Raw genomic sequence first — 49,862 nt, forward strand, 5'->3', positions numbered from 1 at the left:
AAGTAAAAAAGTTTCAAAAAAACTGAATATTTTCAAAACGATGCAGCCAAGCCTCTGCAAACACGGGGGCTCACAACACAACAAACGACAGGCACAAAAAAACCCGACACCTAATGGTGCCGGGCTTTTCAGTCTATCTCGCTATAGAAAACGATCAGCTACGCTGGGCGTATGCATCAATCAGTGTTTCCTGAGCACTGATCTCTTCCGCCTCTTCCTGCCGGTTTGCCGCCGCAGACAGATAAGACCCATCAGTTTGCAGCAACCAACTTTGGCAATTATCCAGCAGATAAGTCTCAAGATCGTTGATCACTCGTTGCGCCAGCTTTTTAGCTGTGATCGGGAAACAGGTTTCCACACGCTTATAGAGATTACGCTCCATAAGATCTGCACTGGCACAATAGACCTCTTCTTCCCCGCCGTTTTCGAAATAGTAAACGCGGGTATGCTCGAGGAAGCGACCAACGATAGAGCGTACGGTGATATTGTCCGAGACGCCTTCAATACCAGGACGCAAACAGCACATCCCACGGATAATCAGATCACACTTCACACCAGCCTGAGATGCCTTGTATAACGCCTTTATCATTTTAGGGTCAGTCAGGGAGTTGCACTTAAAGATCAGGCGTCCGCCTTTACCCTTCTCGGCCAACTCAGCTTCCCGTTCAATTTTCTCAACCAACGTTTTCTGAAGTGTAAAGGGTGCATGCAGCAACTTCTTCATATTCAGGGTTTTGCCCATACCGGACAGCTGCAGGAAAACCTTGTGCACATCTTCACACAACGCTGGATCGCTGGTGAGCATGCTGTAGTCGGTATAAAGTTTGGCGGTCTTAGCGTGATAGTTACCGGTACCCAGATGAGCGTAGTGACGAATCTTATTACCCTCACGGCGAACAATATGCATCATTTTCGCATGGGTCTTATAGGCAACCACGCCATAAATCACGACTGCACCTGCTTCCTGAAGACGACTCGCCAACTGCAGGTTGTCCGCCTCATCAAAGCGCGCCCGCAGCTCAATCACCACTGTCACTTCTTTGTTGTTCCGAGCCGCATCCACCAGAGCATCCACAATCTGCGAATCCGCACCAGTACGATACAGCGTCTGTTTGATAGCCAGCACATCCGGATCACGGGCGGCCTCACGCAGCAGATCGATAATCGGCGTGAAGGATTCAAAAGGATGCTGTAACAGAATATCGTTTTGCTGCATCGCTTCGATAATGCTGTTACCCCGACGCAGAGGCTTGGCAGTACCCGGCGTAAAGAGCGGATACATCAACCCCGGACGATCCAGCTCACCCATCACCGCCATCATGCGGGTCAGGTTAACCGGACCATTCACCTTGTACAGCTCCTGATCGGTCAGACCAAACTGCAGAAGCAACACATCAATCAATTCCTGCGGACAGGTATCAACCACCTCGAGACGAACCGCATCACCATAACGACGGGACAACAACTCACCTCGTAGGGCGCTTGCCAGATCGCTCACTTCTTCCGGGTCAACAATCAGGTCGGCATTTCGGGTCAGACGGAACTGGAAGCAACCTTTAACCTTCATCCCCGGGAAGAGCTCTTCCGCATGGGCATGAATCATCGATGACAGGAAGACAAAGTTATCGCCGTCATCACAAATCTCATCCGGCACCCGAATCAGGCGCGGCAGAGAACGCGGTGCAGGAATAATCGCCAGTCCACCTTCACGACCAAAAGCATCTTTACCTTCCAGTGAAACGATAAAGTTAAGACTCTTGTTCACAAGGCGCGGAAATGGGTGGGACGGATCAAGACCAATAGGACTGATCACAGGCTGAATCTGATCGCGGAAGAAATCTTTAACCCATTCAGCCTGTTTCTTATTCCAGCTATCACGGCGCAGAAAACGAATACCTTCGTTTTCCAGCTCAGGAATCAGCTGATCATTCAGAATGCTGTACTGACGCTCAACCTGCTCATGGCAGATATCGCTGACCTGACGGATCAGCTCCTGTGGCATCAAACCATCTGCGTCACTTTTCTCTCGGCTGAAAGCAACCTGACGCTTAAGACCTGCAACACGAATTTCAAAGAACTCATCCAGATTGCTGCTGAAGATCAGCAGGAACATCAGACGATTCAGAATAGGGTGTGACGTATCCAGCGCCTGTTCCAGCACGCGGATATTGAACTGCAGATGGCTCAGCTCCCGGTTTATGTATAACTCAGGGCTGTCCAGATTGATGACATTATCGGTATCTTCCGCAGTCTTACCACGGGTACCACTGTCAGAGCGATTGATTCTCAAGATAGGGCGTCCTGTACCGCCATCCTGGCCGTAGGAATCCTCTGACGAGGGTGGAACAGTTTGGTTTGATTGGTCCATGGAATACTCTCCGTAGTTTTCACCGGCCCACCCTCGTTTCAGTTATTTCTGCAGCAAAATGGCAGCGCGTTTGGCGAAGTAGGTAAGAATACCGTCTGCACCGGAACGCTTAATGCACATCAGAGATTCCAGAGTGACCGCCTCTTCGGACAACCAACCATTCTGGAACGCAGCCATGTGCATCGCATACTCACCGCTGACCTGATAAACAAAGGTCGGCACTTTTAATTCTGTTTTAACGCGATGGACAATATCCAGATACGGCATACCCGGCTTAACCATCACCATATCCGCGCCTTCTGCAAGATCCAGCGCCACTTCATGCAGCGCCTCATCGGAGTTGGCCGGATCCATCTGGTAGCTGTACTTGTTACCCGCGCCCAGATTACCTGCTGAACCCACTGCATCACGGAAAGGACCGTAATAAGCAGAAGCATACTTGGCGGCATAAGACAGGATTCGGGTATTGACCAGGTTTTCCTGCTCCAGCACGGCACGGATCGAACCGATTCGACCATCCATCATGTCAGAAGGCGCGACAACATCCGCACCTGCTTCTGCATGGGAAAGCGCCTGCTTAACCAGAGTTTCAACGGTACGGTCATTCAACACATAACCGTTGGCATCCAGAATGCCGTCCTGACCGTGAATGGTGTATGGGTCAAGAGCAACATCGGTAATGATACCCAGCTCAGGATGCTGATCTTTCAGTGCTTTTACTGCACGCTGAACCAGACCATTGGCATTGAAAGCCTCTTCTGCAAATTCACTTTTGGCTTCCTGCGACAACACTGGAAACAGGGCAATCGCAGGAATACCAAGAGCTACCAGCTCTCTGGCTTCTTTCAGCAGCAGATCAAGACTTAGACGCTCAACACCCGGCATCGAAGCAACTGCTTCACGACGATTTTCACCATCCAGAACGAATACAGGATAGATAAGATCATCAACACTCAGATGGTTTTCACGCATTAAACGACGGGAAAAATCATCGGCACGCATACGACGCATACGTGTAGCCGGAAACGAACGTTGGCTGGCATTAAACACTGTGTATCACACTCCACAAAAAAGGAGAATCACCTGCCTCTTTAAAGTATCCATCACCAAGATGACAAAAATATTTCAAAGAGGCAGAGTCCATAATTAACTTATCCGATCAATGGTCACGCGCGGCCGTTATAAAATCAAGTAGGGAAATTCATAGCCTGATCACGGAACCGGACTGATCAATAAAAATCATACATAAGACAACCCTAAACCAGTTATGCTTCTGACAGACCGTTTATCAAAACGTTATCAACTGACAAGCTGATTAATACCCAAGCTTTCGAAGGCAAAATCTATGGATGAATCCACAATCCGACTTACTGTGTTTTTAAGCCTGATCCTGACTCTTGGCATTGCTCAGAAGCTTTTCCCTCGCCGAAAACCCTCTTATCCATTACTCAGGCGCTGGCTGACCAATTTTGGCATCGTGATCATCGACAGCATCATTGTTCGCTTCGCTTTGGGCGCTATGCTGCCAGTTGCCGTGGCAGATTGGGCTCTGGAAAACGATATTGGCCTGTTTAATGTCACAGATACGCCCTGGTTACTGGCCGTTATCGCATCCGTGATCCTTCTGGATGGCCTGATCTACTGGCAGCACCGCATCTTCCATCGAGTGCCGATCCTATGGCGATTACACAGAGTTCATCACTATGATGCTGACTACGACCTCTCCACTGCACTTCGTTTTCACCCGATTGAAATCGTGCTGTCGGTACTGATCAAAAATGCAGCCATCCTGCTGCTTGGTGCACCAGCTGTCGCCGTTATTATTTTTGAGATATTGCTGAATGGGATGGCACTGTTTAACCATTCAAATCTCGCCCTGCCGACCAAAGCAGATCGTCTGATCAGGCGCCTTTTTGTTACTCCTGATATGCATCGGGTACACCACTCCATCTATTCCAGAGAGATGCACAGTAACTTCGGTTTCAACCTGAGTATCTGGGATCGCTTGTTTTCCAGCTATGTCGCACAGCCCCAAGATGGCCATGCTGAAATGCAGATAGGTCAGCCGGATGCTGGGAAATTACCCACAAACAACCTACTCTGGTTATTAGGCTCTGCCCTAAAACAGAAGGTGAAGTACTGACCCGAATAGCTTTCAGTACAGCGCCAGCTCCTGCCCGATCCCTCTGGATACACCTGTTAGCATCTAAGAGTGAATTGTAAGCCTGTTGGTAAATCTGTAGCGTCAGTACAAAACTGACCTGAAGGAGACAGCTATGAGAACAAAAAAAGTTGCGGTTATTCTTTCCGGTTGCGGCGTGTTTGATGGCGCAGAAATATTCGAAGCCACTCTGACACTTCTGCACCTTGACCGGCATGATGCGGAGATCACCTGTTTTGCTCCGGATATCGAACAACATCATGTGATTGAGCACAGAACCGGCGAGCCGATGGCAGAAAAGCGCAATGTGCTGACCGAGGCCAGCCGTATAAACCGAGGGGAAGTGCAGCCTTTACAGGAGGCCAACCCAAATAATTATGATGCGGTTATCGTGCCGGGTGGTTTTGGTGTCGCAAAGAACTTCTCAGACTTCGCCTTCAAAGGCGGTGACTGCGATGTTTACGAGCCTTTTGCAGAGCTGATCCGGGGCTTCCATGAGCAACGCAAGCCGATCGGCATGATCTGCATCGCTCCGGTATTGCTGCCTAAAATTTTAGGCAAGGGTATCAGCTGCACTGTTGGTCATGGCGCAGCTGCATCCGGTGAAGTTAATAGCATGGGCGGCGTGCATATTGGCTGCAATGTGGACGGCATCGTTGTGGACTTTGAACACAGAGTGATTACAACACCGGCCTATATGGAAGCCAAACGCATCTCTGAGGCTGAGAAAGGTATTTCCGCTCTGGTAGAAAAAGTGATCAGCATGTGCTGATCACATAATTCTCTTCTTCTGAACCTGAAGCGCCTGAATCCCCCAAAGGGTTGCCGGATTAACGGCAACCTGATCTTTCTGACTGCAGGTTGCTCTGATCGTGAATTCCCGGATTCCTGTATTCCGTCGACGGGGACTGAGGAAAACATTGCCATCGGCTTTGCGCACACTGGCCACCAAGGGCTCTTTCGGGCTTTGCGTACGACCAACCACTACCGCGAGCTCACCGTTTTGCAGCTTCACATAAACGCCCGGTGGGTATAGTCCCAGTTCATGTACAAAGATGGTCGTCAGACGCTCATCAACACTTTGCCCACGCTGAACAAACAACTCTCTTAACGTCGCCTTATAGGAAACCGGTTCCCGATAAGGACGCGGCGTCACCATAGCGCAATATACATCAGACAAGGCAATAATCTTGGCCTCAATCGGCAAGGCATCAGCCTTCAGCCCACGAGGGTAACCACTGCCATCCGGACGCTCATGATGGCTCTTCACCAACTTAATCCAGTATTCATCCTTAACACTCACAGATTCCAGCATGGCGGCACTCACTTCCGGATGCTTCTCGATCACTTCACGCTGCTGCTCAGTCAGAGGCTTACGCTGCTGGTGCAGTTTTACCTGATAGGCATTCATTGCGATGTTGCCAGTCAGTGCCGCTGCCAGCATGGGCAGTTTCTTCTCCTGCTCAATCTCCAGACGCAGTGCGATCACCTCGCACAGCACCGCACACTGCACGGGGTGCAGAATATGGTATGGGAAGCTATCGATCAGATGCACCGCGCCTATCATGGCATCCGCATCGTAGGCCACCAGTCCCTGCAGATAGGTAACGATACCCATAGTGCGTTTATAGACCGCATCTTCCGGCGGGTTCTGTTTCTTTTCGATGTACTGAAACAGTTCCGACAGCCTCAGACACAGATCTTCAAACTCTGCAAAAGGGTTTACCGAGCGATTAAAGGTGACCGGCTTGAGTGTTTTTTCCTCTTCCTCATCATCACCGATCTCACGGGCGTACAGCCCCACCCGCATCAGAATGTCACGCTGACGTTCCGTCCGTATCACAGAGCCTTTCGCCATCAGCAATTTTCCGAACTCATCATAAACCGGCCAGGGCACTGGCTGGTTTACAATCAGTTCATCTGCTGAGATTGAGCTAAGCTCAAAATCCTTCATGATCATAGGCTTACTTCCTGCCAGACATCTGGCTTACTAAAAGCGTTCATCCCTGTAGATCTGTTCAATGTAATCGCCGCCACAACGCAGCTCACTGAACCAGCCCAGAAAACGTTCAATCTGATCTTCCGGGAAAATAGAACCGTGCTGTGGCACGATCATTTTGATATCTAACTGACGCACCTGCTCCACCCAGCGGGCACACACCTGATTACTGTGCATATAGCGCTTGTGGAAACCTTCCATAAAAGGCAAATGGGCATCAAAATCTTCGACAAACATGGTGCGCTTACCGGGAGGAAATATCGCGGCACCGATATCACCGGAAAAAAGAATCTTGGAACGACTGTCGTAGATACTGAAATTCCCCTCACTGTGTAAAAAGTGTGCAGGAACCATGGCGATATAATCGCCGGTATCCAAGCTGATACGCCCCCCACCATCAGGTACAGCAACGACCCGATCCACATCTTCCATGCCAAAGTGAGAAACAAAATGCAGCCAGAGCCGCGAAATCAGGAGATCCGCATCCGTAGTTTTCATCCAGTAAGGAATCGATGAGCAAACGTCCGGGTCCTGATGGGTCGCAAACAGATAACGGATCTGACGAGGGTTGATCACCCGCATAATGTTTTCCAGAACATGATGGAAAACATAGGTGCCACCCGGATCGAAAAAATATCCCTTATCGTTATTTACCACCAGACACTGGTTGGTCTGAACAAAAGAGTCTGCCCCCTCCTGTTCTTCCCAGCCAAACCAGACCACCTGATGTTCATCGTCCTCATACAGAATCTTGCTCTCATCTACCCGGGTAATCTGCTCAGACATCGCTCACCTCATTTCTTATTGTTTTCCATCGGAATGTCCTTCAGGACAGCGCATTGTCGTAGATCAGATCAATCAGGTCGGTGCCGCACTCCAGCTGCTCCAACCATTCAAAAAACTGATTAACGTGTTCTTTCGGAATAATGGCCCCGTGTTGCGGTACGATTCGGTCAATCTCCAGATCCCGCACACTCGCCACCCAACGGCGGGTTGCTACATTGTTGCCCATGTAACGCTTATGGAAGCCTTCCATATATTTCAGGTGTGTATCCCAATCATCCACTTCGAGATAGCGCTCTCCCACCGGAAATACCGCAGCCCCGATATCACCGGAAAAGAGCGTTTTGGAACGGGTGTCGTAGAAACAGAAATTACCTTCACTGTGCAAAAAATGCGCAGGCATCAGTTTGATGTACTCATCATCCAACAGGCGAATCTGCTTACCGCTGTCTTCGATGGCCACCAAACGGGAGTTATCACTGAAACCAAAGTGGGACACAAAACGGATCCAAAGACGGGAAACCAGCAAACGGGCACTGGTGGCTTTCAGCCAGAGAGTAATGGAGGAGAGAACATCCGGATCCTGATGGGTCGCCAGAATGTAGCGGATCTGACTCAGGGGAACATACTTATTCACCTCAGCCGCAACATCGGCAAAGATAAAGGCACCACCGGGATCCAGTAGATAGGCGTTATCCGCATTGATAATCAAAAGCTGATTAGACTGAACGAGGGACTCATGCTCATGATCCTCCCAGCCGAACCAGATCACCTGATGGTCATCGTCTTCGTAGAGGATTTTGCTCTGATCAACCATGATCAAAAATATCCTTATTAGCAATTTTGAAAGGACCAGCCAAAGCCCGAAAAGCTCTCGAAATCAAAAGGCTGGTTAAAGCTGCGACACAGAAAATAGAAGAAAACAGGTAACTGTCGCAGCCGTCTATTTAAGACCAGATGCGCAGAAATTAACTTGATCTGAAACAAGAGTGGCGGGCTATCAGAGATCTCTTACATTTGTAAGTCAGAACACCTACGACCAGAGCCGAGGGGCATACTATTGACGTTGTACCGACATAAATACCGACATAAAAAAAGAGCCGCTTATTGCGACTCTTCTTCTGAGGCTTCACCGGAAGCTTCTTTTTCCTTTTCCGCTGATCGCTTCACCAAACGCGACATCAGAATCCCCAGCTCAAACAGCAACCACATGGGCACAGCCAGAAGAGTTTGAGAGATCACATCCGGCGGTGTCAGCAGCATGCCGATGACAAAACAGAAGATCACCACATAAGGACGCTTCTCAGACAAGGCTTCCACCGTAGTAATACCGGTCCAGACCAGAATAAAGGTCGCTACCGGAATCTCAAAGGCGACACCAAAGGCAAAGAACAGCTTGAGGACAAAATTCAGGTACGAATTAATATCCGTCATTACCGCAATGTCAGTCGGGCCTGCCGAGGTAAAGAAAGCAAAGATCAGTGGAAAAACAACGTAGTAAGCAAATACAGCACCGGAATAAAACAGGATCACACTGGATGCCAGCAGCGGCATCGCAATCTTCTTCTCATGCTGATACAGACCCGGCGCAATAAAACTCCATACCTGATACAACACATAGGGAATGGCTGCAAAAAGTGCCGTTACCAATGTCAGCTTGAAAGGCGCAAGGAAGGGCGATGCAACTTCCGTTGCGATCATCTGAGTTCCCGGCGGCAACAGAGCCCGCAGCGGTTCAGAGACGATCAGATAAAGCTCATTGGAGAAAGGATATAGGGCCAAAAAGGCAACCAGAATCACCACCACCGAGCGCAGGAGTTTTCCTCTCAGCTCGATCAGGTGTTCAATCAAAGGCGCGTGTTTACCTTCCTCAGGAATAACCGGCGGAAGCTGAGGCGCTTCATTCTGACTCATAACTAACCTTTATGATCGGAAGAGGGGGACTTATCAGAGGTGGTTGCAGAAGATGCCGGAGCCGATGGCGTGGTACCAAACGGGCCTTCATCTTCCGGGCGAACCTGAGCAACAGGAGCATCCTGCTCAACAGCCTGTACAGGCTTGGATTCAGCAGTATCCGGCGTTGTCGGCTGAGGACCGGCACTTTCCGTAATACTCTGCTCCTGTTTGCGCAACGTTTCTTCCAGCTTACGGCGATTTTCCTCAAGCTGACGCTGCATCTCTTCCATGTGTAACTGCTGATTCACTTCCTGCTGAATCGAGCTGAACCCTTGCTTGATACGACCGATCCACATACCCGCAGTACGGGCAGCTTTCGGCAGACGCTCCGGCCCCAACACCAGAAGTGCCAGAATGCCGATGACGATAAGTTCAAAGAAACCAATATCAAACATGTGCGGGGCTCACCCAGTTACTTTTTCTGTTCAGTTTTTTCAGCAGTGCTGTCGATCACAGAGTCTGCTTCTTTCTTCTCGATAGAAGCCTGATCCGCTTTATCAGCATCTTTCTCAGGATTGTTTACCGCTTCTTTAAAACCTTTCACGGCACCACCCAGATCACTACCGACGTTACGCAGTTTTTTGGTTCCGAAAATCAGGATGATAATGCCCAGAACAATCAGTAACTGCCAAATGCTGATACCACCTAACATAGTGTTTACTCCCGTAAGTTCAAAACTAACGCCTGGCGTTAGCCACTGAAATCAGTGTTTATTCTTGTGTCTTTCCTGCTGTATTCCTGCCGTCTTATTCAGGCCCGGAATAGGTCAGAAGCTCAGGACTTCTGGCGGGATGCTTTCTCTTCGATACCCGACATGCCGAAACGGCGCGCCAGCTCATCCAGAACTGCCTGTGGTGACTGACCAAGATGGGACAGTGCAACCAGACTGTGGAACCAAAGATCCGCGGTTTCATAAACCACATCGCTGACATCGCCGGAACGCTCCGCATCTTTCGCCGCGATAATGGTTTCCGTGGCCTCTTCACCCACTTTTTCCAGAATTTTGTTCAGGCCTTTATGGTGAAGCTGGGCAACGTAAGAGGTGTCCGGATCTGCATTACGACGCTCCGCTAAAATATCACCTAATTGTTGCAGTACTTCACTCATCGGTCTCAGCCTTATCTTGCGTGTTTATATGAAACGGCAGCGTTAAATCTACCGTATCGGAATAAGCCGTATAATAAATAATGTCGCTCTAAATAACTGTTTTCTAACGGTTGTTCTGAACCAATCAGTCAAACAAGCTGACGCCCAAGCATAATAGAATTTTCTATCACACACCATGCCTAAAAAGGCTGGGAGAATTGCCCGATTTATCGGCGAACCAGGAAGAAGACACCCAGCGCCATCAGAGCCTGCGCCTCTGCCGGTAGCTGCTGCAACCAGGGCAGACCATCACTGGCGACAAAGACACCAGATAGCAGCAACAACCACCCCAGCGAAGAGGATTTCTTCTTACTGCGGGTTTTAGAGCTGTCCACCAGTTCCTGTAAAAGAGCTTCCTGACGTAGCTGACGCTCTTCGGTTTTACGAATTTGATCCAGCGCCCCGTACACCATATTCGGCAGTTCAGGTGCCTGCTCCATCCAGTCCGGGAACTGACTGCGGATATTTTTCCACACCCCTTTTGGCCCCATGCGCTGCTTCATCCAGTTTTCCAGATAAGGCTTGGCGGTGCTCCAGAGATCCAGATCCGGATACAGCTGACGACCCAGACCTTCAATATTGAGCAGGGTTTTCTGCAGCAGCACCAGCTGGGGCTGAACTTCCATATTAAAACGGCGGGCAGTCTGAAACAGACCAAGCAGCACCTGACCGAAGGAGATCTCTTTCAGGGGCTTCTCAAAAATCGGTTCACATACCGAGCGTATCGCAGTGGCAAACTCATTCACCCGGGTGCCTTCACCGACCCAGCCGGATTCGATATGCAGACGCGCCACTTCGTAGTAATCCTGTCGGAAAAACGCCAACAGATTACGGGCCAGATAGTGCTGATCTTCTTCTGACAGACTGCCGACAATACCGCAGTCGATACCGATATATTGCGGGTCGTGAGGATGTTTTTCCGAGATAAAAATATTACCCGGGTGCATATCCGCGTGGAAAAAGTTATCGCGGAACACCTGAGTAAAGAACACCTCTACCCCACGTTCTGCCAGCTTTTTCATATCGGTGCCGTTGGCGATCAGAGCATCCACTTCCGCCACCGGAATACCGTAGATACGCTCCTGAACCATCACATTACGACGGGTCATTTCCCAATAGACCTGGGGTACGTAAAGTGCTGGTGAACCTTCAAAGTTACGGCGAAGCTGAGAGGTATTAGCAGCTTCTTTCTGCAGATCCAGCTCATCAAACAGGGTGGATTCGTAATCTTTAACAATCGCCACCGGATGCAGACGACGGGCTTCCGGTACCCAGTAGTTCAGGGTGTAAGCCAGGGTATAGAGCAGCTTAACGTCTTTTTTCAGTACCTTACGGATACCGGGACGAATCACTTTAACAACAACCTGCTCACCGGTATTCAGTTGGGCAGCGTGTACCTGAGCCATCGATGCCGAGGCCATAGGCTCACGTTCAAAGCTCTTGAAGAGTTCACCCACCGACATGCCCAGTGCCGTCTCAATCTCTTTTACCGCCACATGGCTGGCAAAAGGTGGCACCTGATCCTGCAGCTTCTTCAGCTCATCGGCGACATCATCCGGCAGCAGATCCCGACGGGTAGACAGCATCTGGCCGAACTTAATAAAGATGGGACCTAGCTCTTCTAAAGCCAGTCGAAGGCGTTCACCACGACTCTTTTTGCCCACCGGCAGAATACGCATCGGGTTAAGGCGCAATAACAGCACTGCAAACCAGGGCAGGCGATCTTCCGGAATCAGACTGTCTAAGCGGTAACGGCTGAAGACAAAAATGATTTTAAACAGACGAAGCAGACGGGACACGGTGACTCCGGATTATTGATCAGATTCTGACGGCGAAGAGGTTTCCGCAGATGAAGACGGTGTTGATGAACTTGATGATGCAGACGAAAGCGAAGCAAGCTGTTGCTGCAAACGCTCGATACGGGCACTCAGACGATCCACACTACGACGGGTATTGAGCACGCCATCGCTGTAACCTTTCAGCTCGGCTTCCGCAGGTAATAGCGCCAGCTCATGCTGCAGATATTCCTGCCAGTCCTGCATTGCGGTTTTACCCAGCCCCGCACGCCAGCGGGCAAAGCCCGCCAAAGGAGCAGACAACAGGGCGGTCGGTACCACACCGATCAGTTTTTCACTGACAGAGACCAGATCAAGATCCAGTGTCGAGGTCACCTTCTGCAGTTTGCGCACCAGACCGGTATCGCCCCGCAGGGTCAGCGTGCCTTCAAACAGCAGGGCTTCCCGGCGGTCTCCCGCCAGCATAAAGCGGGCAAAATCATTCAGGCTGCCTTCCACCTCAGCATCAACCGGCAAGGGCTGATCGACCTGGTCAGCACTGACGGAAGCATCCAGTTCCAGATGCAAACCCAGCTCTGACGGCCAGATCAGAATCGCGATCTCTGGCTGTGTGCAATGAACGCGAATCACTTTTCCGGCCATTGCGCCCAGCTGTGAAAGTGCAGACGCATCACGTTTCAGCAGAGGATTGATCAGCTGCTCCGCGCTTTCCAGCGCACCATGGAGCAGCATTCCGGTCGGCAGACTGATGGTCATATCAGAGTTTTACACCACGGTGCAGGGCAACGATGCCACTGGTCATGTTGTGATATTCCACACGGGACAGACCCGCATCTTCCATCATGCCCTTCAGGGTTTCCTGATCCGGGTGCATACGGATCGACTCAGCCAGGTAGCGATAGCTTTCCGAGTCATTGGTCACCAGCTTGCCCATAAACGGCAGCGCGGTGAAGGAGTAAGTATCGTAGATCTTGCTCATCACCGGATTGGTCGGCTTGGAGAATTCCAGCACCAGCAGACGACCGCCCGGCTTCAAAATACGAGCCATGGAGCGCAGCGCTTTGTCTTTGTCGGTAACGTTACGCAGGCCGAAAGCGATGGTGATGCAATCAAAGGTGTTATCCGGGAATGGCAGGCATTCAGCGTTTGCCTGTACAAATTCCACGTTACCGCTGCAGCCTTTGTCCAGTAGCTTGTCACGACCCACTTTCAGCATGGAATCATTGATGTCTGCCAGAACCACACGACCATCTTTTCCCACCAGTCGGGAGAACTTCAACGTCAGGTCACCGGTACCACCGGCAATATCCAGTACGCTGTTGCCCTGACGTACGCCACTCATCTCGATGGTCATACGCTTCCACAGGCGGTGAATGCCCATGGACATCAGGTCATTCATCAGGTCATATTTTGCGGCGACTGAGTGGAAAACCTCAGCTACTTTACCCGCCTTCTCTTCAACACCAACCTGCTGATAACCAAAGTGGGTGGTTTGATTTTCCTTTTCTGACTCGGACATGACAAAACCTTTGCTTTCAAAATTGGCGACATTGTAAACCGGTCCGCACGCTTTGTCTTTGCCTGACGGTTCGATGCCGGACGCTAAAAATCAAACCCTTACAATTGTTTGATAGAGATCAGCGAGGGTTCACGGCTTGCGCCCGCCTCTTCCATGCGGCGCAGATAATCTTTCCAGAACGCCTCTTTATGACGGCCCAGTTCATAGAGGTATTCCCAGGCATAAAGACCGGAATCATGGCCGTCATCGAAACAGATCTTGATGGCATAACTGCCGGAAGGCTGCATATCCAGAACACGGACTTCCTTTTTACCGGTCTGCAGAGTTTCCTGACCGGCACCGTGGCCACGGACTTCTGCCGATGGTGAATAAACCCGCAGCAACTCAGCTTCCAGCTCAAGCTTAGTGCCATCGGCATAGCTCAGTTCCAGCATATTGGCTGACTTACGGTAGTTGATATTGGAAGGAACCTGCGATTTTGGGGTTTGCGAATCTTTGAGGCTCATTTTCTTTCCTCCGCATCAGTATGAGACCGATGCTCGACGTATACGACGGCTAAACACAAAAAAGCCGGTTGCGGGCAACCGGCTTATGATCAGATCAGAACTTACAGAATAAAGCGGCTCAGATCTTCATCCATCGCCAGATCATTCAGCTGCTTGTTCACATAATCGGTATCGATAGTGACCTTGTTCTGAATATCGGCCGCCTCGAAGGAGATACTCTCCAGCAGACGCTCCATTACCGTATGCAGACGGCGGGCACCAATATTTTCTGTGCCTTCGTTCACCTGATAAGCGATCTCTGCGATACGGCTGATGCCATCTTCGGTGAATTCGATATCCAGACCTTCGGTTTTCATCAGCTCCTGATACTGAACCGTCAGCGCTGCCTTAGGCTCAGTCAGAATGCGCTTGAAGTCATCCGGGGTCAGAGCGCTCAGTTCAACACGGATCGGCAGACGGCCCTGCAGCTCAGGAATCAGATCCGACGGCTTACTCAGATGGAAGGCACCGGAAGCGATAAACAGAATGTGATCTGTTTTCACCATACCGTGCTTGGTAGAAACCGTGCTGCCTTCGATCAGCGGCAGCAGATCACGCTGCACACCCTCACGGGAAACGTCTGCACCGCCAGCTTCACCACGCTTGGCAACTTTATCGATCTCATCGATAAAGACGATACCGTTCTGCTCAACCGTATCTACCACCTGAGACTTCAGCTCGTCTTCGTTAACCAGCTTAGCGGCTTCTTCATCGGTCGCCTGGCGCAGAGCATCTTTAACCTTCAGCTTGCGCTTTTTGGTACGTTCATTAGACAGGTTAGAGAACATGCTCTGCAGCTGACTGGTCATCTCTTCCATGCCAGGAGGCGCCATAATCTCAACACCGACCTGAGGTGCAGCTACATCGATCTCGATCTCTTTGTCATCCAGATCGCCTTCGCGCAGTTTCTTACGGAAAACCTGACGGGTAGAGCTGTCACGGGCAGGCTCTTCTTCACCGAAACCGGCACGCGGTGGTGGCAGCAATGCATCCAGAATGCGCTCTTCGGCAGCTTCTTCGGCACGGAAACGTACGCGCTTCATCTCCTGCTCGCGCAGCATCTTCATCGCCATATCAGTCAGATCACGGATGATGGTTTCCACATCACGACCGACATAACCCACTTCGGTGAACTTGGTTGCTTCAACCTTGATAAAAGGGGCATTAGCCAGTTTGGCCAGACGACGGGCGATCTCGGTTTTACCGACACCGGTCGGGCCGATCATCAGAATGTTCTTAGGGGTAACTTCGGTACGCAGCTCAGGATCCAGCTGCATACGACGCCAGCGGTTACGCAGTGCGATCGCTACAGCGCGCTTGGCATCAGCCTGACCGACAATAAAGCGGTCCAGTTCAGAAACGATTTCACGAGGTGTCATCTGAGACATAACATCCACTCTTTAAATTTTAAGATTCAGATTTCAGGACAACCCTGCTGCCGGTGACGCTGGCTACCTTCAGGGTGATCCGCTTTCAGCGCTTAATAATCAGCAATGATTACCAGGACAGCTCTTCGATAGTTGGCGAATGGTTGGTGAAGACACAGATATCACCGGCCATCTGCAGACTTTTCTCAACAATTTCCTGCGCACTCATATCGGTATTTTCATGCAGGGCACGGCCTGCTGCCAAAGCAAAGTTACCGCCGGAACCGATAGAAACCACACCATGCTCAGGCTCAACCACATCACCGGTACCTGAGATCACCAGTGTTGCCGTGTGATCTGCCACAATCAGCATCGCTTCCAGACGACGCAGCGCACGGTCGGTACGCCAGTCTTTCGCCATCTCAACCGCAGCGCGGGTCAACTGACCGGAGTGCTTCTCCAGTTGAGACTCAAAACGCTCAAAAAGAGTAAACGCATCTGCTGTACCACCGGCAAAACCAGCCAGTACCTGATTGCGGTAAAGGCGACGCACTTTGCGTGCATTGCCTTTCATTACGGTATTGCCCAGAGAAACCTGACCGTCACCGCCCAGTACCACCTGATTGTCACGACGTACAGCTACAATCGTAGTCATCTGCTACTCCAAATAGATTTGAAAAGACCTGATTTGTTAGTTCTCAGACCTTATTCAGAAACACGCGCTGGCTTCCCGCTTCCCTACAAACTGATACCGCTTACCTGAGCAGGAAACCAACCTGAAAACTGTTGGAAAGGCGTTCTGCCTTCCGAACGATTTTAGATGGTGGTAACCCCTGAAAATTTCAAGCTTTTAAGCGTCTGAAACGCAAAAAGCCGTTAATTGTTCCTCTCAGAGCAATTAACGGCTTTTCATAACAGCCTGTCAGGCTGCAATTACGAGCAGATCAGAGCATCACTGCTGCGGCGGCAAACGAATCAGCAACGACTGAATATTCTGTCGCGCCATCGCATCCTGAGCCATGTTCAGCTTACGACGATCCTTAAAAGGACCGATACGCACCCGATGCCAGGTTCCGCTTTCGGTATCGATACTGGAGATACTGATCTCATAACCATCCGCTTTAAGCCGGGCCGCCAGACGATCCGCATCCGCCATCGCACGGAAAGAACCCACCTGCAGGATATACTCCGGCAGGTTTTCAGCATCACGCGGGGTCGACTTGTACTCTTCTACGGTGTCCGTGGTCACCTCCTGCTGAGGCAGCAGGTTGTAAAAGTCGAAACGCTTACGCTCGGCATCCTGCGGGGCTTCAGCTTCAGGAGCAACCTGAGCCGGAGCTGCAGGCACCGCAGCCATTCGCGGAGCAGGGGCAACCGGGTCTTCGTCCAGCCATTCCGACAGACCAAAACCCAGCACAACGCCAAAAATCAGCCAGCTCCATGCAGGTAATTCACGACGCTGCGTGACAACTTCCTCTTCCTGACGGGGCGAAGCACCACCGCGCTTGGGTGATTTCTGGGCAAAATCCCTGCTCATAATGCTTACATCTCCTCAGGTGCACTCACACCCAACAGACCCAGACCGTTTGCCAGCACCTGACGAACCGCTTCACTCAGAGCCAGACGGGCATTACGGATCTCTGCATCTTCTTCCAGAACTTTCAGGGCGTTGTACCAGGTGTGGAAATCAGACGCCAGATCCTTCAGGAACTGAGCCATCACGTGTGGCTCATAGTTCAGGGCACAGTTTTCCAGAACCTCAGGATAACGCGCCAGCGCTACCATCAGATCTTTTTCGTAATCGCTGTCCAGTTTCTCCAGAGCAGCCAGACCTGCAGCCTGATCAAAGCTCCAGCTGTTCTCAGCCAGCTTGCGCATCACGCTGCAAACACGGGCGTGGGCATACTGGATGTAGTAAACAGGGTTGTCTTTGGACTGGGATTTCGCCAGATCCAGATCGAAATCCATGTGCTGATCAGACTTACGGCTCACGTAGAAGAAACGCGCCGCATCGTTACCCACTTCGCCACGCAGTTCACGCAGGGTCACGAAAGAACCGGAACGGGTGGACATCTGAACACGCTCAGAACCACGGTACAGAATCGCGAACTGAACCAGACGGAAATCCAGCTTCTCCAGCGGGCAACCCAGCGCCTGACATACCGCCTTCAGACGTGGCAGGTAGCCGTGGTGGTCAGCACCAAATACGTACAGCAGCTTGTCGTAACCACGCTCAAACTTGTTGTGCATGTAAGCGATATCGGAGGCGAAGTAAGTGGTCATGCCATTATCACGCACCACACAACGATCTTTGTCATCGCCGAAGGCGGTAGAACGGAACCATTGGGCACCGTTTTCCACATAGATGTGACCAGCATCGGTCAGCTTTTTCAGTGCGGTTTCAACATCACCGCCACGAGTCAGAGAGCGCTCGGAGAACCACTCCTGATACTGAACACCAAACTCGCCAAGATCCTGCTCGATATCACCACGGATATCTTCCAGCGCGATATCAAATACCTGCTCGTAGGTTTCAGCACCCAGCAGCGCTTTCGCCTGAGCGATCAGACCATCAATGTGGGCTTCTTTATCACCACCTTTTGGCTCATCTGCAGGTACTCCAGCAAATACGTCAGCCGCATCACGGATCAGGGTGTCAGTAAACTGATCCTGAACCTTCTTGGAGATATCCAGAATGTAGCCGCCTTTATAGCCGTTACTTGGGAAGTCAAAGGCAACGCCGTTTGCTTCCAGATAACGCAGCCACACACTTGTTGCCAGAATATCCATCTGACGACCAGCATCGTTCACATAGTATTCACGGTGGACATCAAAACCCGCTGCAGCCAGAAAATCGGAAACCGTTGCACCATAAGCAGCACCTCGGCCATGACCTACGTGCAGAGGGCCAGTCGGGTTAGCAGAAACAAATTCCACCTGAATCTTCTGATTACCACCGGCTTTGCTCAGACCAAACGCGTCTTTCTGAGCCAGAACGTCACCAACAACTGCAGTGATAGTCGCTGCGCTGGCAAAGAAGTTAATAAAGCCGGGACCAGCGATATCCACCTGAGTCACATTGCTGCTCTGTGGCAGAGCATCAACCAGCTTCTGCGCCAGATCGCGCGGCGCACAACCGGCAGGCTTGGCCAGCATCAGAGCAATATTGGTAGCGAAGTCACCGTGCGCCTTATCTTTGGTGTTTTCCACCATGATTCGGGGTGACAGATCAGCAGGCAGGATCTCCTGCTGTTTCAGAGAGTCAATGGCGGCACCAATTAATTCAGCAATATGTTCTTTCATTTCAGTCCGGATCTGCTAACCAATAAATTTACTGTCCGAAGCCGCTCACAGGCTTCGACCCACTTATAATCAATAACCCGACATTATCATCTTTATTCAGGCGTCTGTTAACCACAAAACCATGCTTTTACGTAATAAAAGTTAAACGACGGATCAGTGTTTCAGATCAACTCCTGAGGATCCACATCCAGCGACCAGCGTACTTTTCGGTTCATCGGATGACGATTGATCAGATCCAGCAGACAAGCGATCCCCTGATGCAGGGGGGCACGACGATCACACAACAACCAGATCTGCATGTGATAACGGCCAAAACGCCGTTCCATCGGCGATGGCAGAGGGCCATTAACCTCCAGCCCTTCGATCTGTGCAATAACAGGCTCCGCCGCCTGAACCACCTCAGTCAGGAAGTTGATCACCAGATCACTCTGATTGGCTTCCGCGCGGATAATCGCCATAAAGGAATAGGGCGGCAGCAGCGCTTCTTTGCGCTCCTCCAGCAAGCAGCGGGAAAACTGGCTGTAGTCATGCTGAGCCAGAAGCTTTAACAGTGGATCATCAGGGCGATGAGTCTGCACCACGACTTTACCTTTACGGCTTTCACGACCTGCACGACCTGCAACCTGAGTCAGCAGCTGCCCCATGCGTTCTAAGCCACGAAAATCAGAGCTGTAGAAACCACCGTCAGCATCCAGCACAACCACCAGAGTCACCGCTGGGAAGTGGTGGCCCTTGGCCAGCATCTGAGTCCCCACCAGCACACAGGGCTCTTCTTTATGAATGGTTTCCAGCAGCTTTTCCATCATGCCCTTTCTGCTGACGGTATCTCTGTCCACCCGAAACACCGGCCAGTCTTTAAAGGCGTTTTCAAGTGTTTCTTCCATGCGCTCAGTTCCCGAGCCCACAGGTTTCAATTCAGAAGCAAAGCATTTCGGACACTGATGAGGAATCGGCCCGACACTATCGCAATGATGGCAATGCAAACGGGGAGGCTCCCGGTGCAACGTCATGCGGGCATCGCAATAGGGACAATCAGACACCCAGCCGCAGTCATGACACATTAAAGCAGGGGCAAAACCACGACGGTTAATAAAGGCCAGCACCTGCCCGCCCTGCTGAAGGTGAGTGCGCATCACCTGCAACAGGCCGCCATCAATACCATTGGTCAGCTTCTTATTCTGAATATCGTGCAGATAGATATCCGGCAGCTGAACACTGGCACCCGCCCGCTGGGTCAGCTTCAGCCAGTGATAGCGTTTTTCTGTGGCGTTATGCAGGGTTTCCAACGAAGGTGTAGCAGATCCCAGCACCACAGGGCAGGACAACATCTTGCCCCGCACCACGGCCAGATCCCGCGCAGAATAACGGATACCATCACCCTGTTTATAGGAAGCATCATGCTCCTCATCAACAACGATCAGGGCGAGATCTTTAAAAGGTGTCACAGCAGCAGAGCGGGTACCGATCAGCACACCGGCACGACCATCCCGGGCCAACAACCAGGCATCCAGTCGCTCTTTATCATTAAGACCTGAGTGCAGCGTCATCACAGGCACCGAGAATCGCTTCTTAAACCGGTTTACCGTTTGTGGCGCAAGACCAATCTCGGGCACCAGCACCAGCACCTGTCGACCCTGCTTTAATACTGCTTCTATTATCTGCAGATAAACTTCAGTTTTGCCGCTGCCGGTGATCCCTTCCAGCAGAAACACGTCCGGTTGCCCGAGCCTGTCAGTGATCTCGGTAACCGCAGTCTTCTGATCGTCATTTAATTGCAGGGGAATTTCGGCAAGCACGGGACGGGCGTCATCATCACGCCCTTCCAGATGACGGGATTGCTGATAGCGCTCCGCAAGACCTTTATCTTCCAGAGCCGCCATCTGAGCAGAGGTGAAACCCAGAGAGCGCAACATGGTGGCAGCCACAGGCTGCTGATGCTTCTGCAACGCCCGCAGCAGCTCTGCCTGCTTGGGCGCACGACTCATTTTCTCCGGATCCAGTGCTCGGCCACTTTGAGTGGCCAGCCAGTAGGTCTCTTCCTGAATATGGGCCGCAGCCCCCTGTCTCAGCAACGTTGGCAGCATCATGCTGATCACTTCACCGACAGGACCATGACAGTATCGCGCCAGCCATTGCGCCAACGCCCGCTGATGATCATCCAGCAGAGAGGCATCGTCGATCAGCTCGGAGAGAGGTTTGAGCTTTTCTACCGGCACATCAGGCGTAACCTGCCGTTCCATAACAACGCCAATCATCGCCTTGTTGCGATAAGGTACGCGAACGCGGGCACCCAACGGCAGATAAGCATTCTGTAAATTCGGGGGTAAAACATAATCAAAACAGCGCGTTAACGGCACCGGCAACGCGACCCGAATAACAGGCAGCTCGTCATCAAATAATGAGGGCATGCTTACCTCTTGCCTCAGAAAAAATCTCTGCTATTATGCCTCACCTTCTTATAAGGCTCATCCTATTCAATGACCCCATTGCGGTGGGCTCATACCAATAGTCGAAACGCCTGCAAAGAATAACCGGTTAATCTGTACAGACCTTGAACGGTGCCCGGCAAAGACCAGGTGGCGGTTCATACTTATTGAGGTTTTCAAAATGAAACAAGGTATTCACCCAGAGTACAACGAAGTAACTGCAACTTGCAGCTGCGGTCACACTTTCCAACTGCGTTCTACACTGGCTAAGCCACTGCACTTGGACGTTTGCTCTCAGTGCCACCCTTTCTACACCGGTAAGCAGAAGCAAGCTTCTACTGGCGGCCGTGTTGATCGCTTCAAGCAGCGTTTCGCAAGCCGTATCAAGAAGAGCTAAGTTCTTCTTTATCGGACAAAAAAAGCAGCCAAATGGCTGCTTTTTTTATGCCTGAATTTCGGTTTTCGCAAAGCTTTATCACTCAGACTACACAATCACTTGTCCGAAACTACAAACATTCCTCCGAAAATAGTAACAAGGGATCAGCCAAAGCAACTGTGACTCAGGAGTTCCTGTAGTCATATTTCTACGACCCTTTTTTCGCTGCTGCAAAAAGCGTCAGAATTACCCGTAATTCTACCTCTTAGATGGTGTCAAAATTACACAGTAGTCAAATTACAACATTCTGATTTCGATAGTGTTTTTGCTCATAAAAGCGCATTTTTTTTGTAAAAAAAGTTCTTTGACTTTTGTTTAATATGCGCCTTGTTCGGCTGGTTTTTTTTCTATATGCTCTGGAAGTGCTAAACCCTAACAACCGGAACTTTTCTAATGTCAGACGAAATGAAAAAAGCTGCGCTGGACTACCACGCTAATCCTATCCCGGGCAAATTAAGTGTAGAAATCACCAAGCCAGCAGAAACTGCTCGCCACCTGTCTCTGGCGTACAGCCCAGGTGTTGCTGAGCCTGTTCGTGAAATCGCAAAAGACCCTGAGAACGCTTACCGTTACACCGGTAAAGGCAACCTGGTTGCTGTAATCTCCGACGGTACTGCGATTCTGGGTCTGGGTAACTTGGGTCCTCTGGCCAGTAAGCCTGTAATGGAAGGTAAGAGCCTTCTGTTCAAGCGTTTCGCAAACATCAACTCTGTTGATATCGAAGTTAATGCAGAAAGCCCACAAGCCTTCATCGATACTGTTGCACGTATCGCTGACACTTGGGGTGGCATTAACCTGGAAGACATCAAAGCACCTGAGTGTTTTGAAATTGAACGCGCTCTGATCGAGCAGTGCGACATTCCTGTATTCCACGATGACCAGCACGGTACTGCTATCGTAACTGCAGCCGGCATGCTGAACGCTCTGGAAATTCAGGGCAAGTCTATCGAAGAAGCTAAAGTCGTTTGTCTGGGCGCAGGCGCTGCTGCCGTTGCTTGTATGAAACTGCTGGTAAGCTGTGGTGCTAAGATCGAAAACATCTACATGCTGGATCGTAAAGGTGTGATTCACACCGGTCGTGATGACCTGAACCAGTACAAAGCGATGTTCGCTAACGATACTGACAAGCGCACTCTGGACGATGCTATCGACGGCGCTGACGTATTCGTTGGTCTGTCTGGTCCTAACCTGCTGTCTGCTGAGCAACTGGCGAAAATGGCTGCTAAGCCAATCGTATTTGCTTGCTCTAACCCTGATCCGGAAATCAGCCCAGAGCTGGCTAACGCGACCCGTGACGATCTGATCATGGCGACCGGCCGTTCTGATTACCCGAACCAGGTTAACAACGTACTGGGCTTCCCATTCATCTTCCGTGGCGCTCTGGACGTTCGTGCCAGCCGCATCAACGAAGAGATGAAAGTTGCTGCAGCTCACGCGATTAAAGATCTGGCGAAAGAGCCTGTAACTCAGGAAGTAATCGACGCTTACGACGGCGTTCAGCTTGAGTTTGGCCCTGGCTACATCATTCCTAAGCCAACAGACTCCCGTCTGCTGGGCGCGGTATCTGCAGCTGTTGCTAAAGCGGCCGTTGATTCCGGCGTTGCTCGCCTGCCTTACCCAGAGCACTACCCTCTGTAAGACAGCACAGCACACCCAAAAAGCACCTGATATTCAGGTGCTTTTTCGCTTGAAAATGTCCTATCGACATTTGTTCCGGCACAAAAAAACGGCACCCCACAAGGGTGCCGTTTTTCGTTTCCGGGATTAAAAATACCGCGACCAGAAACTAAAAAATCCGAAGCCTGATCACTCAGACTCCGGATAACATGAACACTTATGAACGGCCAATGCCCGTCTTAGAACAGCGCTTCAGGAGCCGGAGCTTCCTCAACCGGTGCTAACACTTCACCATCGTTGCCTTCCAGTATTTCAGTCGGAGTTGCCGGTGCCACAACCACTTCTTCCTCCGGTACATTCTCGACCCGGAAAACTTCGAAGATAGCATCAGCCTGACCCGGACGGGCACGCTTACCGGTTTCAGGATCGATACGTACGGTCACAAGTCCTGAAGGCTGAGCCATACTGCGCTCCGGTTTGCCATCGAGGAAGTCATCCATAAAGTCGACCCAGATCGGCAATGCGGCTTTACTGCCGTACTCACCGATTGTCGCTGGCTGATCGAAGCCCACCCAGGTTGCGGCAACCACATCCTGGTTGAAGCCCGCAAACCAGGCATCTTTCTGCTCATTGGTCGTACCGGTTTTACCGGCAATATCCGAGCGCCCCAGAGAACGCGCTGCTTTACCTGTACCCTGACGAATCACGTCTTTGAGCATGGTATGCATGATATAGATACTGCGCTCATCAGCGATGCGCGGCGCGATCGGGTAGAAACGCTCGCCCACCTGAACTTCCTCAGCGCCCTCTTCACAATCGCGGCATACTTTTAATGGCTCAGCCTGATAGAGCACCTCGCCATCACTATTCTCGATACGATCGATAAAGTATGGGTTCACCTTGTAGCCACCATTGGCCATCACAGCGTACACCATAGCCATCTCATAAGGAGACAAGGTCGCACTACCCAGCGCCAGCGAGAGATCCCGCGGCAGCTGATCCGCGTTCAGACCAAAACGGGTCGCAAAGCGGATCGCACTGCTGATACCGATGGATCGCAGAATACGGATCGATACCAGATTTCGGGACTTATAAAGGGCATGACGTAAACGGGTCGGGCCATAGAACTTACCGCTGGAGTTGCTTGGACGCCAGGTCGATTCCAGCTCCTTATCATCAAATACCACAGGAGCATCATTGATGATGGTCGCAGGGGTCATACCGCTTTCCAGAGCTGCGGTATAAACAATCGGCTTAAAGATGGAACCCGCCTGACGAGCCCCCTGATAGGCACGGTTGTACTTGTTCTGATAGAAGTTGAAGCCACCGACCAGAGCCAACAGACTGCCATCTTCCGGCGACAAGGAAACAAAGGCTCCCTGAATATTCGGAATCTGAGACAGCTGCCAGTATTGTTGCGGCCCCTGCTCGACAGCGACTTCACCCTCTGCCAGCAGAGTCTCTTCGGCAACCTCTGCTACCTCTTCGGCTGGCGGATTAACAGGCTCAGGCGGTGCTTCACCCGGCTCGATATAGATCAGATCACCACGCTTCAGAATATCACTGGTCGCTTTAAGGGTCGGACCTTTCCAGAACGGGTTATGGTAAGGCTTCGCCCAGGTCAGGTTATCCCACGGAATCTCGATATAAGCACCGTCTTCGGTCACTACCTGCAGGAACTGCTCTTCAGCTGTCGAGACAATAACCGGCTTCAGCTCACCATAGGTTGGCGTGGTACGCAGGACTTTCTGCCAGTTACTGGTGTCTTCACTGACCACAGGTTCACCGGTTTCAGCATCAACCTCAGGCTCGATCCCCAGATCCAGCTCACCCTCACGGGAGAACTCATCGCCCTCATCGGTTTCCAGTGCAGCCGGGATATCACTGCGAACCACACCGCGCCAGCCATGACGCTTATCGTAATCCAGCAGGCCTTTCACCAAGGCTGCATTGGCGGCATTCTGCGCCTCAGAATCCAGCGTGGTATAAACCCTGTAACCTGCCGTGTAGATATCATCACCCAGCTTTTCGGCTACCTCCGCACGCACCATCTCAGCAACGTACGGCGCTTCCACCTCAGGACGCAAACCATGATAACGGGCAGTAATCGGCTCACGAACTGCAGTCTCATAGGATTCTTCATCAATCATGCCCAGAGAATGCATACGGTGCACAATCCAGTTACGACGCAGCAAGGCACGGCGTGGATTGATGATCGGGTTATAGCGGGAAGGGGCTTTTGGCAGACCGGCAATCATCGCCAACTGGGCCAGGCTCAGCTCATGCAGCTCTTTGCCGTAATAAACCTCAGCTGCGGCATCGATACCGTAAGCGCGGTTACCCAGATAGATCTTGTTGACGTAGAGCTCCATGATCTCCTCTTTGGTGAGGATTTTCTCCATCTGCAGGGAGATCATGATCTCTTTGAATTTACGGGTGAAAGTCTGATCCAGCGTCAGCAGGTAGTTACGGGCAACCTGCATGGTGATGGTACTACCACCGGACTGAATACTGCCGGACTGCGCCAGCTGAACAAACGCACGACCCAGACCTTTAATGTCGATACCGGAATGCTCATAGAAACTGGTATCTTCCGCCGCCAGAATCGCCTGAATAAAGTGCTGAGGAATCTGCTCATACTGAACAGGGGTTCGACGCTTTTCGCCAAACTCCGCCACCAGCTTTTCATCCTGGGTATAGATACGCAAAGGCGTCTGTAGCTGAATATTTTTAAGTTGCTCAATATCCGGAAGCTGAGGCCCCAGATAAAGCACGACACTGAATGCAACCGCTGTACCGAAAGCAAACCCGCCAAACAACAAGTAGATCAACCACTTAAAAAACACTTTTGTTGCATTCATGGGTAAGTCGTTTCCCTCATTAAGGTGTTACTCATCAACCAAACTGCACTTTTCACAGCAAAGCTGCCATTATAGGCTGGTAAAGTCATAGGATTCCAATTGCGTCGCTGGTTTAAAAACGATTTAATCGCCATAATTACAATCAGTTACACATTTGGCTTTACGCTTTTTAACGCCAAAGATTCTTGGCCCCGTCAGGGGCTGCTAAAGCCACAAGGACAGCGCCTTTGTTCAGTTTCTTACGCGGCAAAAAACAAAACATGCTGGGGCTCGATATCAGTAGCTCCTCGGTTAAGCTACTGGAACTCAGTAGCCGTAACGGCAAGGTTCAGATTGAGAGCTACGGTGTAGCTGCTCTGCCGCACCTTGCTGTTGTCGAGCGTAAAATTCAGGAACCCGAGCAAGTAGGCGAAGCGATCCGCCTGGTGATTGAACGCGCACGCCCAAGCACCCGTCATACCGTAGCCGCTGTTTCCGGCGCATCCGTTATTACCCGAACCATACAGATGGATGCCACGCTGTCAGCCTCGGAACTGGAAAGTCAGATCCTGATTGAAGCCGATCAGTTCATTCCGTTTCCGATCAATGAAGTTGCCATCGATTTCGAAGTTCTCGGCCCAACCAAAGGACGCCCTAATAAACAGGATGTTCTGTTAGTCGCTTGTCGCCTTGAAACCGTGGATTATCTGCAGGATGCATTGAAGTATGGCGGTCTGATTCCCAAGGTTGTTGATGTTGAGAACTACGCCATCGAACGAGCTGTATCCCTGCTGTTACCCCGACTGAAAATCGAAGCAGCTGATCCTCTTATCGCGGTAGTCGATATCGGCGCAACCATGACAAACTTAAGCGTACTGCGCCGCGAAGAGATCATCTACAGCCGGGATCAGGTTTTTGGCGGAAAACAGCTGACCGATGAGATTATGCGCCGTTTCAATATGAGCAATGGCGAAGCAGGCTACGCCAAGAAAAAAGGTGGCCTGCCAGCGGAATACAAACGCGATGTACTACTGCCCTTTCTGCAAACCGCCGTGCAACAGATCAGCCGTGCCCTGCAGCTGTTTTACTCCTCCAGCGCCTACAATCATATCGACTATATCCTGCTGGCTGGTGGCAGTTCAGCAACAGAAGGCCTGGCGGATATGGTGCAGGAACACCTCGGCACCCCAACCAGCGTAGCCAATCCGTTCGTACTGACATCCAGTAACCCGCGAATCAATCAGGAAGCGCTGAACAATGACGCCCCCGCTCTTCTGGTGGCTTTCGGTCTGGCGATGAGGAATCTGGACAATGCGGCAGATTAACCTATTACCCTGGCGGGAAGAGCTGCGCAAACAGCGCCAGAAAATCTTTATCCAGATCACACTTCTGATTGGCGCGGTTACTCTGCTCATCATGATTGCAGCCGGACAGCTGGTAAGCCATCAGATCGACAGCCAGAACAGCCGGAACAATCTGATTCAGGCGCAGATCAATGTGCTCAACACTGAGATTCAGGAAGTCCGCGCACTGCGTAAAAAGCGGGATCAGCTACTGGACTGGATCGGCATCGTTCAGAATCTGCAGCATAACCGCAGCGATATTGTTCATATTATGAACAGCATTGCTAACGCCACTGAGCCACAGCTTTATCTGACCCGCTTACAACTCGATGGCAACCTGTTGACTCTGGAAGGTGAAGCCGCCGGTAACCGCCAGATCTCCAACCTGATGCGAACACTGGCGCAATCTGATGTACTGATAAACCCAACCCTGACAGATGTTAGCGCCAGCACAATAAACCGGGGCTTCAATCATTTCACCCTGCAGATTGAGCACAAAGATAGCTCAGCGACTCTGGCACAGGAGGCAAAACAATGAGCAAATCAGCCTCCGAAAAGAAACCGGGTCTGAAAGAGCTGCTGGAAAAGCTCTCTCAGGTTGACCTTAACGAGATCGACTTTAAAAACGCCGGCTCCTGGCCCAAAGGCGGCAAGATTACAGCTTGGTCGATTGCCGTTATTGTGACCGCAATTGTGGGTTATCTGCTTTATCTGTCGCCAAAGTTTACTCAGTTGGAACAGGCAAAAAACCGGGAACAACAGCTGCTGCAGGAATATGAAATTAAGGCTTTCCAGGGGGCTAACCTGCCCGCTTACAAACAGCAGATGCAGGATATCCAGCAACAGATCACCCGCCTGTCAGCACAGCTACCGACACAAAAATCGATACCGGAACTAATAGAACAGATCGGCGAACAGGCACAAAAGTATCGGGTGGATATCCGGGGACTGAAACTTCAGTCAGAGATACAGGAAAGCGCCTATAGTGCGCAACCTCTGACTCTGACAGTAAACGGCAGCTATCACAATCTGGCCCTGTTCCTGAGCGGCATGACGCAACTGGAACGTATTGTCACCCTGCATAATTTCACCCTACAACCTGACGGAAAACACCTGATCCTGACGATTGAGGCGATGGCCTATCACAACATTCCATCAGAGAAGGAGGAAGAAAGTGAATAGGTATCTGACCTTCAGCCTGACGGTAGTGTTAACCACGTCTGCGCTTCTTACCGGATGCAGCGACCAGGGCAGTCATAACGACCTGATGCGAACTCTGGTCGACATCCGCAATCGTCCATCGGGACGCATTGAACCCTTACCGGAACGTCCTGAATATCAGGCTGCTCTCTATACAGGTACAGATCAACGCAGCCCGTTCCATCTTTATGAGCAGCAGAACACCACCTCTGAGCGTTACCTGTCGGATCAGTTCCGACCGGACACCCAACGCACCAAAGGTGCATTGGAACAATTGCCTCTGGAAAGCCTGTCTCTGGTGGGTACTCTGCAGTTCGCTGATGCAAAATTCCCTACCGCCTTAATCGACGACGGTCAGGGAAAGATACATAAAGTCACAAAAGGCCAATATTTAGGGCAAGATTTTGGTAGAGTGGCCGAAATATCAGAAGACACGGTTTTTATTGAAGAAACTGTTCAGGATGAACAGGGCGGATGGATCAAACGCCCGAGACAGCTTAAGTTGGCGACACACTCAGATGAATAACAGCTTTCAGGCAGAATACAGATTCACCACCCGCTTTTGGACGACGCATGCCCGGCATCTTATGTTGCTGCTCGCCTGCAGTTTTGCCTTGTTATTTACTTCATACGCCTATGCGGCATCATCAGCTCTTAAGACTCTGGATCTTCGTACCACCGAAAACCGTCAGGCTGAACTCACCCTGCAACTGGATAAGCCAGCGGCACGGGTTCAGAGCTATCAGATCGACAACCCTGCCCGCCTGATTATCGACCTTTTCAACACCGAGAATCATCTGGCGCAGAAGAGTTTTCAGTTCAACCAGTCTCAGGTACAGAGCATTACCGGCATTCAGGCAGGCAACCGGACCCGCCTGGTGGTCAAACTGGATCAGTCCTCCTCGTTCCAGACCCGCGTTCAGGGTTCTGAGATTAAGGTAACCATTGGCCAGTTGGCTCCTGCCACGGTTGCTGGCAATAAGCCAAGCCTGAACCCAGCGACCTCTACCACCAGTGAACTGCCCCGCATCCGTGATATCGATTTCCGTCGCGGTCCGAACAATGAAAGCCTTTTTGTTTTGGAGCTGGAACGTGCTGACATCGATTTCCAGCTAACCGAAACCGACAGCAAGAAGCTGCGCCTTGAACTGAAACAAGCCAGCCTGCCCCGGGCACTTCGCCGTATGCTGGATGTTTCCGATTTCGCGACCCCGATTCAGAATATCAGTGCACGTCAGCAATCCGACAACGCCCGCTTCGATTTCCAGCTGAAGGGTGATTTCAGCTATATGGCTTACCAGACCGGCCGCACTCTTACACTGGAAGCCAAACCGCTGTCTCCGGTGGAAAAAGAAGCGCTGATGAAAAAGAAGTTTCCTTACTCAGGCAAGAAACTCTCATTGAATTTCCAGAACATCGATATCCGTCAGGTCCTGCAAATTATTGCTGAAACCACCGATCTGAACCTTGTCACCAGCGACAGCGTTCAGGGTTCCGTGACCCTACGACTGGAACAGGTGCCTTGGGATCAGGCGCTGCAATTGGTTATGGAAAGCAAAGGCCTAGCCAGCCGTAAATCCGGGAATGTTCTCATGGTCGCGCCAGCAGATGAATTGGCAGAACGTGAACGTAAAGAGTTGGTTTCCCGCCAGGAGAACCGTGATCTGGCCAACCTAAGCTCGGAATTTATTCAGATCAAATACGCCAAGGCCTCAGATATCTCTCTGATTCTGAACGGCAGCGATGGTAGCCCCGGCCTGCTCTCCAAGCGTGGGCGGGCACTGGTGGATGAACGCACCAACACCATTCTGATTCAGGATGTACCCAGCTCCCTTGAAGCTGTGAAAGAGGTGATTGCTAAGCTGGATATTCCGGTACAGCAGGTACTGATCGAAGCCCGCATTGTTATCGCCCGTAGCAACCTGAGCAGTGATCTTGGTGTTCGCTGGACCGGCGGTGGCAGTAACGCCATCAGCGAAGGCGAAACAGCGATCGGTGCTAACGGACTGGCTGTAGATTTGGCTGCGCGCTCCGGCGGCTATACCAATATCAACCCCGGCACAGGAACCTTTGCATTAGGCTATGCGGATTCCAGTATTCTGGTGGATATGGAACTTGCCGCTTTGGCCAGTGAAGGTAAGGGTGAAATCATCTCTCAGCCTAAGGTGATTACTGCCAACAAGCGTAAAGCGCTGATCAAGTCCGGTAAGCAGATCCCTTACCGGGAAGAATCCTCCTCCGGCGGCACCAAGATCGCATTTAAAGATGCCGTACTGGCGCTTGAGGTTACCCCTCAGATTACACCTGACGAACATATCATCATGGATCTGAAGATCACTCAGGACGCTCTGGGCAATCAGGAGTATGATGGCGCACCGGCGATCGATACCAATGCCATTGAAACTCAGGTACTGGTTAACGATGGCGAAACCATTGTCTTAGGTGGCATTTACACCTCGGAAAGCTTCGATCAGAATTTCAAAGTTCCGGTACTTGGCGATATTCCTCTTCTCGGAGCGCTATTCCGCCGTTCCGAAAAGTCACAGGAAAAAGTAGAATTACTGATATTTATTACGCCCAGGTTGATTGAAGATAGCGTCAGCCTGAACTGACCCGATTCATTCAGCACGAAATGTGATGCAATATAACCATAACATTGTTCTCGTCGGCCCAATGGGCGCCGGCAAAAGCACGATTGGTCGCCTGTTAGCGACCGAACTCAGCCTGCCATTTTTCGACTCTGATCGCGAAATCGAAGCCCGTAGTGGCGCCAACATTCCCTGGATCTTCGATGTTGAAGGTGAAGAGGGCTTCCGCCGTCGCGAAACCCAAACCATTATTGAACTACTGCAGGAAGAAGGTCCTATCGTGCTGGCCACCGGTGGCGGCGCCATTATGCGCCCGGAAAACCGCACCGCCATCAGCCAAAGCAGTACCGTGATTTATCTGCACACCACCATTGAACAACAGCTTCAGCGCACCTCAAAAGATAAAAACCGCCCTCTGCTACAGAATGACAACCCTAAAGCCGTTCTGGAAAACCTGTTTGAGCTTCGCGACCCCCTATATCGCGAAGCTGCTGATCTGATTGTTAAAACAGACCGCCAATCCCCTAAAAGCGTTGTCCGTCTGATTACCAAAAAACTACATAATTTGTGAGCTGACACACCATGCAAACCCTGAATGTTGATCTTGGCGACCGCAGCTATCCGATTCATATCGGCGGCGGTCTGATTTCAGATCTGTCCCTGATCGCACCGCATATTCGCGGTCGTCAGGTGATGATTGTGAGTAACACCACAGTCGCACCGCTCTATCTGGAGCAGCTGAAAACAACCCTAGCCGATCAATATCAGGTAGCCGAGGTTATTCTGCCCGATGGCGAAGCCTACAAAACCCTCGACAGCGTCAATCTGATTTTTGATGCACTACTGGAAAACCGCTTTAACCGTACCTGCACCCTGATCGCTCTGGGCGGTGGCGTTATCGGCGATATGACCGGCTTTGCTGCCGCCAGTTATCAGCGCGGCGTTAACTTTATTCAGATCCCGACCACTCTGCTTTCTCAGGTAGATTCCTCTGTCGGCGGCAAGACAGGTGTGAACCACCCGCTGGGCAAAAACATGATCGGCGCTTTCTGGCAGCCACAACTGGTTCTGGCAGATACCGATACGCTTCAGACATTACCGGAGCGTGAACTGGCCGCCGGCATTGCCGAGGTGATCAAGTACGGTCTGATTCGCGATCCGGAGTTTTTCAGCTGGCTGGAAAACACTATAGAGCCACTGAAAACCAAAGACACGGCAGCGTTGTCCGAAGCCATCTACCGCTCCTGCCAGAATAAAGCCGATGTGGTGGCCCAGGATGAGCTGGAAGGCGGCGTTCGCGCCACACTCAACCTTGGACACACCTTTGGTCATGCTATCGAAACCGAGCAGGGATATGGTCAATGGCTGCACGGCGAAGCTGTCGCCACCGGCATGCTGATGGCAGCAGATCTTTCTCAGCGTGAAGGCTGGCTGACGTCGGAAGATTGCAGCCGTATCAAAAAGCTGCTGGAGGCGTTCGACCTGCCGGTTATCCCGCCAGCAGATATGAGTGCAGATACCTTTATTGGCCACATGCTGGTGGACAAAAAAGTACTGGATGGCAATTTAAGACTCGTCCTGATGGAGTCTCTGGGTCAGGCCGTTGTCACAGATCGCTTCGCGGAAGCAAATTTGCAACAAACTCTCATTGCGGGGAAAAAACTCGGGGATTTTTAATATTTTAGGCTTCCCGTTGCTTTTATTACCGCCTATCATCAAGGGTTCGGGGTTGTTCCGATAAGTGCTTTTTGATGCTTATTAGCCGAACCTTTGCATGAAAAAAGTGGGATTAAAAACCTATGTTTGGAAAAAACAGTAACGATAAGGATTCCGGTATGTCTGGGGATAATTTCTCCTTCACAAATATCACCCCTTCACTCACCGATGGCGTGGTTGAAGAATCGCTGTTTTTTCCCTCCCAACAACACACTCAGGTTATTGAGCTGATCGGCCATCTGAGCCGCTACAGCAGCCTGCTGCTGACCATCACAGGCCCTCAGGGTTCCGGCAAAACCCTGATCAAACGCAAAGTGCTTGAGGGTATGGATTCCGGCGTACAGATCTGCAATTTCAGGCAGGAACAGGTCACTCAGCCTCAAGCCTTCATGCAGGCTCTGAGTCAAACCCTGCAACTCGGCCTGGATAGCAGCAGCGACCTGAACCAATATCTCTCCCGACTGAAACAACATTTCAGCCTGTTGCATAAAGAAGGCAACAGCTGCCTGATCATCGTCGATGATGCACACCTGCTCAGCCCGGAAACGCTGGAACTGATGGTGATCCTGCTTTCCGATGATGATGACCAGAAACGTCCCCATATTTTACTGCTGGGCGAAGATCCTTTGATTGATACTCTTCAGGGATCCCGTCTGAAAGAACGCTTTAACGCGATCGGCCACCACCTGGCGCTTCAGCCGATGACCACTGAGGAAGCCTGGGGCTATCTGGATTACCGCATGAGCGCCGCAGGCCTGACCGGTCAGATCAGCGAAACCGCTAAAGCCGATATTATTCGTGCCGGCGGCGGCGTACCCGGCCAGATCAACAACATGGCCAATCTGGCGCTCAGCGACCCTGATGGCCTGAAAAAGATCGCCAGCATCGCCCCAAAAGCGAAAGCACAACCAAAGACCGACAAAAAGAAAGCTGCACCTATTAAAGCGCCAAAAGCTGAACAAGCCAGCAAGCCAGCTAAAGCGAAGGGTTCTGCTGTACCTGTATGGCATGTCGCTGCTCTTGCGGTTGTTGCCAGTCTACTGGGCGCAGCTTACCTGTATCAGGACGAACTGATGGGTCTGGAAAAAGAGCCGGTTGTCGCTGAAAACACGCCTCTGACCGATCTGAACCGCCTATCACGCCCGGCAGAAGAAACTCTGGCCGAGGCTCAGGAAGCTTCCGCTAAGATTGAAGAGGAGCAGGCGGTTACTATCATTAAGCCTGTTTATCCGGATCAGGAAGAAGCCTCGGAAGAACAAAGCAAGCGAGAAGCAGATGCGGCCCTGCTGGGCATGGAAAGCACCACGGCAACAGCTCCGGCAGCGACTACCGAATCACAACAAACCCAAACAACTGCTCAGCCAGCGACTCAAACCACCACTCAAGTGGCGGAGAAAACACCAGAGCCTGTTAAAGCCGCTGAACCAGTTACAGAACCAGCCCCTGCTGTGAAAGCACCGGAGCCGGTAAAAGCGGAATCTGTTCAGCCTGCAGCCGAGCCGAAAGTGACCAGCTCTTACAAACAGGAAAAAGAGTTGATGGCGCTTAAGGGCACTCAGTACACGCTGCAGTTATTGGGAAGCCATATTGAGAGCAATGCCATTCGCTTTATTGATGGCCTGAAGAGCAAAACCAATGTGCGTTACTTTGAAACCCTGTACCAGGGTAAGCCTTGGTTTGTTGTGATCTACGGCCAGTTTGATAACCGTGACGCCGCTATTGCCAGCATTCCTAAGCTGCCAAAAGAGCTTCAGGATCGCAAACCCTGGGCCCGCAGCATCGCCAGCGTTCAGTCCGATATTCAAAAGAAATAACCCTCTCAAGACCTCCATTTCTGATAAAACGACGCTGGCGAAAAAATCGTTTCGCCAGTGTCGTTTACACACTTTAACACCCTTCTTTTTAGACGTTAGCAGCACATTGCTGACAAGTTAACCGCAGTTAACCACCACAAACGCCTCTGAAATCAAACTTACATTTGAGATTCTGCCTTCAGATGTGTAGAATCTCTCTCCCTTTGCCTCTAAGAAACCGGTCTAACGGAAGACGCATATCGATTAATAATTAAAGACAAAACAAGAAGTTTCTGGGGCAGACAACAACGATTTATTTTGTACTAGCGAGAGTTAGCTTTATGAGAACTGGTCTGTATCACCCCGATGAATTTAGGGATAACTGTGGTTTCGGCTTGATCGCACACATGAATGGCGATGCAAGCCATAACCTGTTACAGACAGCGATCGAAGCACTAACCTGTATGACACACCGTGGCGGTATCGCTGCCGACGGTAAAACAGGTGATGGCTGTGGTTTGCTGCTGAAAAAACCCGATACCTTCCTGCGCACCATTGCTAAAGAGCAGTTTGATGCCGAGCTTTCCGAGCACTTTGGTGTGGGTATGGTATTCCTGTCCCAGGATCAGGCTAAGGCTGAAAACGCCCGCACTGTTCTATCCAACGAAATCACCGCCCAGGGTCTGAACGTCATTGGCTGGCGTCAGGTTCCTATCGACACTTCTGTTTGTGGACCAATGGCTTTGGACTGCCTGCCACAGTTTGAGCAGGTTTTTGTCGATGCTCCTGAAATGTCCACTCAGCAACTGGCCGTTAAATTGTTTATGGCCCGCCGCAAAGCTGAGATGGCACTGAAAGATGACAGCGATTTCTACGTTGCCAGCCTGTCTTCACAGGTAATCTCCTATAAAGGTCTGGTAATGCCGGCTGACCTGCCGAAGTTCTATAAAGACCTTGGCGATGAGCGTCTGGAAACTGCGATCTGCGTATTCCACCAGCGTTTCTCAACTAACACCGCACCAAAATGGCCTCTGGCTCAACCGTTCCGCTATCTGGCACACAACGGTGAGATCAACACCATTGAAGCTAACCGTAGCTGGGCAAATGCCCGTAAGAACAACTTCAACAACGATATCCTGAATCTTGATGAGCTGGATCAGGTGGTTAACACCACAGGTTCCGACTCCTCCAGTATGGATAACATGCTTGAAGTGCTGCTGACCGGTGGCATGGACCTGTTTAAAGCCGTACGTCTGATGATTCCGCCTGCGTGGCAGAACAACGACACTATGGATGCCGATCTGCGTGCCTTCTATGAATACAGCTCTATGCACATGGAGCCTTGGGATGGCCCTGCCGGTCTGGTACTGACCGATGGTCGTCACGCGGTATGTATGCTGGACCGTAACGGTCTGCGTCCTGCGCGCTGGGTTATCACCAAGAATGGCTACATCACTCTGGCGTCTGAGATCGGTGTTTACGATTACCAGCCGGAAGACGTTGTGGCTAAAGGCCGTGTTGCTCCGGGTCACATGCTGGTGGTTGATACCGAAACCGGCGAAGTGATGCACCGTGAAGATATCGACAACCGTCTGAAGTCTGCGCACCCGTACAAGCAGTGGATGCGTGAGAAAGCGACCTTCCTTGAGTCCACTCTGGGCGAGATCCAGGGCCCTAACTTTGAGCCTATGACTCAGGAAGCGCTGCAGGCGCATATGAAGATGTACCAGATCAGCTTTGAAGAGCGTGATCAGGTGCTGCGTCCTCTGGCAGAGCAAGGTCAGGAAGCCGTGGGTTCCATGGGTGACGACACCCCTATGGCAGTGCTGTCCCGTAAGAACCGTCTGACCACAGACTACTTCCGTCAGAAATTTGCTCAGGTAACCAACCCGCCAATCGATCCTCTGCGTGAAGCGATCGTGATGTCGCTGGAAACCTGCCTGGGTACCGAGCTGAACGTATTTGAAGACAGTATCGATCACGCCAACCGTATCGTGCTGACCACTCCTGTTCTGTCGCCACGTAAATTCAAGGCACTGCAACAGCTGGATGACAAGGGCTTCCCGGCTCACACCATCAGCCTGCAGTACAACCCTGAAAACATGGGTCTGAAAGGCGCTATCCAGAATGTTTGCGAACAGGCTGAAGAAGCGGTTCGTTCCGGTAAAGTGGTACTGGTTCTGTCGGATCGTGAAATCGAGAAAGGCATGCTGCCGGTTGATGCGGTTATGGCAACCGGTGCAGTTCACAAGCATCTGGGCGCGAAAGGCCTGCGTTGCGATTCCAACCTGATTATCGAAACCGGTCTGGCTCGTGACTCTCACCAGATGGCCGTTCTGTTCGGCTTTGGTGCGACTGCGGTTTACCCATACCTGAGCTACAACGTGCTGGCTGATCTGCAGCGTACCGGTGAGCTTCAGGGTGATCCGGCTGAGATCCGCGAGAACTACCGTCGCGGCATCCAGAAAGGCCTGCTGAAGATCCTGTCTAAGATGGGTATCTCCACGATCGCCTCTTACCGTGGTGCTCAGCTGTTTGAAGCTGTGGGTCTGTCTGATGAAGTTTGCGACCTGTGCTTCTCCGGCGTTGCATCCCGTATTCAGGGTGCTGACTTTGCACACTTCCAGATGCAACAGGAGCTGCTGGCGTCTCTGGCGTGGAACCCACGTAAGAAGATCGGTCAGGGCGGCCTGCTGAAATACGTTCACGGTGGTGAATACCACGCTTACAACCCTGACGTTGTTAAAGCGGTACAGGAAGCGGTTCAGACCGGTAGCTACGAAGCCTTCAAACGCTTCGCCAAGCTGGTTAACGAGCGCCCTGCAGCGACCATTCGTGACCTGCTGCAAGTGAATAAAGCATCGAACCCGATTGCGCTGTCTGAAGTTGAACCCGCAGAATCTATCCTGCGTCGCTTTGACTCTGCGGCGATGTCTCTGGGTGCTCTGTCTCCGGAAGCACACGAAGCGCTGGCTCAGGCGATGAACGAACTGGGTGGCCGCTCTAACTCCGGTGAAGGTGGTGAAGACGCAGCCCGTTTCGGCACACTGAAAAACTCCAAGATCAAACAGATCGCCTCCGGTCGTTTTGGTGTAACCCCGCACTATCTGGTGAACGCTGAAGTTCTGCAGATTAAAGTTGCTCAGGGTGCAAAACCGGGTGAAGGTGGTCAGCTACCGGGCGGTAAAGTTAACGCTTTGATTGCACGTCTGCGTCACTCTGTACCGGGTGTCACTCTGATCTCGCCTCCGCCGCACCACGATATCTACTCGATTGAGGATCTGGCGCAGCTGATTTTCGACCTGAAACAGGTGAATCCGGATGCTCTGATCTCTGTGAAACTGGTATCTGAACCAGGTATCGGCACCATCGCTACCGGTGTTGCCAAAGCCTATGCGGATCTGATCACCGTTTCCGGTTATGACGGCGGTACCGCTGCAAGTCCTCTGACGTCTATTAAACATGCCGGTTCTCCATGGGAACTGGGTCTGCCAGAAGTGCATCAGGCGCTGCGTATCAATAACCTGCGTGACAAAGTACGCCTGCAGACAGACGGTGGTCTGAAAACCGGTCTGGATGTGATCAAGGGTGCCATCCTTGGTGCTGAAAGCTTCGGCTTCGGTACCATTCCTATGGTTGCTCTGGGCTGTAAGTACCTGCGCATCTGTCACCTGAACAACTGTGCAACCGGTGTTGCCACTCAGAATGAACAGCTGCGTGAAGAATACTTCATCGGTACGGTTGAAATGGTTAAGAACTACTTCCGCTTCGTCGCTGAAGAAGTTCGCGAAATCATGGCTGAAATGGGTGTTCGTAAGTTTGAAGACCTGATCGGTCGTACCGACCTACTGACAGCGATCAGCGATGAAGAAGCTCCGGCTAAGATTCAGAACCTGGATCTGACCAACCTGCTGAACAACGACTTTGTTCCTGCAGATGCACCTCAGACCTGTCAGGTTGCCCGCAACGAACCCTTCGATAAAGGTTCTCTGGCAGAGCGTATGGTTGCTGAGACATTGGCTGTTATCGAAAACGGCCAGGGTGGCACATTTGAATTCAAAGTCACCAACTGTGACCGTTCGATCGGTGCCCGCCTATCCGGCGAGATCGCTAAGCGCTGGGGCGACAAAGGTATGCCAAATCCTCTGACCCTGAACCTGACCGGTGTTGCTGGCCAGAGTTTCGGTGTCTGGAACGCTAAAGGTCTGAACCTGTATATCGAAGGCGATGCCAACGATTACGTGGGTAAAGGCATGAACGGTGGCAGCATCACACTGACACCGCCAAAAGGCAGCCCGTTCGAGTCCAACAAAACCTCTATTATCGGTAACACCTGTCTGTACGGTGCAACCGGCGGTAAATTGTTCGCAGCGGGTCAGGCCGGTGAGCGTTTCGCGGTTCGTAACTCAGGTGCACACGCGGTTATCGAAGGTGCCGGTGATCACTGCTGTGAATACATGACCGGTGGTCTGGTTACTGTTCTGGGTGAAACCGGATACAACTTCGGTGCTGGTATGACAGGTGGTTTCGCCTACGTACTGGATATGGACCGTACCTTCGTAGATAAATACAACCACGAGCTGGTCGATATTCACCGTATCAGCTCCGAGCCGATGGAAGCCTACCGCAACCATCTGCGCAGCATTATTGCTGAATTTGTTGAAGCAACCGGCAGTAAGTGGGGTCAGGAAGTACTGAACAACTTCCTCGATTACTACCGCCACTTCTGGCTGGTTAAGCCTAAAGCAGCAAGCCTTGGCAGTCTGCTGGACAGCACCCGTCAGCGCCCTGAGTAATTCAGGGCCCTGGCCTTTAACAACGCAGATTTTGTGAATTTAGGTTTTTAATGAGGTGAGGCTGCTATGGCTGAACAACTGAACAACGATTTCCAGTTTATCGACGTGGGTCGTAAAGATCCGAAAAAGACCGCTGCCAGCGTACGTAAAAAGCAGTTCAAGGAGATTTACGCGCCTTTCAAGCCGGTTGAAGCGTCAACCCAGGCACACCGCTGTCTGGCGTGTGGTAACCCATACTGTGAGTGGAAATGCCCGGTACACAACTACATTCCTAACTGGCTGAAGCTGGCGACGGAAGGCAACATCATGGAAGCGGTAGAGCTGTGTCACAGCACGAACTCGCTGCCGGAAGTCTGCGGCCGTGTATGCCCTCAGGATCGCCTGTGTGAAGGCTCCTGCACATTGGGTGAAGGTGGCTTTGGTGCGGTTACCATCGGCTCAGTCGAGAAATACATCACGGATACCGCCTTTGCTATGGGCTGGCGTCCGGATATGTCCAAAGTCGTTTGGACTGACAAGAAAGTTGCCATTATTGGTGCAGGACCAGCAGGTCTTGCCTGTGCAGACATTCTGGTTCGTAACGGTGTTAAGCCGGTTGTTTTCGACAAGAACCCTGAAATCGGTGGTCTGCTGACCTTTGGTATTCCTGAGTTCAAACTGGAGAAGCACGTGATGGTTCGCCGTCGTGAAGTGTTCTCCGATATGGGTGTTGAATTCCGCCTGAATACTGAAGTCGGCACTGACATCACCATCGATCAGCTGATGAGCGATTACGATGCCGTCTTCATGGGCATGGGTACTTACACCTACATGAACGGTGGCTTGCCGGGTGAAGATCTGCCGGGTGTTCACGCGGCTCTGGATTTCCTGATCTCCAACGTGAACCACTGCCTGGGCTATGAAAAGTCTCCTGAAGACTACATCAGCATGGAAGGTAAGCGCGTTATTGTTCTGGGTGGTGGTGACACCGCGATGGACTGTAACCGTACCTCGATCCGTCAGGAAGCCAAGTCTGTAACCTGTGCTTACCGCCGTGACGAAGCCAATATGCCGGGTTCCAAGCGCGAAGTTAAGAATGCGAAGGAAGAGGGCGTTAAGTTCCTGTTCAACCGTCAGCCTGTGGCTATCGTCGGTGAAGACAAGGTTGAAGGCATCAAAATGGTTTCTACCCGCATGGGTGAGCCGGATGCCAATGGCCGTCGTAGCCCGGAGGTGGTTCCGGGTTCAGAAGAGATCATCCCTGCTGATGTGATTCTGGTCGCCTTCGGCTTCCGCCCAAGCCCTGCTGACTGGTTCGAAGGCAACAACATCGAAACTGACGCTAGCGGCCGCGTGATTGCGAAAGCTGAGGCCCGCTTCCCATACCAGACCACCAACCCTAAGATCTTCGCTGGTGGTGATATGGTTCGCGGTTCTGATCTGGTGGTTACCGCCATCGATGAAGGCCGTAAAGCTGCGGAAGGCATCCTGGATTATCTGGACGTTTAAAACGCAGTGAAATAACAGAAGTATCCTTCGGGAACTTCTAATAAAAGCCGCACTCGAACGTAAGCCACGTTCTGTGCGGCTTTTTTGTTGGTCTTTAATTAATCCACATAATTTATCTGGCATATTGATTGGTCGATTAAATTAATCAAACCTTTCGATAATGACTGATTTTCCCCCCTTTGCTTTCTAGGTCAAATACTCTACCCTAGCTTTTAATCAATCGATTAAAAGACGTAGCCCACATGAACGCAGAATTTAAACCCGTAAAAGCCAAAAAGCGCGGTCGCCCGACCAGCAAAAGTGCCCGCAATGTTCGAGAAAATCTGATCATTGCCGCGCGATCCTGTTTTATCGAAAAGAACTACCAACAGGTCACCACCCGTGAGATTGCAGCCCGCGCTCAATCCACCATGGCGATGATTCACTATTACTTCGGCAACAAAGAAGGCTTGTTCCAGGCGATGTTTATCGAGACTTTCGAGCCTCTGCATCAACTGGTTCTGGATGGCGTGGAAAACCCGCCTGAGAGCTTTTCTGACTTCTTCCAGCGCTACTATGCCCTGATGTCAGAATACCCCGGTTTCATCGTGGTGATCCTGAAGTGCCTGCTGTTTGAAGATGGCCCGCTGGAAGATGACTTTATCCAACAGAGATTCCGCGAGAAATGTCGCCCGATGGAGATCATGCTGCGCAAGATGCAAGAGCGTGGTGTATTGAATCCTGAGCTGGATCCCAAAATGCTTCATATCAGCATGCTGAGCCTGATGAATCAGCCTTTCCTGATGGCGCCCAATCTTGAGGTGACTATGGGGATCACCCCTGATAAGGCATTCTGGATGGAGCTGGCAGCGCATCAGTGCAAACTGCTGGAGAACGGTTGCCTGAACCGTCAGGCGGCCTGATCGCAGACCAATACCCGAACTGGCTACAAAAAAGGCCGGAGCAACTGCTCCGGCCTTTTTGTTTGTTCTTTATCTGATGATCGACTGTTACCAAAGACGCATCAGAACCTGCATACCGATCCAGGCGTAAACACCCGCCAACACGTCATCCACCATAATACCGAAACCTCCGGCAACACGGCGGTCAGCCCATTTCACGGGCCAGGGTTTGAGCACATCAAAAAAGCGGAACAGGACAAAACCGACCAAGGCCCATTCCCAACCCTGCGGGGCGAGGAACATGGTCAGCCAATAACCGACAAACTCATCCCAAACAATACCGGAATGATCATGAACACCAAGATCTTCAGAGGTACGCTCGCACAGCCAGACACCAATGACAAAGGTGACGGCTAGTAGAACGAGAAACCAGACCGGGGAAAGAAACTGGATCCAGAGCAGATAAGGGATAACCGCTGCTGCAGTACCCACTGTGCCGGGAGCCCAGGGAGCAGCGCCACTACCCAGTCCAAACGCAAGAAAGTGAACCGGATTGCGCCACATACTGGCAGGAGCGCGGTTCATTAGCGTTTATCCTTAAAGTGATCAAAGCCAACAGAAGCACTCTCAGGGATACCACGAATCCCTTCCTGAGCGGTCACCATACCGATGGCATGCAGCGAGACTTTGCTCTGCTCTGCGCTGACCTCAAGCTCCAGACGGCGCTGAGGCGAAACCGTGAAGCACAGCTCATAATCATCACCACCGGATAACGCCCCCTGAGAGCAACTCTCTGGTGACATATCAGCATGGTTAAAACAGGGGATACGGTTATGGTCAAGGCTTGCCCCAACGCCACTGGCCGTCAGTATATGTCCCAGATCAGCCAGAAGACCGTCAGAGATATCGATGGCACTGCTGACACGACTCGAAAGCACAGAGATCAGATCAAAGCGCGGTTCAGGGTAAAGGTAAGCTTTAAGCGCAGCGCGATCACTTTCAGAAAATACCGAATCTTCTGCGTTCAAAGCGTCGAGATCCGGTAAAGGCAAGCCTTTAGACAGCAGACCCTGAGCAATGCGCAAACCTGCTGCCGCCGTGCCCAGCTTTCCGGAAACATAGATAATATCGCCCGGTTTTGCGCCCTTTCGACGCCAGGCCGCCCCCTGAGTGACATAACCCTGAACCTGAACACTCATAGAGAGCTGGCCACGGGTCGTATCGCCACCCACCAAGGCAACGCCATAGCGTTGACTCAGATCCGCCATACCTCGGGAAAATTCTGCCAGCCAAGCTTCATCAACCTCTGGCAGGCTGATCGCCAGGGTAAACCAGGCAGGCTGAGCGCCCATCGCGGCCAGATCACTCAGGCTGACCGCCAGAGCACGCCAGCCGATACTGTGAGCCGGAGCTTCAGGTAAGAAATGAACCCCCGCAACCGAGGTATCCACAGACACCGCCAGTTGCTTGCCCTGAGGGACAGCGATTAACGCACAATCATCGCCAATCCCGACACAGACATCCCGGCGGGATTGCTGAAGCTCAGGGGCAGCAAAATAGCGATGGATCAGTTCAAACTCACCCAAAGGAATCAGCCCTTACGACGCTCGGCAACTTCTGCAGCACGCAGGCGAATCGCCAGCTTGTCCAGAATACCGTTGATGTACTTGTGACTTTCCGTCGCACCAAAGCTTTTCGCCAGCTCAACTGCTTCGTTAATCACCACACGGTAAGGAACGTCGATGCGCTTGCTCAGCTCATAGGTGCCCATACGCAAAATTGCCAGCTCAACCGGGTCCAGTTCGTCAACGCGACGATCCAGCAGAGGTGCATATTCCTTATCCAGATCAGCTTTCTGCTGTGGGATGTTATGCAGCAGTTCGTTGAAATAAGCCAGATCGGCAATTTCTACTGCTGACGTAATATCCTCGTGAGATTCCAGCGCATCATCCGGACGGGCAGCACGAATCTGAAGCTCGATCTGCTGCAGTGCTGCACCTGTCATCTGCCATTGATACAGACCCTGTACGGTGAGCTGACGGGCAGCGTGACGAGCTTGGGTTTTACTGGTTTTTTTACCTTGGGACATTGAGGAGTAACCGCGAGTTAAGTATTAAATTTCCGAATTACGTTGAAATTACAACGTGTTAAACAGGCTAACCATTTCCAGAGCGCACAGAGCGGCTTCAGAACCTTTGTTACCTGCTTTTGTGCCGGAGCGCTCGATGGCCTGTTCGATTGTGTCCACTGTCAGTACACCGTTAGTGATAACCACACCGGTTTGCAGAGACAGCTGACCCAGACCTTTCGCACATTCGCCAGCAACATATTCAAAGTGAGGTGTACCGCCACGGATCACCGCACCCAGAGTGATTACAGCATCCGGCTGTTGTTTTTCGATCACTTTCTTAGCGACCAGAGGCAGTTCCCATGCACCTGGCGCACGAACTACAGTGATGTTCGCTTCATCAACACCGTGACGACGCAGCGTGTCGATAGCACCTTCAACCAGATGCTCAACCACGAAGCTGTTGAAACGACCTACAACGATAGCGTACTGACCGTTACAGTTTACGAAATTGCCTTCTACGGATTTGATAGTCATTTTTGGTTCCTGATAACTTTTTGTTTTTTCCTGAAAGATGTCACCGCGATCTACGGGCAGAACTTACTCTTCACAAGGAATATATTCTTCGATTTCCAGATCGAAACCTGAGATCGCATTAAATTTCATTGGTGAGCTCAAAAGACGCATTTTGCCCACGCCCAGATCACGCAGAATCTGAGAACCTGTACCTACGGTCAGGTAAGCGCCGGAAGCACTGACATTCACTTTGGACTGCTGACGGCCATTCTGAATCAGATCAACAGAATCACGGATATCGATACGCTCGTTGGTATCCAGCAGCAGAACCACACCTTTGCCTTCCTGAGCCACTTTTGCCAGCGCTTTACGCATGGTCCACTTACGCTCAGTTTCGTCCGCCGGAATCGCACCAACCACATCACGCAGCACTTCGGTACGGTTGTGAACACGAACCATCACCGGGTCATCCGCGCTGATATCACCCAGAGTCATCGCCAGATGGGTACAACCCTGAATCTCATCTTTATAGGTCACGTAGTTGAAGTCACCGTATTCAGTGGCCATAACGCCTTCCTGATCACGGGCAACCGTGTGCTCGTTGGTGGTACGGTAGTGGATCAGATCTGCAATGGTACCGATCTTGATGCCATGCTCCTGAGCGAACAGTTCCAGATCCGGACGACGAGCCATGGTGCCGTCTTCATTCATGATCTCAACGATCACAGACGCAGGTTCATAACCAGCCATACGTGCCAGATCACAACCGGCTTCTGTATGGCCAGCACGACTCAGAACACCACCCGGCTGAGCCATCAGCGGGAAGATGTGACCGGGCTGAACGATATCTTCAGCTTTGGCATCACGCTTAACCGCAGTACGTACGGTATGCGCACGATCAGCAGCAGAGATACCTGTGGTAACACCTTCAGCAGCTTCAATCGACAGGGTGAAGTTTGTGGAGAACTGAGCACCGTTGCTCTGTACCATCAAAGGCAGTTTCAGCTGCTCACAACGATCGCGGGTCAGTGTCAGACAGATCAAACCACGGGCGTATTTCGCCATAAAGTTGATATCTTCCGGACGAACCTGCTCCGCAGCAATAACCAGATCACCTTCATTTTCGCGATCTTCGTCGTCCATCAGGATAACCATTTTACCCTGACGGATATCTTCCAATAACTCTTCAACAGTGTTCAGTTGCATATTCGTTCCTAAGCTGTCAGCCACGGTGAAAACCGTTCTGAGCTAAAAATTCGAGACTGATATCGGCTTTTGCCGGCTGCGCTGGTTCAGACTTACTGATGAGTCGTTCCAGATAGCGCGCAATCAGGTCTACTTCTAAATGTACCGGCTGGCCTGAGGTATAGCCCTGCAGTACCGTTTCCGCCAGTGTATGGGGAACAATATTGAGTTCAAAAACGTCCCCTTCAATACCGTTCACGGTCAGGCTGGTTCCTTCCACGGTGATCGAACCGCGATCCGCAATATATTTCAGCAGATGTTCCGGTGCCTGAACCCGAAAACGCACAGAGCGGGCGTCTTCCCGACGCTCCAGAATCTTACCAACGCCATCCACGTGGCCGCTGACAATATGGCCACCCAGACGGGAGGTCGGCATCATCGCCTTTTCCAGATTAACCGCCTGTCCCAGACGGTAATTCTTAAAACAGGTATGACGTACGGTTTCCAGTGAGACATCAGCCCAGAAACCTTTGCCGTGCAGTTCCGTTACGGTCAGACAAACACCGTTGACCGCGATACTGTCGCCCAACTTAACATCTGTCATATCCAGAGTATTAACAGCAACCTTGACGCGGTAGTCGCCGCCTGAAGGCTGTAAACTCTCAATTGTACCAACCGCTTCGATAATTCCGGTAAACATTATTGTGATTTTCCTGTAAAACGGGCGGTTATCATCATATCTGCACCCACCATCCGACAATCGGTCAGCGTGAGTCGCTTCTGATCAGCCATTTTGGTGATTCCCGGAAGATGCAGTAAACCCCGGGCACCATCCCCCATTAGAGTTGGCGCCATAAATACGACCAGCTCATCGATCAGTCCTGCTTCCGCAAAAGCACCGGCAAGAGTTGCACCGGTTTCCAGCAGAACGTCATTACACTCGCGCTGATTCAGATATTCCATCAGAGCCAGTAAGCTGACACGACCTTGCTCCGCAGGCAGTTGAAGACAAACCGCTCCCGCTTGTTCAAGACGCGCCTGCTTGTCGGAATCAGACTCGGTAAAAACAACCAGAGTTTCACCGGGCTGCTGCAGAATTTTAGCGTTTTCCGGCAGACGCAAATGGCTATCCAGTACCACTCTTAACGGCTGACGTTTTGCAATCTGTTCTGCATCGGGAAGATTCAACTGTTCAGCTCGAACCGTTAATGCGCTGTCATCGGCAATGACCGAATCCACTCCACTGATAATAGCGGAACTACCAGCTCTAAGTTGCTGAACCTGAGCCCGTGCCGAAGGGCCAGTGATCCACTGGCTTTCACCGGATGCCATCGCCGTCCGTCCATCCAGACTACAGGCCAGTTTCGCCCGCACAAAAGGGCGTTTTAAGGTCATTCGCTGGATAAAGCCGGGGTTCAGCGCTTTAGCGTCGGCTTCACATACTCCCGACAGCACCTCAATGCCGGCAGCCTCCAGTTTGCGAATGCCGTTACCGGCAACCAGAGGATTCGTGTCCTGCATACCAATAACCACACGGGATACCCCTGCTTTGATTAAAGCATCGGAACAGGGTGGTGTTCTTCCGGTATGAGAGCAGGGCTCAAGAGTCACATACGCTGTACAACCGGCAGCATCGGAAGTCTGTGCCAGCGCATTAACTTCCGCATGACCTTCGCCTGCTTTCTTGTGCCAGCCCTCAGCGATAATCTCGCCATCTTTAACCAGCACGCAGCCAACACGGGGATTAGGGAAAGTGGTGAAGTGACCTTTGCGGGCAAGACGGATAGCTCTTGCCATAAAGTAAGCATCAGAGGTCTGATGCGACTCTGTGAACGTCATACCAGTAACCTATGAAGAGGAATCGTCTTTGGAAAGATGCTCACCGCGACTGAAAGGCGGATCCTGAGCAAGACGATCAATCTCGGCACGAAACTCATCAAGATCCTGAAAGCTACGGTAGACAGATGCAAAGCGGATATAAGCCACCTGATCCAGCAGGCGAAGCTGAGCCATCACCTCTTCACCAATCAGACGGGATGCAACCTCACGCTCACCGCGGGCACGCAGGCGCTGACGAATACGCTCAATAGCGGCTTCGAAAGATTCGGTACTGACAGGACGTTTTTCCAGAGCACGCTGCATGCCGGCACGAAGTTTAGCTTCATCAAAAGCTTCCCGCTTGCCGTCATGCTTAACAATCTTGGGCATCACCAGTTCTGCAGTTTCATAGGTGGTAAAACGCTCACCACAGGAGAGGCATTCACGACGACGGCGAACCTGATCGCCATCAGCCACCAATCGGGAGTCTGTAACTTTTGTTTCCTGTGCACCGCAGAAGGGACAATACATAGTAGGCTCTGGTTATCTTGTGGGGGTAATTGCCAACAGAATGCCGAAATAACAAACACTCAGGGCAATGGCCCACATTTTACCCTTAATGTGAGCAGATACAAATAAGCCCGGCATATAGCCGGGCTTATTCTTACAACGAACAGCGATTACGCGTAAACAGGGAAGCGCTTACAAACAGCCTTCACTTTTTCTTTTACAGCGTTGATTGTGTCTTCGTTGTTGATATCGTCCAGAATGTCACAGATCCAGTTAGTCAGTTCAGTAACTTCTGCTTCTTTGAAACCACGACGGGTTACAGCAGGAGTACCGATACGCAGACCGGAAGTAACGAATGGAGAACGAGGATCGTTAGGAACAGAGTTCTTGTTCACAGTGATGTTGGCACGGCCCAGAGCCGCATCCGCATCTTTACCACTGAACTCTTTATCGATCAGGTCAACCAGGAACAGGTGATCATCAGTACCTTCAGATACGATCTTGATGCCACGAGCCATAAAGGTCTCAGCCATCGCCTGAGCATTCTTAACAACCTGCGCCTGATACGCTTTCCACTCTGGCTCCATCGCTTCTTTGAAGCATACCGCTTTAGCAGCGATAACATGCATCAGAGGGCCACCCTGGGACTCAGGGAATACAGCGAAGTTCAGCTTCTTCTGCAGATCTTCATCAGCACGTGAAGACAGGATCAGACCACCACGTGGGCCGCCCAGAGTCTTGTGAGTTGTAGTAGTTACAACATCAGCAACGCCAACCGGAGACGGATAAACACCCGCAGCAACCAGGCCAGCGATGTGTGCCATATCAACAAACAGGTATGCGCCAACTTTGTCCGCGATATCGCGGAAACGCTGCCAGTCAACAACACGAGAGTAAGCAGAGAAGCCTGCAACGATCATTTTAGGCTTGTGCTCTTCAGCCAGACGCTCAACTTCCGCGTAATCGATCTCACCAGTTTCAGGGTGCAGACCGTACTGAACAGCATTGTAGATACGACCAGAGAAAGATACCGCAGCACCGTGAGTCAGGTGACCACCGTGTGCCAGGCTCATGCCCAGTACAGTGTCGCCCGGCTTACACAGAGCCATGTAAACAGCAGCATTAGCCTGAGAACCAGAGTGCGGCTGAACGTTAGCGTAAGTTGCGCCAAACAGTTCTTTAGCACGATCAATCGCCAGATCTTCAACAACGTCAACGTGCTCACAACCACCGTAGTAACGCTTGTTCGGGTAGCCTTCAGCATACTTGTTAGTCAGAACTGAACCCTGAGCCTGCATTACGCGAGGGCTGGTGTAGTTTTCAGATGCGATCAGTTCGATGTGCTCTTCCTGACGAACCGCTTCTGACTGCATCGCAGTCCACAGCTCATCATCATAGCCTGCAATGGTCATATCACGTGTGAACATTATCTACCTCTAGCCTGAATGTTGAGTATGTCGGATAAATCCGCTCAAAAACTGGAAAAGCGGATTCTATCGTACTTGTACTTTAGGTTCACTTGAAAAGAATAAATTTTCACCCTCAGAATATTCAACCTTCAGCCCTGTCGGCAAGAAACATTATCTAATGCCACATCAGTGCTGATAATGCTGCTCCACAGCATCTTCCTCTTACGGTCTAAGCCTTTCTTTCAGGCATAAAAAAACCCCGTCTCATTGAGACGGGGTTTCGTATTAG

At 51.4% G+C, this 49,862-nt stretch carries 43 protein-coding genes; 15 read left to right on the forward strand and 28 right to left on the reverse strand.

Annotation, left to right across the window (positions count from 1 at the left end; translation table 11 throughout):
• Nucleotides 1-154: 154 nt before the first annotated feature.
• Nucleotides 155-2,368, reverse strand: coding sequence for a polyphosphate kinase 1 (gene ppk1, locus BV405_RS03595; protein WP_086479515.1), 2,214 nt, complete (start codon nt 2,366-2,368; stop codon nt 155-157).
• Between the two features lie 42 nt (nt 2,369-2,410).
• A complete protein-coding gene (gene hemB / locus BV405_RS03600; protein ID WP_086479516.1) occupies nt 2,411-3,418 on the reverse strand; it encodes a porphobilinogen synthase in 1,008 nt (335 codons plus the stop codon).
• A 295-nt stretch (nt 3,419-3,713) separates the two neighbouring features.
• On the opposite strand from hemB, the gene BV405_RS03605 reads away from it, so the two are divergent.
• Complete coding sequence (locus BV405_RS03605) at nt 3,714-4,511, forward strand: sterol desaturase family protein (RefSeq protein ID WP_086479517.1); 798 nt, start codon at nt 3,714-3,716, stop codon at nt 4,509-4,511.
• A 133-nt stretch (nt 4,512-4,644) separates the two neighbouring features.
• Nucleotides 4,645-5,301, forward strand: coding sequence for an isoprenoid biosynthesis glyoxalase ElbB (elbB, locus tag BV405_RS03610; protein ID WP_086479518.1), 657 nt, complete (start codon nt 4,645-4,647; stop codon nt 5,299-5,301).
• Here elbB and BV405_RS03615 read toward each other — a convergent pair whose 3' ends face one another.
• The 16 genes from BV405_RS03615 to BV405_RS03690 form a co-directional block, all read right to left on the reverse strand.
• A complete protein-coding gene (locus BV405_RS03615; RefSeq protein WP_086479519.1) occupies nt 5,302-6,489 on the reverse strand; it encodes an HD-GYP domain-containing protein in 1,188 nt (395 codons plus the stop codon). It lies immediately after the preceding gene.
• Between the two features lie 30 nt (nt 6,490-6,519).
• Nucleotides 6,520-7,314 (reverse strand): oxygen-binding di-iron domain-containing protein, encoded by a 795-nt coding sequence (locus tag BV405_RS03620; protein WP_086479520.1) that lies wholly within the window; start codon nt 7,312-7,314, stop codon nt 6,520-6,522.
• Between the two features lie 40 nt (nt 7,315-7,354).
• A complete protein-coding gene (locus BV405_RS03625) occupies nt 7,355-8,128 on the reverse strand; it encodes an oxygen-binding di-iron domain-containing protein (protein WP_086479521.1) in 774 nt (257 codons plus the stop codon).
• A gap of 287 nt (nt 8,129-8,415) precedes the next feature.
• Nucleotides 8,416-9,225, reverse strand: a complete 810-nt coding sequence (tatC, locus tag BV405_RS03630; protein ID WP_086479522.1) for a twin-arginine translocase subunit TatC — start codon at nt 9,223-9,225, stop codon at nt 8,416-8,418.
• Nucleotides 9,226-9,227: 2 nt separating this feature from the next.
• Nucleotides 9,228-9,662 carry a Sec-independent protein translocase protein TatB gene (gene tatB, locus BV405_RS03635; RefSeq protein ID WP_086479523.1) on the reverse strand — a complete coding sequence of 145 codons (435 nt, stop codon included), beginning with the start codon at nt 9,660-9,662 and terminating at the stop codon, nt 9,228-9,230.
• 17 nt (nt 9,663-9,679) lie between these two features.
• Complete coding sequence (gene tatA, locus BV405_RS03640) at nt 9,680-9,919, reverse strand: Sec-independent protein translocase subunit TatA (protein ID WP_086479524.1); 240 nt, start codon at nt 9,917-9,919, stop codon at nt 9,680-9,682.
• Nucleotides 9,920-10,041: 122 nt separating this feature from the next.
• Nucleotides 10,042-10,374 carry a phosphoribosyl-ATP diphosphatase gene (locus BV405_RS03645; protein ID WP_086479525.1) on the reverse strand — a complete coding sequence of 111 codons (333 nt, stop codon included), beginning with the start codon at nt 10,372-10,374 and terminating at the stop codon, nt 10,042-10,044.
• A gap of 206 nt (nt 10,375-10,580) precedes the next feature.
• Nucleotides 10,581-12,212: a ubiquinone biosynthesis regulatory protein kinase UbiB gene (gene ubiB, locus BV405_RS03650; RefSeq protein ID WP_086479526.1), complete on the reverse strand. Its 1,632-nt coding sequence runs from the start codon at nt 12,210-12,212 to the stop codon at nt 10,581-10,583.
• A 12-nt stretch (nt 12,213-12,224) separates the two neighbouring features.
• Nucleotides 12,225-12,965, reverse strand: a complete 741-nt coding sequence (locus BV405_RS03655; protein WP_086479527.1) for a ubiquinone biosynthesis accessory factor UbiJ — start codon at nt 12,963-12,965, stop codon at nt 12,225-12,227.
• A gap of 1 nt (nt 12,966) precedes the next feature.
• Nucleotides 12,967-13,728, reverse strand: coding sequence for a bifunctional demethylmenaquinone methyltransferase/2-methoxy-6-polyprenyl-1,4-benzoquinol methylase UbiE (gene ubiE / locus BV405_RS03660; RefSeq protein WP_086479528.1), 762 nt, complete (start codon nt 13,726-13,728; stop codon nt 12,967-12,969).
• Between the two features lie 98 nt (nt 13,729-13,826).
• Nucleotides 13,827-14,234 carry a gamma-butyrobetaine hydroxylase family protein gene (locus BV405_RS03665; protein WP_086479529.1) on the reverse strand — a complete coding sequence of 136 codons (408 nt, stop codon included), beginning with the start codon at nt 14,232-14,234 and terminating at the stop codon, nt 13,827-13,829.
• Between the two features lie 101 nt (nt 14,235-14,335).
• Nucleotides 14,336-15,661 (reverse strand): ATP-dependent protease ATPase subunit HslU, encoded by a 1,326-nt coding sequence (hslU, locus tag BV405_RS03670; RefSeq protein WP_086479530.1) that lies wholly within the window; start codon nt 15,659-15,661, stop codon nt 14,336-14,338.
• 109 nt (nt 15,662-15,770) lie between these two features.
• Entirely contained in the window at nt 15,771-16,295 is a 525-nt protein-coding gene (hslV, locus tag BV405_RS03675; RefSeq protein ID WP_086479531.1) for an ATP-dependent protease subunit HslV, read from the reverse strand.
• A 297-nt stretch (nt 16,296-16,592) separates the two neighbouring features.
• A complete protein-coding gene (locus BV405_RS03680) occupies nt 16,593-17,177 on the reverse strand; it encodes an SPOR domain-containing protein (protein ID WP_086479532.1) in 585 nt (194 codons plus the stop codon).
• A gap of 5 nt (nt 17,178-17,182) precedes the next feature.
• The gene (gene argS, locus BV405_RS03685; protein WP_086479533.1) at nt 17,183-18,943 is read right to left on the reverse strand and encodes an arginine--tRNA ligase; all 1,761 of its coding nucleotides are present in this window, start codon (nt 18,941-18,943) and stop codon (nt 17,183-17,185) included.
• Nucleotides 18,944-19,104: 161 nt separating this feature from the next.
• Complete coding sequence (locus tag BV405_RS03690) at nt 19,105-21,351, reverse strand: primosomal protein N' (protein WP_086479534.1); 2,247 nt, start codon at nt 21,349-21,351, stop codon at nt 19,105-19,107.
• A 199-nt stretch (nt 21,352-21,550) separates the two neighbouring features.
• Here BV405_RS03690 and rpmE point away from each other — a divergent pair, with 199 nt between their 5' ends.
• Together rpmE and BV405_RS03700 are read left to right on the forward strand one after the other, a co-directional pair.
• Complete coding sequence (gene rpmE, locus BV405_RS03695; RefSeq protein WP_086479535.1) at nt 21,551-21,766, forward strand: 50S ribosomal protein L31; 216 nt, start codon at nt 21,551-21,553, stop codon at nt 21,764-21,766.
• Nucleotides 21,767-22,198: 432 nt separating this feature from the next.
• Nucleotides 22,199-23,443 (forward strand): malic enzyme-like NAD(P)-binding protein, encoded by a 1,245-nt coding sequence (locus BV405_RS03700; protein WP_086479536.1) that lies wholly within the window; start codon nt 22,199-22,201, stop codon nt 23,441-23,443.
• 218 nt (nt 23,444-23,661) lie between these two features.
• Here BV405_RS03700 and BV405_RS03705 read toward each other — a convergent pair whose 3' ends face one another.
• On the reverse strand, nt 23,662-26,283 hold the full coding sequence (locus BV405_RS03705; protein WP_086479537.1) for a penicillin-binding protein 1A: 2,622 nt from the start codon (nt 26,281-26,283) through the stop codon (nt 23,662-23,664).
• Nucleotides 26,284-26,510: 227 nt separating this feature from the next.
• Here BV405_RS03705 and BV405_RS03710 point away from each other — a divergent pair, with 227 nt between their 5' ends.
• The 11 genes from BV405_RS03710 to BV405_RS03760 all read left to right on the forward strand — a co-directional run bounded on the left by BV405_RS03710 (nt 26,511) and on the right by BV405_RS03760 (nt 42,088).
• Nucleotides 26,511-27,587: a pilus assembly protein PilM gene (locus tag BV405_RS03710; RefSeq protein ID WP_342743904.1), complete on the forward strand. Its 1,077-nt coding sequence runs from the start codon at nt 26,511-26,513 to the stop codon at nt 27,585-27,587.
• Nucleotides 27,574-28,143, forward strand: coding sequence for a PilN domain-containing protein (locus BV405_RS03715; RefSeq protein ID WP_086479538.1), 570 nt, complete (start codon nt 27,574-27,576; stop codon nt 28,141-28,143). Before BV405_RS03710 ends, BV405_RS03715 begins: the two co-directional genes overlap by 14 nt.
• Nucleotides 28,140-28,787 (forward strand): type IV pilus inner membrane component PilO, encoded by a 648-nt coding sequence (locus tag BV405_RS03720; protein ID WP_086479539.1) that lies wholly within the window; start codon nt 28,140-28,142, stop codon nt 28,785-28,787. Before BV405_RS03715 ends, BV405_RS03720 begins: the two co-directional genes overlap by 4 nt.
• Nucleotides 28,780-29,331, forward strand: a complete 552-nt coding sequence (locus tag BV405_RS03725; protein WP_086479540.1) for a pilus assembly protein PilP — start codon at nt 28,780-28,782, stop codon at nt 29,329-29,331. Before BV405_RS03720 ends, BV405_RS03725 begins: the two co-directional genes overlap by 8 nt.
• Nucleotides 29,332-29,419: 88 nt before the next feature.
• Nucleotides 29,420-31,417, forward strand: coding sequence for a type IV pilus secretin PilQ (locus BV405_RS03730; protein WP_217895566.1), 1,998 nt, complete (start codon nt 29,420-29,422; stop codon nt 31,415-31,417).
• A 25-nt stretch (nt 31,418-31,442) separates the two neighbouring features.
• On the forward strand, nt 31,443-31,964 hold the full coding sequence (gene aroK, locus BV405_RS03735; protein WP_086479542.1) for a shikimate kinase AroK: 522 nt from the start codon (nt 31,443-31,445) through the stop codon (nt 31,962-31,964).
• An 11-nt stretch (nt 31,965-31,975) separates the two neighbouring features.
• Complete coding sequence (gene aroB / locus BV405_RS03740; protein WP_086479543.1) at nt 31,976-33,070, forward strand: 3-dehydroquinate synthase; 1,095 nt, start codon at nt 31,976-31,978, stop codon at nt 33,068-33,070.
• Nucleotides 33,071-33,228: 158 nt separating this feature from the next.
• The gene (locus BV405_RS03745) at nt 33,229-34,923 is read left to right on the forward strand and encodes an AAA family ATPase (protein WP_176330037.1); all 1,695 of its coding nucleotides are present in this window, start codon (nt 33,229-33,231) and stop codon (nt 34,921-34,923) included.
• 320 nt (nt 34,924-35,243) lie between these two features.
• Nucleotides 35,244-39,698 (forward strand): glutamate synthase large subunit, encoded by a 4,455-nt coding sequence (gltB, locus tag BV405_RS03750; RefSeq protein WP_086479545.1) that lies wholly within the window; start codon nt 35,244-35,246, stop codon nt 39,696-39,698.
• A gap of 66 nt (nt 39,699-39,764) precedes the next feature.
• Nucleotides 39,765-41,186: an FAD-dependent oxidoreductase gene (locus BV405_RS03755; RefSeq protein ID WP_086479546.1), complete on the forward strand. Its 1,422-nt coding sequence runs from the start codon at nt 39,765-39,767 to the stop codon at nt 41,184-41,186.
• A 242-nt stretch (nt 41,187-41,428) separates the two neighbouring features.
• Nucleotides 41,429-42,088 carry a TetR/AcrR family transcriptional regulator gene (locus tag BV405_RS03760; RefSeq protein ID WP_086479547.1) on the forward strand — a complete coding sequence of 220 codons (660 nt, stop codon included), beginning with the start codon at nt 41,429-41,431 and terminating at the stop codon, nt 42,086-42,088.
• A gap of 87 nt (nt 42,089-42,175) precedes the next feature.
• Here BV405_RS03760 and BV405_RS03765 read toward each other — a convergent pair whose 3' ends face one another.
• The 9 genes from BV405_RS03765 to glyA form a co-directional block, all read right to left on the reverse strand.
• Nucleotides 42,176-42,652 carry a phosphatidylglycerophosphatase A family protein gene (locus BV405_RS03765; RefSeq protein WP_086479548.1) on the reverse strand — a complete coding sequence of 159 codons (477 nt, stop codon included), beginning with the start codon at nt 42,650-42,652 and terminating at the stop codon, nt 42,176-42,178.
• Nucleotides 42,652-43,653 carry a thiamine-phosphate kinase gene (gene thiL, locus BV405_RS03770; RefSeq protein ID WP_176330038.1) on the reverse strand — a complete coding sequence of 334 codons (1,002 nt, stop codon included), beginning with the start codon at nt 43,651-43,653 and terminating at the stop codon, nt 42,652-42,654. The genes BV405_RS03765 and thiL overlap by 1 nt, the downstream gene beginning before the upstream one ends.
• 5 nt (nt 43,654-43,658) lie before the next feature.
• Nucleotides 43,659-44,156, reverse strand: coding sequence for a transcription antitermination factor NusB (gene nusB / locus BV405_RS03775; protein WP_086479550.1), 498 nt, complete (start codon nt 44,154-44,156; stop codon nt 43,659-43,661).
• Nucleotides 44,157-44,204: 48 nt separating this feature from the next.
• Nucleotides 44,205-44,672: a 6,7-dimethyl-8-ribityllumazine synthase gene (gene ribH, locus BV405_RS03780; protein ID WP_086479551.1), complete on the reverse strand. Its 468-nt coding sequence runs from the start codon at nt 44,670-44,672 to the stop codon at nt 44,205-44,207.
• A 63-nt stretch (nt 44,673-44,735) separates the two neighbouring features.
• Nucleotides 44,736-45,857 (reverse strand): bifunctional 3,4-dihydroxy-2-butanone-4-phosphate synthase/GTP cyclohydrolase II, encoded by a 1,122-nt coding sequence (gene ribBA / locus BV405_RS03785; protein ID WP_086479552.1) that lies wholly within the window; start codon nt 45,855-45,857, stop codon nt 44,736-44,738.
• Between the two features lie 16 nt (nt 45,858-45,873).
• Nucleotides 45,874-46,536 carry a riboflavin synthase gene (locus tag BV405_RS03790; RefSeq protein WP_086479553.1) on the reverse strand — a complete coding sequence of 221 codons (663 nt, stop codon included), beginning with the start codon at nt 46,534-46,536 and terminating at the stop codon, nt 45,874-45,876.
• Complete coding sequence (ribD, locus tag BV405_RS03795; RefSeq protein WP_086479554.1) at nt 46,536-47,675, reverse strand: bifunctional diaminohydroxyphosphoribosylaminopyrimidine deaminase/5-amino-6-(5-phosphoribosylamino)uracil reductase RibD; 1,140 nt, start codon at nt 47,673-47,675, stop codon at nt 46,536-46,538. The genes BV405_RS03790 and ribD overlap by 1 nt, the downstream gene beginning before the upstream one ends.
• A gap of 9 nt (nt 47,676-47,684) precedes the next feature.
• A complete protein-coding gene (gene nrdR / locus BV405_RS03800) occupies nt 47,685-48,185 on the reverse strand; it encodes a transcriptional regulator NrdR (RefSeq protein WP_086479555.1) in 501 nt (166 codons plus the stop codon).
• Between the two features lie 149 nt (nt 48,186-48,334).
• Nucleotides 48,335-49,591: a serine hydroxymethyltransferase gene (gene glyA / locus BV405_RS03805; RefSeq protein ID WP_086479556.1), complete on the reverse strand. Its 1,257-nt coding sequence runs from the start codon at nt 49,589-49,591 to the stop codon at nt 48,335-48,337.
• Nucleotides 49,592-49,862: the final 271 nt, after the last annotated feature.

Origin of the sequence: Oceanospirillum sanctuarii, from assembly GCF_002150805.1 — a bacterium.
Classification (GTDB): Bacteria; Pseudomonadota; Gammaproteobacteria; order Pseudomonadales; family Halomonadaceae; genus Oceanospirillum; species Oceanospirillum sanctuarii.

Coding starts and splice junctions, on each gene's coding strand:
- ppk1 (WP_086479515.1), bottom strand. CDS start 2,368: ATGGACCAATCAAACCAAACTGTTCCACCCTCGTCAGAGGATTCCTAC.
- BV405_RS03605 (WP_086479517.1), top strand. CDS start 3,714: ATGGATGAATCCACAATCCGACTTACTGTGTTTTTAAGCCTGATCCTG.
- elbB (WP_086479518.1), top strand. CDS start 4,645: ATGAGAACAAAAAAAGTTGCGGTTATTCTTTCCGGTTGCGGCGTGTTT.
- BV405_RS03615 (WP_086479519.1), bottom strand. CDS start 6,489: ATGATCATGAAGGATTTTGAGCTTAGCTCAATCTCAGCAGATGAACTG.
- BV405_RS03620 (WP_086479520.1), bottom strand. CDS start 7,314: ATGTCTGAGCAGATTACCCGGGTAGATGAGAGCAAGATTCTGTATGAG.
- BV405_RS03625 (WP_086479521.1), bottom strand. CDS start 8,128: ATGGTTGATCAGAGCAAAATCCTCTACGAAGACGATGACCATCAGGTG.
- tatC (WP_086479522.1), bottom strand. CDS start 9,225: ATGAGTCAGAATGAAGCGCCTCAGCTTCCGCCGGTTATTCCTGAGGAA.
- tatB (WP_086479523.1), bottom strand. CDS start 9,662: ATGTTTGATATTGGTTTCTTTGAACTTATCGTCATCGGCATTCTGGCA.
- tatA (WP_086479524.1), bottom strand. CDS start 9,919: ATGTTAGGTGGTATCAGCATTTGGCAGTTACTGATTGTTCTGGGCATT.
- BV405_RS03645 (WP_086479525.1), bottom strand. CDS start 10,374: ATGAGTGAAGTACTGCAACAATTAGGTGATATTTTAGCGGAGCGTCGT.
- BV405_RS03655 (WP_086479527.1), bottom strand. CDS start 12,965: ATGACCATCAGTCTGCCGACCGGAATGCTGCTCCATGGTGCGCTGGAA.
- ubiE (WP_086479528.1), bottom strand. CDS start 13,728: ATGTCCGAGTCAGAAAAGGAAAATCAAACCACCCACTTTGGTTATCAG.
- BV405_RS03665 (WP_086479529.1), bottom strand. CDS start 14,234: ATGAGCCTCAAAGATTCGCAAACCCCAAAATCGCAGGTTCCTTCCAAT.
- hslU (WP_086479530.1), bottom strand. CDS start 15,661: ATGTCTCAGATGACACCTCGTGAAATCGTTTCTGAACTGGACCGCTTT.
- hslV (WP_086479531.1), bottom strand. CDS start 16,295: ATGACTACGATTGTAGCTGTACGTCGTGACAATCAGGTGGTACTGGGC.
- BV405_RS03680 (WP_086479532.1), bottom strand. CDS start 17,177: ATGAGCAGGGATTTTGCCCAGAAATCACCCAAGCGCGGTGGTGCTTCG.
- argS (WP_086479533.1), bottom strand. CDS start 18,943: ATGAAAGAACATATTGCTGAATTAATTGGTGCCGCCATTGACTCTCTG.
- BV405_RS03690 (WP_086479534.1), bottom strand. CDS start 21,351: ATGCCCTCATTATTTGATGACGAGCTGCCTGTTATTCGGGTCGCGTTG.
- rpmE (WP_086479535.1), top strand. CDS start 21,551: ATGAAACAAGGTATTCACCCAGAGTACAACGAAGTAACTGCAACTTGC.
- BV405_RS03700 (WP_086479536.1), top strand. CDS start 22,199: ATGTCAGACGAAATGAAAAAAGCTGCGCTGGACTACCACGCTAATCCT.
- BV405_RS03705 (WP_086479537.1), bottom strand. CDS start 26,283: ATGAATGCAACAAAAGTGTTTTTTAAGTGGTTGATCTACTTGTTGTTT.
- BV405_RS03715 (WP_086479538.1), top strand. CDS start 27,574: ATGCGGCAGATTAACCTATTACCCTGGCGGGAAGAGCTGCGCAAACAG.
- BV405_RS03720 (WP_086479539.1), top strand. CDS start 28,140: ATGAGCAAATCAGCCTCCGAAAAGAAACCGGGTCTGAAAGAGCTGCTG.
- aroK (WP_086479542.1), top strand. CDS start 31,443: ATGCAATATAACCATAACATTGTTCTCGTCGGCCCAATGGGCGCCGGC.
- aroB (WP_086479543.1), top strand. CDS start 31,976: ATGCAAACCCTGAATGTTGATCTTGGCGACCGCAGCTATCCGATTCAT.
- BV405_RS03745 (WP_176330037.1), top strand. CDS start 33,229: ATGTCTGGGGATAATTTCTCCTTCACAAATATCACCCCTTCACTCACC.
- gltB (WP_086479545.1), top strand. CDS start 35,244: ATGAGAACTGGTCTGTATCACCCCGATGAATTTAGGGATAACTGTGGT.
- BV405_RS03755 (WP_086479546.1), top strand. CDS start 39,765: ATGGCTGAACAACTGAACAACGATTTCCAGTTTATCGACGTGGGTCGT.
- BV405_RS03760 (WP_086479547.1), top strand. CDS start 41,429: ATGAACGCAGAATTTAAACCCGTAAAAGCCAAAAAGCGCGGTCGCCCG.
- BV405_RS03765 (WP_086479548.1), bottom strand. CDS start 42,652: ATGAACCGCGCTCCTGCCAGTATGTGGCGCAATCCGGTTCACTTTCTT.
- nusB (WP_086479550.1), bottom strand. CDS start 44,156: ATGTCCCAAGGTAAAAAAACCAGTAAAACCCAAGCTCGTCACGCTGCC.
- ribH (WP_086479551.1), bottom strand. CDS start 44,672: ATGACTATCAAATCCGTAGAAGGCAATTTCGTAAACTGTAACGGTCAG.
- ribBA (WP_086479552.1), bottom strand. CDS start 45,857: ATGCAACTGAACACTGTTGAAGAGTTATTGGAAGATATCCGTCAGGGT.
- BV405_RS03790 (WP_086479553.1), bottom strand. CDS start 46,536: ATGTTTACCGGAATTATCGAAGCGGTTGGTACAATTGAGAGTTTACAG.
- ribD (WP_086479554.1), bottom strand. CDS start 47,675: ATGACGTTCACAGAGTCGCATCAGACCTCTGATGCTTACTTTATGGCA.
- nrdR (WP_086479555.1), bottom strand. CDS start 48,185: ATGTATTGTCCCTTCTGCGGTGCACAGGAAACAAAAGTTACAGACTCC.
- glyA (WP_086479556.1), bottom strand. CDS start 49,591: ATGTTCACACGTGATATGACCATTGCAGGCTATGATGATGAGCTGTGG.